General features: G+C 38.3%; 39 protein-coding genes and 2 tRNA genes (2 of these 41 only partly in view). 20 read left to right on the forward strand and 21 right to left on the reverse strand.

Features of this window, described 5'->3' with window-relative positions:
• A protein-coding gene (locus tag DXB63_RS05390; protein WP_122125372.1) for an aminopeptidase P family protein crosses the window boundary here: on the forward strand, positions 1-234 show its 3' end. It extends 1,158 nt beyond the left edge of the window; the window shows 234 of its 1,392 coding nt (coding positions 1,159-1,392); the start codon falls outside the window, past its left edge; the stop codon is at positions 232-234.
• A 47-nt stretch (positions 235-281) separates the two neighbouring features.
• Positions 282-1,478, forward strand: a complete 1,197-nt coding sequence (locus DXB63_RS05395) for an aminopeptidase C (protein WP_122125373.1) — start codon at positions 282-284, stop codon at positions 1,476-1,478.
• Positions 1,479-1,553: 75 nt separating this feature from the next.
• On the opposite strand, the gene DXB63_RS05400 is transcribed toward DXB63_RS05395, so the two are convergent.
• On the reverse strand, positions 1,554-2,168 hold the full coding sequence (locus DXB63_RS05400; RefSeq protein ID WP_122125506.1) for a MarC family protein: 615 nt from the start codon (positions 2,166-2,168) through the stop codon (positions 1,554-1,556).
• Positions 2,169-2,362: 194 nt separating this feature from the next.
• On the opposite strand from DXB63_RS05400, the gene DXB63_RS05405 reads away from it, so the two are divergent.
• From DXB63_RS05405 to DXB63_RS05430, 6 genes are all read left to right on the forward strand, one after another.
• Positions 2,363-3,046, forward strand: a complete 684-nt coding sequence (locus DXB63_RS05405; protein ID WP_122125374.1) for a Crp/Fnr family transcriptional regulator — start codon at positions 2,363-2,365, stop codon at positions 3,044-3,046.
• 180 nt (positions 3,047-3,226) lie between these two features.
• Complete coding sequence (locus tag DXB63_RS05410; RefSeq protein ID WP_178301215.1) at positions 3,227-5,284, forward strand: M3 family metallopeptidase; 2,058 nt, start codon at positions 3,227-3,229, stop codon at positions 5,282-5,284.
• Positions 5,285-5,331: 47 nt separating this feature from the next.
• Positions 5,332-5,847, forward strand: a complete 516-nt coding sequence (locus DXB63_RS05415) for a DUF4847 family protein (protein ID WP_122125376.1) — start codon at positions 5,332-5,334, stop codon at positions 5,845-5,847.
• Positions 5,847-6,281, forward strand: a complete 435-nt coding sequence (locus DXB63_RS05420; protein WP_122125377.1) for a dCMP deaminase family protein — start codon at positions 5,847-5,849, stop codon at positions 6,279-6,281. The genes DXB63_RS05415 and DXB63_RS05420 overlap by 1 nt, the downstream gene beginning before the upstream one ends.
• Positions 6,282-6,292: 11 nt before the next feature.
• Positions 6,293-8,038, forward strand: coding sequence for a S41 family peptidase (locus DXB63_RS05425; RefSeq protein ID WP_122125378.1), 1,746 nt, complete (start codon positions 6,293-6,295; stop codon positions 8,036-8,038).
• Positions 7,941-8,498 (forward strand): 5-formyltetrahydrofolate cyclo-ligase, encoded by a 558-nt coding sequence (locus tag DXB63_RS05430; RefSeq protein WP_122125379.1) that lies wholly within the window; start codon positions 7,941-7,943, stop codon positions 8,496-8,498. The genes DXB63_RS05425 and DXB63_RS05430 overlap by 98 nt, the downstream gene beginning before the upstream one ends.
• On the opposite strand, the gene DXB63_RS05435 is transcribed toward DXB63_RS05430, so the two are convergent.
• Positions 8,485-8,775, reverse strand: coding sequence for a DUF721 domain-containing protein (locus tag DXB63_RS05435; RefSeq protein WP_122125380.1), 291 nt, complete (start codon positions 8,773-8,775; stop codon positions 8,485-8,487). The genes DXB63_RS05430 and DXB63_RS05435 overlap by 14 nt on opposite strands.
• Positions 8,765-9,889: a DNA replication/repair protein RecF gene (locus DXB63_RS05440; protein ID WP_122125381.1), complete on the reverse strand. Its 1,125-nt coding sequence runs from the start codon at positions 9,887-9,889 to the stop codon at positions 8,765-8,767. The genes DXB63_RS05435 and DXB63_RS05440 overlap by 11 nt, the downstream gene beginning before the upstream one ends.
• 180 nt (positions 9,890-10,069) lie before the next feature.
• Here DXB63_RS05440 and DXB63_RS05445 point away from each other — a divergent pair, with 180 nt between their 5' ends.
• The 10 genes from DXB63_RS05445 to DXB63_RS05490 all read left to right on the forward strand — a co-directional run bounded on the left by DXB63_RS05445 (position 10,070) and on the right by DXB63_RS05490 (position 19,815).
• Positions 10,070-10,753 carry a tetratricopeptide repeat protein gene (locus DXB63_RS05445; protein WP_122125382.1) on the forward strand — a complete coding sequence of 228 codons (684 nt, stop codon included), beginning with the start codon at positions 10,070-10,072 and terminating at the stop codon, positions 10,751-10,753.
• Between the two features lie 86 nt (positions 10,754-10,839).
• On the forward strand, positions 10,840-11,334 hold the full coding sequence (gene ribH / locus DXB63_RS05450) for a 6,7-dimethyl-8-ribityllumazine synthase (RefSeq protein ID WP_122125383.1): 495 nt from the start codon (positions 10,840-10,842) through the stop codon (positions 11,332-11,334).
• 63 nt (positions 11,335-11,397) lie between these two features.
• Positions 11,398-11,480, forward strand: a tRNA-Tyr gene (locus DXB63_RS05455).
• Between the two features lie 8 nt (positions 11,481-11,488).
• Positions 11,489-11,561 (forward strand) — tRNA-Gly (locus tag DXB63_RS05460).
• 383 nt (positions 11,562-11,944) lie between these two features.
• Positions 11,945-13,690: a helix-turn-helix domain-containing protein gene (locus tag DXB63_RS05465; RefSeq protein ID WP_122125384.1), complete on the forward strand. Its 1,746-nt coding sequence runs from the start codon at positions 11,945-11,947 to the stop codon at positions 13,688-13,690.
• Between the two features lie 141 nt (positions 13,691-13,831).
• On the forward strand, positions 13,832-16,882 hold the full coding sequence (locus DXB63_RS05470; protein ID WP_122125385.1) for a hypothetical protein: 3,051 nt from the start codon (positions 13,832-13,834) through the stop codon (positions 16,880-16,882).
• A gap of 230 nt (positions 16,883-17,112) precedes the next feature.
• Positions 17,113-17,832 carry a DUF169 domain-containing protein gene (locus tag DXB63_RS05475; protein WP_122125386.1) on the forward strand — a complete coding sequence of 240 codons (720 nt, stop codon included), beginning with the start codon at positions 17,113-17,115 and terminating at the stop codon, positions 17,830-17,832.
• Positions 17,833-17,858: 26 nt separating this feature from the next.
• Positions 17,859-18,290 (forward strand): GNAT family N-acetyltransferase, encoded by a 432-nt coding sequence (locus DXB63_RS05480; protein ID WP_178300617.1) that lies wholly within the window; start codon positions 17,859-17,861, stop codon positions 18,288-18,290.
• An 86-nt stretch (positions 18,291-18,376) separates the two neighbouring features.
• Entirely contained in the window at positions 18,377-18,823 is a 447-nt protein-coding gene (locus DXB63_RS05485; RefSeq protein ID WP_122125388.1) for a DUF6078 family protein, read from the forward strand.
• A gap of 131 nt (positions 18,824-18,954) precedes the next feature.
• The gene (locus DXB63_RS05490) at positions 18,955-19,815 is read left to right on the forward strand and encodes an SDR family NAD(P)-dependent oxidoreductase (protein WP_122125389.1); all 861 of its coding nucleotides are present in this window, start codon (positions 18,955-18,957) and stop codon (positions 19,813-19,815) included.
• A gap of 21 nt (positions 19,816-19,836) precedes the next feature.
• Here DXB63_RS05490 and DXB63_RS05495 read toward each other — a convergent pair whose 3' ends face one another.
• On the reverse strand, positions 19,837-20,052 hold the full coding sequence (locus tag DXB63_RS05495; protein WP_122125390.1) for a hypothetical protein: 216 nt from the start codon (positions 20,050-20,052) through the stop codon (positions 19,837-19,839).
• A 3-nt stretch (positions 20,053-20,055) separates the two neighbouring features.
• Positions 20,056-20,520 carry a MaoC family dehydratase gene (locus DXB63_RS05500; protein ID WP_122125391.1) on the reverse strand — a complete coding sequence of 155 codons (465 nt, stop codon included), beginning with the start codon at positions 20,518-20,520 and terminating at the stop codon, positions 20,056-20,058.
• 103 nt (positions 20,521-20,623) lie between these two features.
• Here DXB63_RS05500 and DXB63_RS05505 point away from each other — a divergent pair, with 103 nt between their 5' ends.
• On the forward strand, positions 20,624-22,243 hold the full coding sequence (locus tag DXB63_RS05505) for an RluA family pseudouridine synthase (protein WP_122125392.1): 1,620 nt from the start codon (positions 20,624-20,626) through the stop codon (positions 22,241-22,243).
• Here DXB63_RS05505 and DXB63_RS05510 read toward each other — a convergent pair.
• The 14 genes from DXB63_RS05510 to DXB63_RS05575 all read right to left on the reverse strand — a co-directional run bounded on the left by DXB63_RS05510 (position 22,240) and on the right by DXB63_RS05575 (position 53,501).
• Positions 22,240-23,136: a DUF4380 domain-containing protein gene (locus tag DXB63_RS05510; protein ID WP_147332262.1), complete on the reverse strand. Its 897-nt coding sequence runs from the start codon at positions 23,134-23,136 to the stop codon at positions 22,240-22,242. The genes DXB63_RS05505 and DXB63_RS05510 overlap by 4 nt on opposite strands.
• Before the next feature lies 1 nt (position 23,137).
• Positions 23,138-25,390: a GH92 family glycosyl hydrolase gene (locus DXB63_RS05515; protein WP_233522797.1), complete on the reverse strand. Its 2,253-nt coding sequence runs from the start codon at positions 25,388-25,390 to the stop codon at positions 23,138-23,140.
• A 62-nt stretch (positions 25,391-25,452) separates the two neighbouring features.
• Complete coding sequence (locus tag DXB63_RS05520) at positions 25,453-28,980, reverse strand: hypothetical protein (RefSeq protein WP_233522799.1); 3,528 nt, start codon at positions 28,978-28,980, stop codon at positions 25,453-25,455.
• Between the two features lie 4 nt (positions 28,981-28,984).
• Positions 28,985-30,883, reverse strand: a complete 1,899-nt coding sequence (locus DXB63_RS05525) for a hypothetical protein (RefSeq protein ID WP_122125395.1) — start codon at positions 30,881-30,883, stop codon at positions 28,985-28,987.
• 137 nt (positions 30,884-31,020) lie between these two features.
• A complete protein-coding gene (locus DXB63_RS05530) occupies positions 31,021-32,817 on the reverse strand; it encodes a glycoside hydrolase family 105 protein (protein WP_122125396.1) in 1,797 nt (598 codons plus the stop codon).
• A 96-nt stretch (positions 32,818-32,913) separates the two neighbouring features.
• Positions 32,914-37,758: a leucine-rich repeat protein gene (locus DXB63_RS05535; RefSeq protein ID WP_158563641.1), complete on the reverse strand. Its 4,845-nt coding sequence runs from the start codon at positions 37,756-37,758 to the stop codon at positions 32,914-32,916.
• Positions 37,759-37,798: 40 nt separating this feature from the next.
• Complete coding sequence (locus tag DXB63_RS05540; RefSeq protein WP_122125398.1) at positions 37,799-39,943, reverse strand: leucine-rich repeat protein; 2,145 nt, start codon at positions 39,941-39,943, stop codon at positions 37,799-37,801.
• A 20-nt stretch (positions 39,944-39,963) separates the two neighbouring features.
• Complete coding sequence (locus DXB63_RS05545; protein WP_122125399.1) at positions 39,964-40,611, reverse strand: GDSL-type esterase/lipase family protein; 648 nt, start codon at positions 40,609-40,611, stop codon at positions 39,964-39,966.
• 615 nt (positions 40,612-41,226) lie between these two features.
• Positions 41,227-44,445 (reverse strand): glycoside hydrolase family 2 TIM barrel-domain containing protein, encoded by a 3,219-nt coding sequence (locus DXB63_RS05550; protein WP_122125400.1) that lies wholly within the window; start codon positions 44,443-44,445, stop codon positions 41,227-41,229.
• A 31-nt stretch (positions 44,446-44,476) separates the two neighbouring features.
• Positions 44,477-45,304, reverse strand: a complete 828-nt coding sequence (locus tag DXB63_RS05555) for an alpha/beta hydrolase (protein ID WP_122125401.1) — start codon at positions 45,302-45,304, stop codon at positions 44,477-44,479.
• A gap of 16 nt (positions 45,305-45,320) precedes the next feature.
• Complete coding sequence (locus DXB63_RS05560) at positions 45,321-47,273, reverse strand: NPCBM/NEW2 domain-containing protein (RefSeq protein ID WP_122125402.1); 1,953 nt, start codon at positions 47,271-47,273, stop codon at positions 45,321-45,323.
• 88 nt (positions 47,274-47,361) lie between these two features.
• Positions 47,362-48,384, reverse strand: a complete 1,023-nt coding sequence (locus DXB63_RS05565; protein ID WP_122125403.1) for a sugar-binding protein — start codon at positions 48,382-48,384, stop codon at positions 47,362-47,364.
• 59 nt (positions 48,385-48,443) lie between these two features.
• Complete coding sequence (locus DXB63_RS05570) at positions 48,444-50,294, reverse strand: RagB/SusD family nutrient uptake outer membrane protein (RefSeq protein WP_122125404.1); 1,851 nt, start codon at positions 50,292-50,294, stop codon at positions 48,444-48,446.
• A gap of 21 nt (positions 50,295-50,315) precedes the next feature.
• A complete protein-coding gene (locus DXB63_RS05575) occupies positions 50,316-53,501 on the reverse strand; it encodes a TonB-dependent receptor (protein ID WP_158563642.1) in 3,186 nt (1,061 codons plus the stop codon).
• A 532-nt stretch (positions 53,502-54,033) separates the two neighbouring features.
• Between DXB63_RS05575 and DXB63_RS05580 the strand changes: the two genes are divergently transcribed.
• Positions 54,034-55,410 carry a hypothetical protein gene (locus tag DXB63_RS05580; RefSeq protein WP_122125406.1) on the forward strand — a complete coding sequence of 459 codons (1,377 nt, stop codon included), beginning with the start codon at positions 54,034-54,036 and terminating at the stop codon, positions 55,408-55,410.
• Between the two features lie 55 nt (positions 55,411-55,465).
• On the opposite strand, the gene DXB63_RS05585 is transcribed toward DXB63_RS05580, so the two are convergent.
• Both DXB63_RS05585 and DXB63_RS05590 read right to left on the reverse strand, forming a co-directional pair.
• Entirely contained in the window at positions 55,466-57,562 is a 2,097-nt protein-coding gene (locus tag DXB63_RS05585; protein ID WP_122125407.1) for a beta-galactosidase, read from the reverse strand.
• 5 nt (positions 57,563-57,567) lie between these two features.
• Positions 57,568-57,671 carry the 3' portion of a hypothetical protein gene (locus DXB63_RS05590; RefSeq protein ID WP_122125408.1) on the reverse strand. The gene runs 997 nt beyond the window's last position, so only the last 104 of its 1,101 coding nucleotides appear in the window; the start codon falls outside the window, past its right edge; its stop codon occupies positions 57,568-57,570.

Genomic DNA, 57,671 nt, shown 5'->3' on the forward strand with positions numbered 1-57,671 from the left:
TTTGTCATCACAGACGAACCGGGTTGCTATTTCATTCCTGCCCTTATCGACAAATGGCATGCAGAAAAGATGCATACGGATTTCTTATGTTATGATGCCATAGAAAAGTATAAGGACTTTGGAGGTATCCGTCTGGAAGATGACATTTTAATCACTCCGGAAGGGTCACGGTTCTTGGGCAAAAAAAGGATACCTATCACCATAGAAGAAGTAGAGAATATTATGAACGAATAATTTATTGTATTATCTTTGCACACAGTACTAATGTTTAAACTTTTAATATGAAAAAACTATTGTTTACAGCCGTACTCGGTATGACGGCACTAAGTATGACAGCACAAGAAAAGAATGATTCCATTAAGGAGGAAGAAGGCTTTATTTTCACGACAGTAAAAGAAATCCCTATCACATCCATCAAGAACCAAAACCGTTCGAGCACTTGCTGGAGTTTCTCGGGAATGGGCTTTTTCGAAGCCGAATTACTCCGCCAGGGAAAAGGAGAATATGACTTATCCGAAATGTTCGTCGTACACAAAACGATGGAAGACCGCGCAGAACGCTATGTACGTCTGCATGGAGACGCATCTTACTCTCCCGGAGGTAGCTTCTATGATGCTATTTATTGTTTAAGAAATTACGGACTCGTTCCGCAAGAAGCAATGCCGGGCATCATGTATGGTGACACGCTTCCTGTTCATAATGAGTTGGATGCCGTAGCAGGTGCGTATGTAAATGCTATTGCAAAAGGAAATTTCTCCAAACTTACTCCCGTATGGAAAAAAGGATTATCTGCCATCTATGATACTTACCTCGGTACTTGCCCTGATAAATTCACTTATAATGGAAAAGAATATACTCCCAAGACATTTGCCGCAGAACTAGGATTGAATCCGGATGACTATGTGTCCATTACTTCTTTCACACATCATCCGTTCTACACAAAATTTGCGATAGAAATCCAAGACAACTGGCGCAACGGCGAATCATGGAATCTTCCTTTGGATGAATTTATGGCTATTATAGACAATGCGATCGACAAAGGTTATACTGTGGCATGGGGTGCTGACGTAAGTGAGCAAGGTTTTACCCGTGATGGTATCGCTGTCGTTCCGGATGCTTCCAAAGGTGCCGAACTAACAGGTTCCGATATGGCTAAATGGACAGGAATGACCGCTGCCGATAAACGTAAAGAATTAACTTCACGTCCTCTTCCTGAAACTAACATCACTCAGGAGTTACGCCAAACAGGTTTCGACAATTGGGAAACAACAGATGATCATGGAGTATTGATTTACGGTCTTGCCAAAGATCAAAACGGAAAACCTTATTATATAGTGAAAAATTCTTGGGGTAAAGCTGGTAAGTATAATGGAATATGGTATGCTTCCAAAGCATACGTTCAGTATAAAACAATCAATTACCTTGTTAACAAGAATGCTATTCCTAAAGAAATCGCTAAGAAAATGGGGCTCAAATAAACAAGCCCTCTTAAAATAGAAAAGCGCTGCAAAGGATAAACTTTTGCAGCGCTTTTTATATCTGTAAAATGAATATTATTGTCCTCCCTTTAACTGCTCTATTAACAATGTAAGATTTGCAGTAAATAGACGTGCGGAAATAGCCAGCAAAATAATACCGAAGAACTTACGTATAACATAAATACCTCCTTTTCCTAAGATACGCTCTATCCGTCCCGTCATCTTCAGTACCACGTAAACCCACGCCATATTTAAAACTAAAGCTACAATAATATTAATAGAAGCATATTCCGACCTTAATGAGAGCAATGTAGTAAACGCTCCGGCTCCGGCTAACAACGGAAAGACCAACGGCACTAAAGTGGCCTCCTTAATCGGTCCCTGATTCTTAAATATTTCCACATCCAGAATCATTTCCAATGACATAAGGAAAATAACAAATGCACCGGCTATGGCAAAGGACGCAATATCCACCTGAAATAATCTCAACATCATATCACCAACATAAAAGAAGCCGATTAGAAGTACAAATGATATGGAAGTCGCCTTTGTAGCATTCACAGAACGCCCATTTTGCTTCAAAGTCAAAATGATAGGAATCGCACCGATAATATCAATAACAGCAAAAAGTACAATAAAAGCGCTTATCAACTCCTGAAAATTAAATGCAGAAAAAAAATCCGTAAACATATAGCCTCCTTTCTTTGATTCAAAATACAAATATATCAGAATTATGTTCACAATGCAAGCAATCGGAAGCAAACATTATCAGGCTTAAGAAATAATAAAAAAGATAAAAAGGAGAAAGGCATACGAATAAAAAAGGCGATTTATAGTTATTTTTGTCATAAAATCATGAGCGATCTAAATAGAGAGGAGAATATATGGAGTTAACGATGTATGACACTTTATTGCAATTACCGCTATTTCAAGGGCTGTGTAAGAACGACTTTACAGACATACTTGGCAAAGTCAAACTACATTTTTCCAAGAATAAAGCAATGGAGAAAATTATAAATCAGGGAAGTCCATGCAATGGTTTAGTTTTTTTATTAAATGGGGAGATTATATCGGAGACCAAAGACAGAGATGATTTATATACATGGTGCGAATATTTTAATGAGCCTTATGTTCTGGAGCCATATTCTCTTTTCGGAATGAATACCAATTATATATCCTCATATTCAGCCATGACGGATGTAAATATCGTCTCCATTGAAAAAAAGTTCATCTTATCCGAGCTCAACAAATACGATATCTTCCGGCTTAATTATCTGAATATAATCAGCAACCGTTCACAAATACTGCAAGACAGGTTACTGAACAATAAGACAAACAGCATTGAGGAAAAGGTTATAAATTTCTTCCTTTATCACGCTGAGAAATCTACCGGAAAGAAATTGCTTAAGATCAAAATGGAAGATTTCGCAACCCTGCTGAATGACACACGTCTATCCGTATCAAAAGTATTGAATGAATTACAGGAAATGGGATTATTGGTATTACGTCGTAAAGAAATAGAGATTCCTGAAATATCATTGCTAGCTACTTATAAATCCAAGATTTAGTCTTAAATTGACAAATATTCAGTAGAGCCAACGAACAAAGTTATATTCTTTGTTAAAAACCTGATAATAATGGCGGGAGTAATGCTTTTTTTTAGCATTTTTGTACAATACATTATTATCTGAATAGGTATTGACTATATGAAAAGAAGCTTATTAACATTTGTATTATTTTATACGATCATGACAATCCAGGCAAACAACCCGCTTTTAGAAAAATATAATACTCCTCACGAAACTGCCCCTTTTGACAAAATTAAAATAGAACATTATGAGCCGGCCATAGATGAAGGTATCCGTCAACAGGTATCAGAGGTTGAAGATATTTGCAATAACCCGGAACTCCCTAGCTTTCAAAATACAATCGTTGCACTCGAAAGTTCAGGAAAGTTTCTGGAAAGAGTTACTACAATCTTCGGCAACTTATTGAGTGCAGAAACCAATGATGATTTACAAGAATTGGCAGAGAAGATAATGCCGGCATTAACCGAGCATTCCAACAATATCAATCTGAACGAAAAACTATTTCAACGCGTCAAAACGGTTTATGAACAAAAAGCAAAGCTCAACTTAACTACAGAAGAACAAACGCTTCTTCAAGATACTTACGATAATTTTGTGCGCCGAGGTGCCAATTTAACCGGACAACAAAAAGAAGAATACCGTAGGCTGACAAACGAACTTAGCAAATTGACGCTGCAATTCAGCCAGAACCTTCTCAAAGAGACCAATAATTACGAACTATTATTAACGCAACAAGAACAGCTGGGCGGATTGCCGGAAAGCGTAATAGAAGCAGCCTCACAAACAGCAAAAGAAAAAGGGAAAGAAGGTTGGTTATTTACTTTATCAGCTCCAAGCTATGTGCCTTTCATGACGTATAATGAAAATCGTGATTTAAGGCAACAACTTTATATGGCATACAACACCAGAGCCACCCATAACAACGAATTCAACAATTTTGACGTGGTTAGAAAGCTGGTGAATACAAGAATGTCCATCGCCCAATTACTCGGATATGACAATTATGCCGAATATACATTAAAAAGACGAATGGCAGAGAATTGTAATGCCGTATATGATTTATTGAACCAGTTGTTCGAAGCATATCTACCTACTGCTCAAGCTGAATATAATGAAATACAAGAGTTTGCACGTGAGACGGAAGGAGCACATTTCCAATTAATGCCATGGGATTGGAACTTCTATTCTGAGAAATTGAAAAATAAGAAATTCAATTTAACCGATGAAATGTTACGTCCGTACTTTGAACTGAATCTGGTTAAAAAAGGAGTATTTGGCTTGGCTACAAAGCTATACGGCATCACTTTCAAAGAGAACAAGTCGATTCCCGTATATCACCCGGACGTCACCGCCTACGAAGTTTTCGATAAGGATGGGAAATATCTTGCGGTACTTTATACAGATTTTCACCCTCGCAAAGGAAAACGCGCGGGAGCATGGATGACAGAATATAAAGGACAATGGAAAGAAAACGAAACAGATAGTCGCCCGCACGTATCGATTGTGATGAATTTCACCAAACCCACAGAAAACAAGCCGGCACTGTTAAGTTTCAATGAAGTAACAACGTTCTTACACGAATTCGGACATTCTCTGCATGGAATGTTTGCAGCGTCAACTTATCCAAGCCTGAGCGGTGCAAATGTCTATTGGGATTTTGTAGAACTTCCGTCGCAGATAATGGAAAACTTTGCTATCGAAAAAGAATTCCTGCATACTTTTGCCAAGCATTATCAAACAGGAGAGTTGCTACCTGACACATTGATACAACGCATTATTGACGCATCGAATTTTAATACCGGATATGCTTGTTTACGCCAACTCAGTTTTGGTTTCTTAGATATGGCATGGTATACTCGTAATACTGCATTCGAAGAAGATGTAGAAGATTATGAGAAACAGGCTTGGGAGAAGACTCAAATTCTGCCATCCGTTGACGGTACTTGCATGAGTACTCAATTCTCGCACATTTTTGCCGGTGGCTATTCCGCTGGATATTATAGTTATAAATGGGCGGAAGTATTGGACGCTGACGCCTTTTCTATGTTCAAAGAAAACGGCATATTTAATCAAACGGTTGCCGAATCTTTCCGGCAGAATATTTTATCCAAAGGAGGGACAGAGCACCCGATGGTATTATACCAAAGATTTAGAGGACAAAAGCCTACCATAAAAGCCTTATTAAAAAGAAACGGGATTGAACAGAAAGGACTATAAAATGTTTAAAGGGCTAATTAATTTATAGTTTAATCTGCAATAAGAATATGATAACAAGAATATTAAATAAAATAACGTTTGTTCTGTTTATCGGCATATTGGGAGTCTTTGCCGGTTGTAATGATGAAGACGATATCGAAGCCATATTCATCGGGCAAACATGGTATGTAGGAGACTTTTATACAACTACCAACTGGAAAGACGACAACAATCAGAAAGCAGTCAATACTTACGAGAATAACAAAAACATAATCCGGGATTATGGAAGAAATCGCTTTTACATAACTTTTGAAGATAAGACATTTACAGCAAAAGGAATAACCAATACTTTCTCGGAGACATGGTCTGCAGACGGCAAGGAAAATACAATTACTTTTTTAATAACTGACGGTTCTTCTTCCTCAGGAACAACAGCACTCGAACGACAAATTACTATGGACTTCTACAACAGCATCAAAAATGCAAAATTCTATAGAGGAAATACGATTTGGGTAAAGCTCTATCCGGAGGATAAAAAGAGATTTGTACAATTGACTAAAAATAGAAAAGAAAAGAATCAGTAATGGAAGCAAACGAAAAAAAACAATTGGAATTAGACAAACGCTATATACGTATGGCTGCTATCTGGGCTGAGAACTCTTATTGTACACGTCGCCAAGTAGGTGCTCTGATAATAAAAGATAAAATGATAATCTCGGATGGATATAACGGAACTCCTTCCGGATTTGAAAATGTCTGCGAAGATGAAAACGGTTTAACCAAACCGTATGTTCTCCATGCAGAAGCAAATGCTATCACAAAAATAGCACGTTCTAATAACAGCAGTGCCGAAGCAACCATGTACGTAACAGCCTCTCCCTGCATTGAATGTGCCAAACTTATTATCCAAGCCGGAATCAAACGAGTTGTTTATTCTGAGAAATATCGTTTGGAAGACGGACTTAACCTGCTGAAAAGAGCAAATATTGAAGTTGTTTATATTGACCCTAACGAATAACATAATAAATTATGAGCACAAATAACTCTTCCCGCTTTACTCCTTTTATCATTGCAATCAGCATTGTACTGGGAATTTTAGTCGGTACGTTTTATGCCAACCATTTCTCGGGAAGCAAACTGGGAATTATTAATACCTCATCGAATAAGCTAAATGCGCTATTACGCATCATAGATGATCAATATGTTGATACCGTTAACATGACTGACTTAGTGGAAAATGCTATGCCTCAGATTTTAAGTGAACTCGATCCTCACTCAATGTATATTCCCGCCAAGGATCTGGAAGCTACAAATTCTGAATTAGAAGGCAGTTTCAGCGGGATCGGAATACAATTTTCTATTCAAAACGATACGATACATGTAAACAGTGTTATCCAGGGAGGTCCTTCAGAAAAAGTAGGATTGATGGCAGGAGACCGTATCGTTTCGGTAGATGACAGCGCTTTTGTGGGTAAAGACGTAACAATCGATACGGCACCCAGAAAACTGAAAGGTCCTAAAGGGAGTAAAGTTAAACTGGGAATAGCCCGCCCGGGAGAAAAGAATATTTTATACTTTACCGTTGTAAGAGGAGATATACCGGTGAACAGTGTGGATGCGGCATATATGCTGGATGAGAAATACGGTTATATTAAAGTAAATAAATTCGGGCGTACCACACATGCTGAACTATTAATGGCTATCGCCAAACTTGCGCAGAAAGAATGTCAGGGTTTGGTTATTGATTTAAGAGGAAACACAGGAGGCTACATGGAAGCTGCCATCCAGATGGTTACGGAATTTCTTCCTAAAGACAAATTAATCGTCTATACACAAGGACGTAAATATCCTCGAGAAGAACGATTCTCCAATGGTACAGGCAGTTGTCAGAATACGCCACTTGTAGTTCTTATAGATGAAGGCTCTGCCTCTGCCAGCGAGATATTCGCCGGAGCAATACAAGATAATGATCGCGGAACGATCATTGGACGCCGTTCATTTGGAAAGGGTCTGGTTCAACAGCCTATTGACTTCAGTGACGGTTCGGCTATCCGCCTGACAATAGCACGTTATTATACTCCATCCGGCAGAAGCATACAGAAACATTATACCAAAGGGAATGATTCGGATTATGAAATGGATATTCTCAAACGTTATGAGCATGGAGAATTCTTCTCGGAAGATAGCATCAAGCAGAACACGGATTTAAAATACACCACCGGATTAGGAAGAACCGTATACGGAGGCGGAGGTATTATGCCTGATATTTTTGTACCGCAAGATACCACAGGAGTAACAACATATTATTCAATGGTAGTAAACAGAGCATTGCCAATTCAGTTCTCCTTCCAATACACGGATAAGAACAGAATTAAGCTACAAAAATATCCGGATGAGCAATCGTTGCTTAAATATTTGAAAGAACAAGGTATTATAGAGCAATTTGTGAATTTTGCTGAAAGCAAAGGAGTTAAAAGAAGAAATATACAAATACAAAAGTCCCACAAATTGCTCGAAAAAATACTATACGGTAATATCATATACAATATGTTAGGAATAGAAGAATACATTAAATTCCTCAACATTAGCGATGTTACTGTAAACAAAGCTCTTGATATTCTAAGAAAAGGAGAATCATATCCTAAAGCTCCGCAACCTGTAAAAGAAAAAACAAAGAATGCACGAACTAAAAAAACAACTGCGTGTACAGATAGCCCGAAGAAAAGCTCTGTACACACATACGGAGCTGACGAAGCTATCAGACGCTTTGCTTAATAAACTGGAACAATACCCTGCATTCCAACAAGCAAAAACAGTTTTGCTCTATTACTCATTAAAAGATGAAGTTCAGACGCATGACTTCGTTGAGAGATGGAGCAAAACTAAAAATATTGTCTTACCAGTAGTAGTAGGCGATTATCTGGAATTGCGTAATTATACAGGAAAGCAGGACTTACAAACAGGTTCTTACAATATAGAAGAACCTATCGGAGAAATATTCAATGATTACAAGTCTATTGATCTGGCTATTATCCCCGGAGTATCTTTTGACAAGGAAGGCAATAGATTAGGCAGAGGGAAGGGGTATTATGACCAGTTACTACCTTTACTTACCTCTTCTTTTAAAATAGGCATTTGCTTTTCATTCCAATTCGAAGATAAAATACCATGTGAAGAACATGATATAAAAATGGATTGCGTTTTTACCGATAAAGAAGTATTCAACGGAAAATGATATTTATGATAACGGTAGTCCCGACATGACGGTTCAGATTACGGACCAACAGTTCACGTCCCATCATCAACTCTTCCCGCAAAGCCGCAGAGGTCAGATGAACATAAAGGATTTGATTCCTTATATATAGATTAGTAGTATAAGACGCTATCGTAGGTCCAAGAACTTCTTTCCATGAATCTATTAAACGCTGCTGATTCAGGGGAGTCTCCAACCCTTCTTCACGCATAAACTTTCTTAGCAAATCCCCTATTTGCTCTGTATTATTACGCCTCATCTTCCTGCTCCTCCTGTTTTTCGCTTACTGTTCCTGCATCTACACTGAAAATCTTATAATCCTGTTCCGTCTTGCTCAAGATTTTATCCAAATGTTCACGATTCGTATCGGTAATAAAGATTTGTCCAAAACTATCTCCGGCTACTAACTTTATTATCTGCTCTACCCGGGAAGCATCCAACTTATCAAAGATGTCATCCAAGAGCAATAGAGGCGTAGTGTTACTCCCCGTACGTTTTAAGAAATCAAACTGAGCCAGTTTTAATGCTATTAAATAAGTTTTGTTTTGTCCTTGCGAACCTTCCCTTTTTATAGAAAAGTCTCCAAGCAACATATTCAGTTCATCTTTATGTATCCCTCTCAATGAATACCCCATGATACGGTCACGAAACCGATTTTCCCGCAAAATATCGAGCAAAGAAGCATCCTTGGCATGAGATTCATAGATCAAATCGACTTTTTCCTTATCCTGAGATATATAAGAATAGAAAGACTGAAAAATGGGAATGAACTCGGATATAAACTCCGCACGTTTGCGATGAACTATTTCACCGGCAGAAGCCATCATTTCCTCCCATACTTCAAAAAGTTCTCCTTCCGGTTCCTGCTCCGCTTTCAATAATGTATTACGTTGGGCAAGTGCCTTATTATAGCGGATTAAAGCGTCCAGATATTCTTTATCATATTGTGAAATAACCACATCCATAAAACGACGCCGTTCCTCGCTTCCTCCGGCAATTAAATCGGAATCAGACGGTGAGACCATAACCAACGGCACAAAACCAATATGATCCGACAAGCGGGTATATTCTTTCTTGTTGCGTTTAAACTGCTTTTTTTGTCTACGTTTCAAGCCACAATAGATCTCTTCCGGAGTACCATCCTCCATTTCATAAAATCCTTGTACAACAAAAAAGTCCTGATCATGACGAATGTTCTGGGAATCTATGGGATTCGTACAACTCTTACAAAAAGAAAGATAATAAATAGCATCAAGCAAATTAGTCTTTCCCATACCGTTCAATCCGAAAAAGCAATTCATCTTTGAAGAAAAGTTAAGTTCTACTTGCTCCAGATTCTTATAATTCAGTATGGAAATACGCTTCAATATCATTTTTGCTCTTTATTTTTAGGTAGACAAAAGTAGAAATAAAAACTGAAAAAGCAGATAAAGATGCCGTTTTTAAATATAGATGCTAAAAAATATGCCTCGAAATTTCATTTATATATATAAATCAACTACTTTTGCTGACCGAAATATATACATATAAGAATAACAAGAAAATAAAATAAGATGGCGGAAGAAAAGAAAAAACAGGAAGGAGCGAACGTTGAAGATGCGTTAAGCCAATCCGAAGCGTTTATTGTCAAAAACAAAACAACAATTATCGGTTTTATAGTAGCAATAGTGGTTATCATTGCAGGAGTTATGTTATATAAGCACTATGTATCAGAACCAAAAGAACAAAAAGCGGCCGTTGCAATCTTCAAAGGTGAAGAATACTTCGGAGCTAATGATTATGAAAAAGCATTGAACGGAGATAGCTTGGGCTATGCAGGATTCATTAAAATTGCAGATGAATTCAGTGGAACAAAAAGCGGGAAACTGGCAAAAGCTTACGCCGGTATCAGCTATGCACAGTTAGGCAAATACGAAGAAGCTATCAAATATCTAAATAGTTTTGACGGAGAAGACCAAATGGTAGGTCCTGCCGCACTAGGAGCTTTAGGCGACTGCTATGCTCAACTAGATCAATTGGATAAAGCTACTGCTGCTTTCTTAAAAGCTGCCGACAAAGCTGACAACAATACATTGAGTCCTATCTATTTGAAGAAAGCAGGAGCTATCTTTGAAAAGCAAGGCAAATATGATGACGCGGTAAAAGCATACACTAAAGTAAAAGACAAATATTTCAATTCTTATCAGGCAATGGATATCGATAAATATATCGACCGCGCTAATGCCGCAAAGAAATAAGAAACGGGTAACTGGAATAAAATAATACCTTATATATAAGCTACTCTGATTTTAGAGTAGCTTTTTTTAAACCAAAAAAGATTATTATGGCAACAGCTTATCATAACTTATCCGATTATGATTTCAATTCAGTACCTAATGCCGAAGGCATGAAATTCGGCATTGTTGTATCCGAATGGAATTACAAAATCACAGGTGCTTTGCTTGACGGAGCTTACAATACCCTAATCAAGCATGGAGCTAAAAAAGAAAACATATTAGTGAAAACCGTTCCCGGCAGTTTCGAATTAACCTTCGGAGCAAACCAACTCATGGAAAATTGCGAAGTTGATGCTATTATTATCCTTGGTTGCGTAATAAAAGGCGATACTCCTCACTTTGATTATGTATGCATGGGAGTAACCCAAGGTATCACCGAACTAAATGCAACTGGCGATATACCAGTTATTTATGGTTTACTCACCACAAATACAATGGAGCAAGCAGAAGACAGAAGTGGAGGAAAGCTCGGAAACAAAGGAGATGAATGTGCAATTACTGCAATAAAAATGGTTGATTTCGCTTGGAGTTTAAATAAATAATTCATATCTTTGCACCGCGTTTGAGAAACGGAGGTTTTTCAAAGAAAGCAAAAAGAAAATGTTGGGCAAATACCAGAGTGGCCAAATGGGGCAGACTGTAAATCTGCTGGCTTACGCCTTCGGTGGTTCGAATCCATCTTTGCCCACAATAATTGCGGAAGTAGCTCAGTTGATAGAGCATTAGCCTTCCAAGCTGAGGGTCGCGGGTTTGAGTCCCGTCTTCCGCTCTCAAGAAAGAGGTTGTCTTGTTGGACAGCCTCTTTTTGTATAATAATATTCTTCTCACTAAGTCCCAATAAATCTGAAACAAGATTGATTGTTTATCTCCAACTTCCGGTACATTGCATAAAAGTCATTTTAACTAGATTGAGTTTCAGAGTATTATATCGAGTATTGCCTCGGTCTCTTCCTTTGCGTGAATGAAATTCATATCATGTACTCTACCGGATTATCGGAAACATGCAGGATTTTGCATGCTTAACTTATGAACAATACAAATCTGTCAAGCAGAAAATAAAATTAACCGGGAATATGTATGTCTCGAATTTTTTACATAATTTTGCACGTATGCTATTTGGAATGACAGACATTAAAGTGCAATAGCTTTATTATGATGAGAACACACACAAGATTGATCTTTACGTTGTTGTTCAGTTTCATATTCTTCCCGAATGAAGTTTATGCAACTGACTGGACACAGTATTCAGACCTTGTCTGCGAAATGCAAGATGTGTCTTCGAAGCAGATATTGGATTTAGCTTCACAACGCGCCGCCGAAAAAAAAGATATTGAGGCAATAGTACTTTGTTCCGTCGTAGCCAGCAGGTTTAGGGACGATATGAACGCAGAGGAAAGAAATCTTTGCACGTTAGCACATCTAAAAGCAGGTGATATCTATAACGCTCAAAGCAACTATTCTGCCGCTCTTAGCGAGTATATCGAAGGGGTTAAGATTAGTGAATCATGCAGTAAACCTATTTATGCCGCACGTCTCTACAACAAAATCGGTAACATCTACTGCATCTTTCTTGATTATGAAAAAGGAATAAGCTACTATCTGAAAGCCTACGATTTTTGTCGTGATTATCCTGACCGTGATACAGAACATTATATATTGGTGAATCTTACAGGTATCTACACATTTCTAAAGAAAAATACCGAAGCGAAGAAGTATTACCGGATGGCCGAAAAGACCAAGAATCCGGCAGATCCTGTGGACGTATTCATGAGTGGCTATACGTTGAGCCTCATACAGATTTATGATAACAACGTTCCCCCGGCCATCGCTCGTTTAAAACAGTTAGTTGAATATGCTTCTGAGAAGAAAATAGAACCTAAATATCTCTGTTTCGCTTATCAGGAGATTTATAATGCTTACAATTGGATTAACCAACCGGACTCCATACTGAAATACCTGCGTCTGTGTGACGAAACAGCACGCCAACATAATATTCAACATACTTTCACCGAAACACTAAAGAGTCTATCGGCATTCTATGAAAAGGAGGGAGACATCGCTACCGCCAATATGTACAAGACACGTTATCTCGAAATAAAAGACTCCATCTATAATATGCGCGAATTCGATATCGTGGAAAATACCTTGTTTACTTATGAAGTAAACAAAACAACCAGAGAGATAGCAGATTTGCGAATGCGTGAACAAGAGGGAATACAGACAATACGAGTACAACGCGTCATTATGTCGACCGTTGGTATTGTGGCCGTACTTACGGCATTGTTTCTTTTCATCGTATGGAGACAGAAAAAGAAACTTAACCGTAGCTACACCGATCTCTATACTGTCAATCGAGACTTCATCGACACACAGGAGCAACTGATGGCACGTCTGCGTAAGGATAGGGAAACGTTGAAAGAAAAAGAACGTGAAATAGCCGAAATGAAAGAAGAACTCGGTAAAGCTAGAGATACATCAACAGACACACTCAAGGACGCGCCCAAATATCAGACGAGTAATCTTACCGATGCACAAAGACAGAAGTTGGCTGAAGCGATACAGAATATAATGGAGAACACGCTCGAATTCTGTGATTGCGACTTCTCACTGGACACGCTTGCCGAGCTTGTCGGTTCCAACAGGGTATACGTCTCGCAGGTTATTAATGACACCTTTCATAAAAATTTCAATAACTACATAAACCCTTACCGTATACATTTGGCTTGCGCCCGCTTTACGGACACGGCCACTTATAAAAACTTTACCATGAAGGCCATAGCCGAGAGTGTGGGGTTCAAATCGTACACATCATTTGTCAACGTCTTCCGTAAAGTGACAGGAATAACTCCTTTTCTTTACCAGAAAATGGCAAGTCAAGGTATAAAATCATCCGACTGATACTTGTCTGTACGTAGAAGAGGCTTTGAAGATATACAAATTAATAAATTTGAAGAGACTGCATTTGCTGAAAACGTTGTTTTATGCTACTTTCGCTGACGTTCAATTTGCTTTTTTTATTAATCAAATTCCCTTTTCATTATGAAAAACACACTACTTTTGTTTTTATGCCTGACGGTAATATCCGTAGCGGCAAAGTCGGAAACTAAGTTCGAACAAGGAGAAGCGCAAACACAAAACAAGCGAGTCTCGCCAAACGGCAAGTATCTTGTTGGAGAGAGCAAACAATCGAATCCCTGGGGACTTGATGGTCTGTTCGGCTATGTAAGTTTTGTACAAGACCTCGAAACAGGAGAAAAAAACTGGATTACATCTTATGATGAGGACGATTTCGCTAAATTGGGAAGTTTCACCGATGTGACAGACAATAAAGTAATATGCGGTGTAATGAAAGACCCTGAATACGGAATCACTATCACCGAAATGGGATTTACTTATACCCTACCGCTCAACGTTGCCGCAGTATGGAAAGATGGAAAGGTAATAAGCCTTGGTCTCGGTACTTATACTACAAGCGATTTTACAAACTTCGCCGACGGTAGTTTCGCTATGGCTATATCAAATGATGCGAAAACGGTAGTAGGTTACATCTCGAAGGGCAATTACTCCGTAACTTATCCTTGTGCATGGACCTTCAACGAAAGTACAAACAAATATGACTTTAAGCAGTATGCCATACCCGAAGATGCAAGTTTGGCAAGCATTACCGATGTATCGGGTGACGGTTCAATAGCTGTGGGATACGTTAAGAGAGCATGGAGCACCTATGCATGCTATTGGCCTTCACCCGAAGAATGTATAGTGATAGACGATCCCCATCCTGTGGGCGGCGTGCAGAGTGATGGCAAGGCGTTAGCCATAAGCAACAATGGCGAGTTTATTGGCCTTACAAACAACGGTGTGGAACCGGCTTTATACATTATAAATAGTAAGGTACTGATGACTTTTGGCACATATCGTTATGTATCATCCCTGAACATAGGGGGAGTAACAGACGATGGAGACCTGTTCGGCGATTATTACTACTCAGGCTATGGCCAAAGTAGACCATTCTGGTATTCTGCAAACAACCAGGTAAAAACCGATTTCAACTACTTCGTGTATCTGTATGCCAATGATATCGAGCTACCTTACAAATTCGACTTCTATGCAAGGGAGAACGTATCGTTCAGTGGTGTGTCGACAGATGGTAGTATAATAGCCGGCAATGATACATACGGAAAGCCTTGGATTCTGAAAGCCGAACCTAAATTCGTGGCGATACCACCTACAATCAGCTCAGTTCCCAACACCAGCGTTTTGGCATTGGGAGAGGTAGAGGTGACCTTTGAACGCGGAATTGAAACTCATGTTTGGTATCAGGCCAAAGAGTATGTGATATACAGAGACGGTAACGAAGTAGGCCGCATAGCTATAAAAGACTTGGAGGATGGCGCAACGACCATAAGTTTCACCGACAAGGGTTTAGACACGGGTACACACTATTACTCCGTAGCCGTTAATTTCATCAATAATAATACCGACACGGAGTTGCTATCACCGAAAAGTGAGGAAGGTACGGTTTATATGGAGGAGAATTTTGATTTTCCGCTTTTTGATGACTTTGACAGTAATACGATAACATCAGAGGGTTGGTCTGTACAACGCGACTATGGTGATCTGGAGACACAGTTCTGGGGATGCGGCCTATACTTTGGTCTTGATGGCAGCAGCTATCTCAATGTAGGTGTAGCTCAATCGCAACCCTATTCTTTCTCAATTGTGTCACGCCACCTCGATGCACGCGACAAAAAGAATGTATATATTTCATTTGCACGCTTATGGCGGTATGCAAACAGCGACGAGTGGGATATCACGAAAGACAGCCTTAGTATTGAAATAAGCACTAACGATATTGAATGGACTGTTGCCCGGGAGTACGCTCTAAGCGAAGTTCCTCCCTATGCATGGAACTTTGAATATACCGACCTGACCTCATATGCGGCAGGTAAGACATTCCAAGTTCGTCTGCGTGTTCACGGTCAGGCTTTGGCACAGTATATCTGGAATTTCGATAACTTGAGAATAGATGAAAAGCCCGAGCACGAAGCCACAGCCGGAACTATCGGTGCCTGTCTGTCTGACGGTGCATTCCGTGTGACGTGGAGAAATTCTTTCGGTGCTTATATGCTCAACTACCTCGGCAATAACCAATATAATGTAGAACCGAAAGCGCTCGGTAACGAAGGCAAGCCGCTAATAGCAGTCAACAAATTCGATGCGGAGGAAATGGCGATGTACAAAGGTAAGTATCTGACATCCGTAAGCACACAGCTCAGCTACTACGAAACGGAAGATCCGACACCTATACGCGCGGCAATCGTGATTTATGAGGATGGTAAGCTCATCCGCGACCAAGAAATGATCGATGCGCCCTACAACGAGTATATAACTGTGAATCTTGACGAGCCTATGCTCATTGACGGTACAAAAGAGATAATGGTCGGCTTGAAGTTGTTAGAATATGGTGCAGATCAGATACCTATTATATACCACAACACAAACTCATATGCTGACGGTAAGAGTAATATCTACTCTGAAGATGATGGTAAGACATGGCTCAATCTGGCTGACTACTACGAAACAATACCCGAACATGAAACTGACGGCTACGGAAGTTGGCTCATCACGGCCAACGTGACCGACACGCCTGAAGCAGAGGATACTGAAATAGATCTCAACCAGTATGGCTATCAAGTTTACAAGAACGGACAAATGTTTGGCAAGGTATTCACCCACTATCTACAAGGATGGTTCAATGACCCGACAAGCGTACAAGGAGACACCTACCAAGTAAGAACTTTCTACTTCGACGGTACAGTATCCGAAATCTCTGAAACGATGACCAATAACGGTCAAACAGGTATCAAAGAGATAGAAACCAACGACAGTGAAAATGCTTATATGGTAAAAGACGGAACATTGTTCATCAACGGTGACAATGACAAAGTAGCTCTTTATAACGTTGCAGGCATAAAACTCTATGAGGGTAATGCCAACAACATCAATCTGAACAACTTTGGTAAGGGTCTGCTTATCCTGAAAGTCTACGGCAAGAACGGCAACACTGAAACATACAAGTTCATGTTCTGAACCCATAATATGTAGAGAGTAAGCGAAAGGCGCGGCATTTCCTGCAATATAACATTGCGGAAACACTGCGCCTTTCATTTATTCTATAAAAGATAAAGCATGTTCTTGTTAAGGGTGGCTCCTATAAAATTCATAATTATCTCTATTAATCCGTCATATAATGAATAAAAAATGGCATATTTGTATGGTATATGACAGACTAAAGTATAAACCAGATAAGAAAGAGTACTATGAACGTCTCCACTTTCATCCAAAACTATACAGAGGCTTTCGGAGAGCATGCTCCCCTACCCCTACTGTTCTTTTATAGTGACACACCACTGGCAGATACAGAAAAGATAAACGGTTGTTTCTTTAAAGGATTGCATACTGTACGCAAAGGCAATCCTGTCAGCCTGAACGCAGATGTTATCGGTTGCGGAGGCGGTAAGTTCTATACCGGCTTTTCCGAGATGCCCGAACGTGTGCCGGGTTTCGTTTCCATCAAAGAGCGATATAAACAAATGCCCGAAATGGTAATAGACTTCATCAGGCAGTTGGATGTTCGACAAACAGATAAAAAATATCTGAACTTTGTCCGCATCGACCAAGTAGAAAGTTTCGATAACATGGAAGGCTTGTTATTCTTTGCCACGCCCGACATACTTTCCGGTTTATGTGCATGGGCATTCTATGACAACAACGCTCAGGGTGCTGTAACTACCTTATTCGGCTCCGGATGCTCGAACATCATTTCCACAGCCACGCAGGAGAACCGGATAAACGGTAATCGTACTTTTATCGGTTTGTTTGATCCCTCAGTCCGTCCGTATATAGAAGCCAATGAACTTAGTTTCGTCATTCCTCGCTGCCGTTTCAAAACAATGTACGAAACCATGAGAGAATGTTGCCTGTTCAATACACACGCGTGGGCAAAAGTAAAAGAACGTATCAACTCCGGGACAGAATAATACATGCAGATAAACGATAACAGATTATGATTCGCAAACTAAGAAAAGAAGAATTCACTCAAGCGGCAGAATTATCCTTGGAAGTCTTTTCTCAATGTGGCGCGGAAGATTTCAACACTGAAGGGTTGGAAACATTCAAGAGCTTTGTCTACAGTAATGAATTGATGAATGAACTGACGATTTACGGAGCATTCGACAAAGAAACATTGATAGGTGCTTTGGGTACAAAACGGGAAGGCACGCATATTTCCTTATTTTTTATCCGTCCGGAATACCATCGGAAAGGTATCGGACGAAAACTTTTCGACTTTGCGCTCTGCGATAATCCTGTACGGGAAATGACGGTTAATTCTTCATCCTATGCCGTCGAGTTCTATCAAAGTCTGGGATTCAGGCAAGTGTGCGAGCAACAAGAGACCAACGGGCTGAAATATACCCCCATGAAGCGAATATCCTGAAACATTTCCACCGTAATCTGCCTGTTTCTCCACAAAAGGATGTACCTTTGTTACATTAATAATTTACAATAAAAACGAACTTATAAATGAAATCAGGTTTCGATTACAACACATTCCCATATAGTTTTATTCATTGTCTGAATGAGCAATGTCTTCGCGGCAAAGATTGTCTCCGACGTCAAATGGGACTCCACATACCGGCAGAACGTGGTTCCGTAACGGTAGTCAATCCTTCTGGCATTGCTCCTACAGGAGAAAACTGCCGTTATTTCCTATCCGATCAGCCTCAACAATACGCGCGGGGAATAAGCCACCTATTGGATCGTCTGCCGCATAATGACGCGGTGAGCATCAAACAGCAAATGGTGGGATATTTCGGAAAGACCACCTATTACAGATGTTACCGCAAAGAACGGCTTATCAAGCCTTGCGAACAGGAATATATCCGAAAGATATTCCGAAACAGAGGGTTGACCGAAGCTCCGGTATTCGATGAATACGTGGAATACTATAACCTCGATATGGATAAGTAAAGGGAGTCCGGTTAGTTCCTCCCTTATGGAACAAAAGTTTCACAATATATGAAACAATTGTTCCACAAAATATGAAACTAAAGTTCCATATATTATGAAACTATCTCATCTTAACCAGCATCTTAAAGAATATGGCGGATAATTACATAGAAAAGCAATACGAGCAGTACCAAGCGAGAAAGGCCGCATGGGAGAAAGCCCATAAATACGGGAAAAAGAAAGCAAACGCTTCTTCCTCCATTAAACCGGAGCAGAAGCAGCAGCGGGTATTCGTGACCGGAGGTGCCGAAGGTATTGGCAAAGCAATTGTAAAAGCATTCTGCGAAAAGAACTGTCTTGTAGCTTTCTGCGATAAGAATGAAGCATCGGGGCAACAGACGGCACAAGAAACGGGAGCAACCTTCTATCCGGCAGACGTCAGCGACAAGGACGCTCTCGAAAGCTGTATGAAAAATATTTTTAAGGAATGGGGAGACATCGACATCATTATCAACAATGCAGGTATCAGCGAATTTTCTCCCATCACCGAGACCGATGTAGAAACGTTTGATAAGATTCTGACGGTTAATCTGCGTCCGGCATTCATCACCTCACGGTTGCTCGCCCTCCACCGTCAATCCCTGCCCGTTCCCAATCCGTATGGAAGAATCATCAACATCTGCTCCACCCGCTATCTGATGAGTGAACCCGGCAGCGAAGGATATGCCGCATCCAAAGGCGGGATTTACTCACTGACACACGCGCTTGCGCTGTCACTTGCCGAATGGCATATCACAGTCAACTCCATTGCACCGGGTTGGATACAAACACATGATTATGAGCAACTCAGACAAGAAGACCACACGCAGCATCCGTCCGGACGAGTAGGCAAGCCCGAAGATATTGCCCGTATGTGTGTATTCATTTGTCAGGAAGAGAATGATTTCATCAATGGAGAAAACATTACGATTGATGGAGGAATGACAAAGAAAATGATCTATGTGGAGGATTGATCCAACCTTAAACGTCTCCCGTTAATGCCGATGCAGACGTTTCGGACTCCCATGCCAGGAACATCCTAAACAGTAAACTTCGGTCAAATCATATCCATCCAAGGAAGAGGAAGCGTCCTTGGGAATGATTTCCCCTTCTTTAGATACATATACAGGCAGGCGTTCTCCGTGTTGGTTCATCACACAGAAAACGCCGACCTCACATTGAGGACACAGTAATTTTCTTACCGGTTTCATCTTTTAATTAAAGTAATATAGGAAAACAGCTATTCCTTCGAGCGCTTTCTTAGGCTGATCCTTAATTTCAATCGTAAACTTAATCTCGGCTTTCGCCACACCACGCAGGTTCTGCAAAGAATGAAGACTTGCCACCAAACGAATACTTTGTCCTGACAGCACAGCCTGTCCGAACTTCATTTTATCGATTCCATAGTTAATCATCATCTTCAGATTATTCACTTCGATAATCTGATTCCATAGATACGGAAGCATCGACAACGTCAGATATCCATGCGCAATGGTACTATGGAAAGGACTCTCCACTTTAGCACGCTCTGCATCCACATGAATCCATTGATGATCCAAAGTAGCATCAGCAAACAAATTAATACGCTCCTGAGAAAGCTCGACATAGTCGGAAGCACCGATTTGCTGACCTATCAACTTCTCAAAATCTTCATACGAATTGATTATTACCTTATCCATATTCCTCGTTTTAATGAATTATTTAATCTGCTGCAAAAGTACGAAAAAATTAAAATACTTACCTTTGTACGCAAGATTATAAATCTTTAAATAAAACAGATACATGTTACACCAATTCTCGCAACCGATCGCCCACATAGCTCTCCCCGAAAAGTTCACATATCCTTTTCACTATACTCCACACCCGCTATGTATGATAGCCGCCAATGAGTTACAGGATTATATCGCAACACGAGAAGAATGGAAAGAAGAATTACAGCAGGGAAAGATGTTCGGAGTACTGATTGTGCAGACTTCAACCGGAGAGCTAGGCTACGTAGCTGCCTTTTCCGGCAATCTGGCAGGCAAGAATCAGCATCCGTTTTTTGTTCCGCCGGTGTACGACCTGTTACAGCCGAAAGGTTTCTTTAAAATAGAAGAAGAAAACATCTCACTGATTAACAAACAGATAAAACAGATAGAGGAAGATGCATCCTACTTGAAGCTTCAAAGTCAATTGTCGGAAGCGGAAACGAACTGCCGAAAAGAACTTAAAGAGGCTAAAGAGGTAATGAAAGCTGCTAAAGAGCAGCGTGAGGTTCTTCGCCGGAACAACCCTTGCGAAGAAGAACGGATAGCCCTGATACGGGAAAGCCAATTTCAAAAGGCAGAATATAAACGACTTGAGCGGTCATGGAAAGAGCGTATCTCGGCTTTACAAATTAAGGTAGATAACTATTCCAATCAGGTAGAAGAATTAAAGAAAGAGCGTAAAGTCCGTTCCGCAGCATTGCAACAAAAGTTGTTCGAACAATATCGTATGCTCAATGCTTTAGGGGAAGAAAAAGACCTATGTAGTATTTTTGAAGATACGGCACAGAAAGTTCCTCCTGCCGGTGCAGGTGAGTGTGCCGCTCCCAAACTATTGCAATATGCTTACCAACAGCATTGGAAGCCCATTGCAATGGCCGAGTTTTGGTGGGGCGACTCTCCCAAAATGGAAATCCGCCGTCACAGTCATTATTATCCGGCCTGTAAAGGAAAGTGTGAGCCGATATTGAAACACATGCTTCAAGGATTACGCGTAGAGGATAACCCATTATCAAAAGACGTTCATCAAAACACAGTATTAGAGATTCTTTATGAAGATGAATGGTTGGCAGTAATTAATAAACCCGACGGAGTGTTGTCTGTACCCGGAAAGATAAACGCGGATTCTATCCATAGCCGTCTACAAACACTATATCCCCACGCAACCGGACCAATGATTGTGCACCGATTGGACATGGCAACGTCCGGATTACTGCTTATTGCCAAAACCAAAGATGTTCATAAGCATCTGCAAGCACAATTCAAAGACCGTGCCATAAAGAAACGCTATACCGCGCTTCTGGAAGGTAATATCAAGGAAAATACAGGAGTAATCGATTTACCGATTTGCCCGAACCCTACCGACAGACCACGGCAAATAGTAAGCACGGAACATGGCAAACCTGCAACAACCCGATATGAAGTGATAGAGCACAGAAAAGACCGAACACTTGTTTCTTTCTACCCATTAACAGGACGTACCCATCAGCTGCGAGTACATTCCGCCCATTCACTCGGACTCAACGCCCCTATCGTAGGAGACGAACTGTACGGTAAAAAAGCAGACCGGCTCTATCTCCATGCCGAATACTTAGAGTTCAAACATCCTGTATCGGGAAAGATTATCCAAATAGAGAAGAAAGCGGATTTTTAGTGAATCCGCCGTCTTACATAATCTTCCAGTTTTGCATTGTTATTCGAAATCTCTGCCGGAATAAGGTATAAAAACCATTTTTGTTGATACGTCAAAAACTCTCCCGGCTCTAACAATGTCAACTTGCCATGATTCTCCAACTCTACATAAAGACTGTTCGGAGCAAGAAAGATTTCAACCTCTCCTTGCAACGCAGGCAATAGTTCTTTGGGCACCGTCGGGAAAGTTTTTATAAACAATAAATCCCCATATTGATGGGCAAGCCAACCCTCTTTTGTTGTTGCAAAAAGTTTCTGCCCCCGCTTAATCGAATCATTTACAAATGTATACCAAACAGTTCCATTCTCCTCATCAACATGTTCTAATGTAGAAGGAAGGTCTTTTAGCTCCCGGTCTCTGATTGGGAAAAAGGTCTTACCTCCCAAAACACGAACAATATCCCACGCAGCAACATGTTGAATGGTATCGGAAATATTCTCAATCTTATAATTAATCAGTAAAGCCGTATCCTGAGAGATAGAGAATTCTTTCGTAAAACGAAATCCGGTTAACGAATCCTTCCCACTGACAAGACGAAGTAATCCTCCGTTATTTTCCGCTTGATAAGGAAGATTATCCAATACCGGAGCAGGAGGCCAAAACCTGCATTGAGGAGACGGCCACAGAGTAGCACCATAATATTTAGGATGCACCGTATCCTGCAATAACATCTCCTTGTTTCCTCTTTTAAAACTGATAATCTTTCCACCGTGCAAAGCAGAAACAGAAAGTGAAAGTTCACCTTTAGATAAGGTATATACTCCATTAGCTGTTTCTTTAATCACCTGGTCGCATTTTAAAGCATAAGAAGGAATACTACTCCACACCATAAATAAGATAACCAGTAATCTCACTTTAATTCTGTTCTGCAGGAGTACTGTCCATATAGAATTCCAATTTACCACCTTCCGACAAATCTTTATGAGTAATATAACGCTTATTATAATCTTCACCGTTCAATTTCACTTTCCGAACATAAATATTCTGCTCATTCAAATCATGGGCAACTATCTCAAAGGGTGTGTCCCCTATCTGCAATTTAGCAGAATTAACCATCGGCTTACCAAATACATAATTACCGTCAGCAGGATTGACCGGATAAAAACCCATCGCACTAAACACATACCACGCAGACATTTGACCGCAATCTTCATTTCCGCAAAGTCCGTCCGGCTGGTCCGTATATAATTCCGTCATAATTTTATTCAACCATTCCTGAGTTTTATAAGGTTTGTTTACATAATTATAAAGATAAGCCACATGATGGCTGGGTTCATTACCATGTGCATATTGTCCGATTAGCCCCGATATATCAATGGGTACATCATCACCCGACAATCCGGAATGAATAGTAAATAAAGTATCTAATGCCGCTTCAAACTTTTCTTCTGAGCCGAATAAGCGAACCAATCCCGGGACATCGTGAGGAACAAAGAAAGAATATTGCCAGGAATTGCCCTCCACCCAATCACATTCTCCATATGAAGAGTAAAACGGATCAAACGGACGGCGGAACTGTCCTGTAGAAGAATATCCATTCATCAGGCTATATTCTTTATCAAAGTAGTTTTTATAGCTTTCAGACCGTTTCATAAAATACTCAAAGTCTTTCTCTTTTCCTAAATCCTTTGCCATACGTGCTATGCACCAATCATCAAAACAGTATTCTAAAGCTGTCGATACAGATTTATTATATTTATCATAAGGTATATACCCATATTCTTTTAGCTGTTTAACCCCGAAATCATCCTGCATTGCAGAAGTTTTCATAGCTTCATAAGCCTTTTCAACATCAAATCCCCGTATTCCCTTAAAATAGGCATCGACAATCACAGGCACCGCATGATAACCGATCATACAATTCGTTTCACTCGACCATAAAGGCCATACGGGTAAAAGTCCGTATTGTTCATATTGTGCAAGCATGGAGCAGATTATACTGTTTACTTTATCAGGAGTAACAACGGTCAACAACGGATTGGCTGCCCTAAACGTATCCCATAGAGACATAACCGTATAGTTTTCATATCCGGCAGCCAGATGTTTCTTCCCATCAAACCCAATATATTCCTGATTTACATCATTGAACAGGTAGGGAGCAAGCAAAGAATGATACAATGCCGTATAGAAAATAGTTTTTTCCTTTTCAGGAGCGTCAATGATTATCTTAGACAATTCATCTTCCCACTCATTCTGCACATTTGCCAAGACTTTATTAAAATCCCAATCGGGAATTTCTGTTGTCAAATTCAACAATGCATTTTCTATACTTACCGACGAGACTCCAACCTTTATCAGAACCTGCTCATCTCGGGTGGTTTTATAATCAATAACCGCTTTTATATTTTTGCCCTTCGCATTACTATCGGTAACAAGTACATCATCAGAGAAAAGTGTTACCGCATCAAACGGCTTAGAAAAACAAGCAACAAAATAAATCTGTTGATTACTCCAGTACAATTCTCCCGGATCACCCCATCCTTTCGTCTTACGTATGCCGGTAATCATGTGATTATCCTTAATATCCAGCGTTAATTCTTTGATGGAATCCGTAGAATAATGATGAGACAAATCTAAAATAATATGTGCACTATCACTCTTTGAAAAAGTATACTTATGGAAACCACAACGTGGAGTAGCAGTCAATTCTGCCGTTATATCATAATCCGATAAATTCACTTTATAATATCCGGGGGAAGCCCACTCTTTGTCATGAGAGAAACGCGAACGATATCCGGCATCCGGATTTTCTTTTGTTCCCGATTGAAGTTTTACTTCTCCGGTAAAAGGCATTATCAATACATCCATTAAATCCGAGCGACCGGTACCGGATAAATGTGTATGGGAAAATCCGATAATCGAACTATCCGAATAATGATAGCCCGAGCACCAATCCCAACCTTCAAGTCCTGTATCCGGACTAACCTGAACCATACCAAATGGAACAGCAGCGCCCGGGAATGTATGCCCATGTCCGGCAGTCCCGATAAACGGGTCTACATATTCGATTAATCTTTTATCCATATTTTCCGACTTCTTCCCGGTAAAAGAGCATCCACCCCACAGCAGACTCACGGCAATTGAAAGAATTATATGCTTTCTCATCATAGCAAACTTTTTATTTCTTAAAAACTCAACTTCATTAGAATACGATAAATACTTATGACTAATTATTCTTCAAATCCAAACTCAACTTCATTAGCCCAATGTTCTTTCCAATCCGGATGGAAAGCACGAGAATTCTTTTTAGAGACACTACGTTCTTTCGCCAATTCCATACATGCAGCCGGAGCACCATCATCATTTACACGGAATGAAAACTTAATCTTTTCCCCTTTATCTAAAGCTTGTCTCACATGAGGGATTTCACTCCACGGAATGGCACATTCGGTATAAAGAGTATTTCCTTTACGAACAGTCATTAACTTACCATCTTTCACTGCACCATCATAAAAAGACTTTCCCTGACGCGGATAAAAATGTTTTCTAGGCATTCCCGGAACTAGCATACGCCAAATTTCAAAACCTCCTCCATACTCCGGAGCTACAGTATTCAGTGCATATTCATAATCCGTACATTTATATCCTATATATCTGGGCATAGTACCTTTACTGTGAGCCTCCATGCCATCTTCACCAATCGGTAACACATTAAAAGCGATAAGAATATTATCAAATCTTTCTCCTGTCGTTCCATCCGGCAAAGTCGGTCTTTTCCGATATGTAAACCTACGTACACCTTCAGGCCATTTTAACGGGACCAAATCATCTTGGCTAACAACATTACACAGAATACCCAACATCGTTTTGTCCGGTAATCCCATTATATAATAACCTGATGTGCCATACACACCTTTCCAATCACCGCACGTATCAAAATCACGTCCTGCGGATTTGGCTGAAACTTTTCCATTTGCAGAAATAGTCGTTTCATCAAAAAATACACCTGCCAATTTAGCCGTATACCACCAACCGTAAGCAGAACAACGGACACGAACCTTACCCGACAAATTAAAAGAAAGATATACGCCATTCCATAACTTATCAACATTTTCCGTCAATAATTCCTTGCCCGTCTCACGGTCATAAATAACAACAGAAACGCCATGCTGTGCTATATTAGGAAAATAAAAGGAAGTTTTTACCATCTTATCCATAGGTAAATCAATATCTATTCCTATAGATTGGGTCGTTTGCGTATTTTCTATATAATTTAAGATACGGCCATCCCCTTGAGGTTGCATTAACGCCATCTTATTATCAACTTCAGCCGACTGCTTTACTAATACTGATTGCATGGCATGTATTGTCTGCATATAAGATGTATCCGGATAAAAGAACTGATCATCATCCCTATATTCAAATCGGAATGTACCTTTATTAGGAGTTTTATCGGCTATTTTCGCTGCAAAATAAAAATATTGCTCATCATAACCCAAATAAGCATGGGCTAATCCCTCTGCATTATTATCAAAATTCTGAAATGGATACCAAGCTGCCTCTGTCAAAGAAATGCTCGCTTTATCAGAACCTCTTACTACCTGTGGAATAGCTCCGTTCCAATCATCCAGATTACCATCGACCTGAATTGTCCTTTTTGAAATTACATTCACATGCATATCTTCTATATGTTTGGCAATTCCATCTTTTCCCGCATCAAATATTACCTCAAGAGGATAAGTATTGTCTGAATTGGCATCTCCCTTTTCTACTTTCACCTTTACAGTTCTCGTTTCATTACCTTTCAAACGTATTTTCGACGGATATATAACATTTAAACTTCCAAGATTCACTTTTAACGAACCTGTTACATCACGATTTAAAATATTAGTGATTTCCAGATCCATTTCCGGACAAACCAATATTGGCGCAGTAAAATCCTTTGCTATAATATTCACAGGTTCATAACCATCCACTTTTGCCGTTTTCAAGGCAGTAACTAATTGTTTAAATGAGCCTTTCTTCCCATTAGTGCGCATAAAATAACCTTGATAATTTAGTGGAATCTCATATTTACCATTTCTTGGTGAAATAATATTCCCATAGAAATCATATAACCGAAATGTAGGTTTTGCTATTACAGTCATTTTTCCATCAGTGATAGAATGTCCTGTTGACAAACCGTTTACATTTCTAAAAAGCATATTGTCTTTACCAAAAGCTTCTCCCAAATCTCCGGCAATGACAATAGTCCCATCCTCTTCATTACTATTATATCCATCAAATAGCATCACCCACGGAAGACTATTATGAAATAACAAACGATTAAATTCACGTTCGCCGATTAAACTCTGAGTAGCTCCCATAGCTGCTGTTGCCGACCATGTAGAATGAATAGTAGGTATTTTCTGAATACCATTCGCTGTTTGTATCTCAGAGTAACTTTTAGCATCGCCTTTCCCCGAATACATATAACCTCCGTATATCCCCATTGACCGATCATATCCAGCAGAACGATTAGCAGCAACAACCAGCCCTATCCTATCATCCGTGTTTCCAACCCAACTCTCTGTATCCCAAATCAAGACTTTACCTTTATGATATTTACGATTATTCCACTCCGGATATATTACAGGAGATTCCATTCCTTGATAATGAATAGACAAAAAATCGAATATAGGAAGCATATCCATTGTACCGTCTGCAAAAAATTTATCTAAAGCATTGGAATTAGAATCACCTCCTCCAACAAGGACATCAGCACCTTCTTTACGGCATTCCACCACTGCCTCCGCCATTTTAGTATAAATCTCACGATAACGGATCATATCAGCCTGCCATCCGGAAATAGAAATACCCTCCCACGGCTCATTCCATAAGGAAACTGCTGTAACCGGCCCTTTAGGCCAACCATACTTCAAACAGATCTCTTTAACAAATGATTTAAAATCGTCATCCATATCCGGAAGCCAAACATAATCCTGCTTTGTACGTAGAAAATATCCATTCTCATCCAAATGCGGACGAGGAATCCCCAATGGCATTAACGATCCCCCTTCTCCTATCATCACCAGTACTGTAATGTTATTATCCATATATCTTTTCATTTCATCCTCAAAGTCCTGCATCATTTTGCGATACCCCGGATTTGTCGTCGGCAAATACCCTAAGCCATAACGAATGGCTTGTACTCCAATACGGCCTAAGAAATCAACTCCTAAATCATCTAATGCCTGTTTTGGATATTGCATTTTTACCGGACTTGCCTGTATGCTATACACAAAGCTCGTTCCAAGCCTTCTACCATTTTCACCCAAATCAAAAACAATAGCATATCCACCATATTTATTGATATCATCAACTGATACAGACAAGTTCGTATATCCTTTAGGAGAAATAGATATATGCATAGGAATTACTTTCTCATAATCCATCTTTATAACTTGAGGCAACCACACATTATTAGGAATGCCTTTAGTTCCATACTGGATAATATAAACTTTAGCCTCCGTATCAATGGGATTATCCAAATTATTTTTCAATTGAAACTGAAATTCGATTTTATCTCCGGGCCAAAAGATGTTAGCAGGTGCTGAAGAATAAATCGGAGTAACATCAAAATCATAAAAGCGCAGTCCTTCTTTCACTCCAAATACCGATTCATAATCTTTCCATTCATAAGGTTTCTTCATTTGTGCATTAGTTACAGCAAATACGCCACAAAGCAACATGAACAATATAATAATCCTTCCTCGCATAACATTACTTTTTTGAAAAATTAAACACATCCTTATCCGGTTTCAACCAATCTAAATATTTTATCTCATAATCATTTCTTACCCTAAGTTCTTCGGCAGGTCTTAATAAAGCCTTTACACGGAGGTTATCCGTTGATAAACCTAAATAATCCCTATCTTTATCAACTCTAACCGGATAGGATTCCGGTTCATGAGAAGCCGACATAGACAAATAGAGGCCTAAAACCGCTTCTTTCAATTTACTCAGATTAAAGTTTTTTTCTTTTCCGGAATATAGCACAAAATCTGCCCATATCCTTTGTTCATCACGACCAATTTCCCAATAACCATCTTCATTACCCCATTTAGCATACGGGACTCTAAAAATACTTCTCAATTCGCGAGAAACAAAATATACATCCCCATTTGTCTGATCAGGCTTTGTAAAACTCGTATTTTCTAAATCTCCCCCCACTTCAATACGCAAACGTAAATCTTTTGCTTTAAAGTTTCCATTTTGAACGCGATCCAAACTCGGATGTGTATCTCCTCCATCTTCTGCGATATTAAAGATAGCCAATACGGTCGTACTATCTTGAGCTGCAATAATATTTATTGCAGAGAAATCATACCCGTCATGCAAAAAACGCACTTGTAAATAAGACGGCTTCATCGGTGTTCCCCAATGGGCGATCAATGGACGTGTTTGATTCCACATATATCCCTGATTTATAGAAGCCAATGCAAAATCTGGACTTGCGTATAATCGGCCGATAATATCTTTAGTTGAAATGTTATCTTTCATATCTTTTCTTTTCTCCAGAAATGATCTTTCGATTTGGATATCCGGATTAGCAACTACAAAAGTATCAATTTCCAAACGAGGTAAAGTGGATTTTAAGAAATAAGGTAAAATATTGGTCGGTATATGATGAGGCTTCATTACATTTGGAATACGCGGATAATCTCCCGGAAGGTTTATTTCACCATCCGATGCGTTGTATAATAACCTATAAAATTCGGGAACAGCCAAGCTACTGTATGAGCGTAAATTAGGCCCGCACCATTGTCCTGAAGGCTGATGAAAATGAGTAGCAATCATTTCCCAGCACATTGCATATAATGCATCAATTATCTTTCGATCTGCAGGATTTATTATAGTTTGCTGCATACGCAGTAATTCATCCATGGCAACCAAAGTATAGGTAGGACTATTATATTCCGTAAAGCCCTTATTCTTAATTGTATAATTATAAAAGTTTACCAATCTACTATGGGCATAGTCAGTCATTTCCGGTAATCCACAGATATCTCCAACGACATAACAGACATAAGTACCCATTATACAGATATTAGTATAATCCGGCTGTACATTTCTTTTCTTAATTGCCTTGGCTGACAAGACCAAAGCATCTTTAATTTCCTTAACTAACCGCTGCCCTATATAATCTGAATGATTGATAATGACATCAATTAACGGCACTGCTATAAAATCAGCCCAATTATAATCCACAGCTGCCTCTCTGCCTTTCAGAGGATCTTCAGGATAATAGGGCCAAATACCGCAAAAAGGTAGAGACTCATCTTTCTCCTGCATGGGTAGTATCGTTTTGATTATATCTACAGCGCGCTTCTTGTAGGTTTCATTTTCTGTTTTTAATAATGCTACCGCATATTCCAAAGACTCTCTTGTCTGATGGACGATGACACCACTATCCAAATCGCTATGATAATGTTTATTCTGCGTAACACAGAAAAGCATTTTCTTCGATTCATCATATTCTTTATTTTTACTTTCCAGATCTTTCATCAAATAATTAATTTCATCTTGACTTAATCTTACTGGAACAAATTTGGTATTTGATGCCCACAAAACAGTTATCGTAAACAGCCAAAGCATGGACAATGTCAGTATCTTTCTCATTATATTAAAGGATTTTCATTCAATAAAAATTAGCTTACCGGCTTAAAAAAGCATAGTAAATACTCTATCGGATATAATTTCAATACCCAATAACTCGCGTTTTCGTTTATTATATAATTATTACTTCTCTTTGAAAATTATTTATCTGTATTATTGCTTTGAATCATTCGTTGTACCTCAATTCCTGCAAAAATAACTGCGAATGACCCATGTGTATCATCATCATAAAAAGGACGGTTTATATAATAATTCACATTTTCCGAGCACATTGTTCCTACACAGATTTTATGTACCGTACCATCTACTTCCACCTCTGAGGATACGGCATCCCATCCTTTCATGACAACAGGATAATACTTTCTTTCATTTAACCATCCATGAGTAATGCCCCGAGCTATAGCCATTGTAAAAATAGCAGTCCCGGAAACCTCTGCTGGCGAATCAGGACAATCAATCACATTAAACCAAAAACCGCTTTTATCTTGATATTTAGCCAAACTGCTTACATGTTCTCTATACAGTTTTAATATAGCCTTGTATTTGGGATGACTCTTAGGAAGATACATCAAAACTTCAGACATTGCCCATATCGCCCAGCCATTTGCCCGAGACCAATGAGGAAGTTTCACCTCCGGTCGCGAAGAATAATTTGCATGCATATATAGTTTCGCATCTTTATCCCAAAGATGTTTATGAAAATCTAATACTTGAGAAGCCGCATCATCAAAGAATTCTCTACGTTTTTGCTGACTATCCATATACAATCCGGCTTGCATTAAAAATGGAATCCCCATAAACATATCATCCACCCATGTTGTAAACTTTTCGGGAGTTTCACGCGTATAATTAGTCATACCTTCACTTCTTACCTGCCCATGCCGTGCATACTCCAACATAATATCAATATATTTCTCATATAAATCACGATTTCCAAAGTTCTTCTCTTTACGTAAACGATAAATCAAAGGCAACGAAGGGGCCAAAGTAAAATCTAACATCTTATAATTGATAATGGCACTATTCGCCGATCCTGACGCCCTTAAATCATTTACCTGATAATTTACAAAAGGTATTCCTTCCATCTGATAATCACAAAAGTTATCAGCCCACTGTTTATACTTACTATTATTCGTAACTTCAGACATCTGCTGCATAGCCCATGCCACACCGCCATTATGATAGTTCCACTGATATGTAGTGCCCCAAGGTGCCGGATTAATAACATCACCAAGAATCTCTATTTTAGGAATCGTCCAAGTTACCCCATCATACATATATCCAAACCTTATTTCTTTCTCAGGGGCATTTATCCTATCAATATCCGAAGCAAAAGGTCCAATTGTAAGCCAATTGGTTAAATCGGCAATATTCCTATCTACATCTTGAACTGTATGCAACCCGATACCCGGATATTCCACTTCATAATCCAAAACAGCATCTTTTTCACTGGGAGGTTGTATCAAGACACACCACTCTTGTCCGTATGTCTCGGACTTTACTAAAAACTTATTATTACCTTTCTTTAAATGAACTTTAAAAGCAAAAGACATCTCCACACTTCTTTCAGCTTGCGACAATGCCAATTTACGTTGTCCTCTCCGCTCATATACCAATACATCATTACACCATACTTTGCAGGCATCACTATGTTCTATCTCTACTTGTATTATAGTATCTTTCCTTGATGTCAGTTCCGTAAAAGCATATGCAACTCCGGGCTTACCCAACCCATAAGTTCTTCCAAAATCAATAAACTCCAACTTATTAAAGCTATTGTTATTGGGTTTAATGGTTAAACGATACTTAAAAGGTGTTTCACGGATTAATTTATCGCCGATTCTACTCACTATTTCGATTGGTGAATCCGCCCAGGTTGTTTGAAAAGCAACAACAAACAAACCTATAAAAAGTAATGTGTAACTTTTAAAATTCATTCTATTCAATTACAATTGTAAAACATATAAATCATAAACCGGAAGTAAGGAAAGGATAATTCTAACTATCCTTTCCTATCTCATTATCAATCCAAACTATTTGATAACAATCTTCTGTGTCAGATTTTTATTGGAGGTCAATACGCGAACCAGATAATATCCTTTCGGATAACCGGATAAATCAAGAGACGTTTTATCCTTAATACGCTGTGTCAACATATTTGTTCCATCTATCGATGTGATATTCAAAGTATATTCTCCTTCCGTATTATCAACTTCTATATTAAGAATTGAAGTGACCGGATTCGGATAAATACGTAATATATTGCCAGACTCAATCGTTTCTATTTCCGAAGGTTCCACTACTTCTCCGGTATTATCTCCGCCACCAAAGTTCATTGTTCCGATGTTATTATCATCATGGCATTCTTTACCTTTCTTTCCATAATTCACATCAACACGCAAAGTATATTTCCCTTTAGTATATTGCCAGAACGGATAATTAGCATTATCCACAGCCATGAGTACATTATCGCCACCATAGATATCCTCTTCATGTATCTTAGATTGAGCTTCATAAACAACCTCTCCCGATTCATCCAAAACTTCAAATAGCACTAAACAACGAGACGGATCTGTTCTGCGTCTATTGGTAACAATACCACTTTCTATATTCTTTACTCTTACCGCAAGTTTAAGTTTCTGTCCCTCAGGAATGTTAACCGGATCAATCGTTGCCCCATTAGGATCCTGTACCATCAAGCGATAAGGAAATAAATCACCCTGCATTTTAATATCACCTTTAAAACTTCTAACATCATAATGGAGAATCTTTGCAAAAGCATTTTCTTCGGCTAATATCTCATAAGTTCCATCTTCATTCTCGCGTGCATTGATAGCATATGTAAAATCAGTCCATCCACTTCTTTTCTGAACAACATCGCTTGGACCCAGTTGTCCTACAAACGAACCGTCTTTCCGCCTATAAACATTAATCTTTCCATCTGCCGTAAGGAAGCAGAATATGTAATCTCCTGCAAAAGTCATAGCTTTACAACTAATAGCAACATCAGGAAGAGCAGTTGCCGGACTGGCCGGAATAATTAACTCCAAATCATATTTCCAATCTTCAGAAGGTATTTTATCCATCTTTTTCGCCATGAACTCCCGATAAATCAATATGGTAGTTCCCACTTGTCCCCAAATAGCAGTACTAGGAATCGGAGTCTTCGTTGTATAACATGCCACAAATAATTCATCACGTTCAGGATCATAAAGCACCCGGTTCACATCTGTAATATAACTTGGCAAAGTATACGTCACAGGCGATGCATATTGCAACACTCCGTCTTTCGCACCGGTAGTCATCCAAACCCTCATTTTTGCCGTAGGACGAGATTCTCTATCTGCCAACCAGATATTACCGTTCTTATCCGGGTAAATAGAGAATGTATTTCCGGCAACAGCATATTTAGTCACCTCATTATCCGTTTTCTGCCCGTCAGCATTCGTGTCTTGCCAGAATGTCAATCCGTCAGCCCTTACTTCCATAAACGGAACACCAATCAAACCATATTTTTCTTTATCAAAACGATAACCTCCCAATGCTGTAGAATACATATTGGAGACAAACAGATAGTCCACCCCGTTTATTAGCCGTTTATATGCTCCTGTCTTAATCGGTGTAGGAGGATTCGGTTCCAAACGAAGATCCAACGGATAAGTAAACGGATCAACCGTAGTACCCAAGAAAGTATCCATACGTCCGCCTTCCTTACTATAATCCAATCTATAAACCTTTTCCGTACAGAATACAATATCTTTCTGAGTCTGGTCGAAATCTCCTGTTGCTGTGAAGACAAGCCCTTCCTGTTTCCAGTTTAACTCTTTAGTTGCTTCCTTATAAGAATATAATATAGAACTTGCAGAATTCACAAACATATTCGAAATATAGAGATTACCATTATCATCAACACCTACCCCCGTTGGCCCCGGAAGTCTGAGAGGTCCTACCTGGCCCTGCAGATATTTACCGTCTGCCGACTTAACTAAAATTCCACCTTTCTCACCAAATGTACTTGTCAGTGTAGGATTCTTATAAATATCTGTATAAATAAGTACATTCAAATCTTTTCCACGATTAGCTACTAAAAGCCGTTCTTTTCCACTCCTTGTATCGATAGAAAACGATTGTGCCTTCGCTCCTTCCGGCAACTCCACTGTGAAACGTACAGCTCCGGATCTCAAATCAAGTGCAACAATCTTGTTTCCACCTTGAAGCATCCAAACAAACCCTCTTTTATCTGCATATATGTATCCAACGCCTCCTTCCGGGATTCTAAAACCTCCAATAGGAGTATTGCTCATCTTTTCCTTATCATATATTTTAAGAGAATCAGGCATCTGAAGTTCCGGTATTCCGGGAACTGCTACAATCAATTTATCATCAGTAATGGCCAATCCCTGTAAATAACGACTTTCCTGTGGAGCAACCAACAACATATTATTCAATGGTCCATATCCCTCCGGAAATCTCGCCGCTTTTCCCGTAACAGCATCATATCTGGTTATCAACTGCCATTCAATGCCACTTCCCTTGGGAGGATAAGCTCTTAAACCATTGGAATTCAAATTATCATTTCCTGAATTTCCGTTGAAGCGCATAAGCTGATATACATATTTATCATCCAAAACAACAGCCTTACCCGAATTACGCCCCCAGCTACCTGTGCCCGATTCTTCCGGAACACAAACAATAACATTATCCTTGAATAGCCCGACATTCGTACCACCTTCATCCCAATTACAAATTGTAGCTACAGTTCCATCGCCACGGACAAAAAGTGCATCCATACTATGGGGTACGTGTGTACGAGGCACACCACCAGAATTGGCGATCCATGAAGTTTGATAATCCGTCAAATCTCCACAATGACAATCATTCGGATAGCCATTCAAGGACGATGAGGACACCTCATCGCTATTCTCATCTTCTATAAACTCAGCTTCAATATCAACCTCTGATTCCGGCATTACAAAAGTGGTTTCTTTCGCTGTTTCATCCGCAAAAACAACACCATCAGTGGAAGAAGTCCATTTTACAAACCTCATTTTCTCCCTACCTGATGCTTTAATAGTAATTACATCTCCTCCAAAAGCTTCGGTAACAGCACTACCACCATTTACATTAACATAATATCTCGTTTTATAGATTGCCTCTATAGTTACCGGACCATCAATCATCGTAAAGGATGTAGACGCAGCCTTCGGGTCTTGAATAACAAGTCCCTCTCCTTCTATTACTTTCCATTCCTGAAATATCTGTTGTGCATTGGATGGTCCTTTAGCTTCCGACGCCTGAATATTGACAACAGCTCCAACAGCAGCCGACCCTGATTGAGTGATAGCACCTATTATGGTAAAAGGTTTTGTTCCACCAAAAATAGCTCTGATTTCAACATCGCTTTCCGGCATTACGAAGGTTGTGGACGCAGCTCTGTCGTTTTCAAAAGTAACCTGTGGAGTTGAAACCCAACCGGCAAAAGCCTGCCCTTCAGGAACATCATACACCGTAATCCCTACATTGCAACCCGGTGCACTAACATCCTGTACGCTTTTTGCGTTATGGTAAGTTATATGTTTATAAGGAACTAACTGATTCGACTGAAAACTCCACCCATTATTTTTATTTCCGGTTGGTCCTTCTGAAGTAAAAGAAGCATAATTACTATCCAGCCAAGCCGACTGTAAATAAGCATTTAAAGCTTCTTCCGGAATACCCACCCGTACATCTGCCCCATTCGCCATACGAAAAACAGCATTACCATTTATTTCAGGAGGTGTAACCGCTTTACAAATATATTGTTGCAAATTACTACATAAAGCAAATGCTTCAGCACCTATTTTCTTTAAAGTAGACGGCAGTAATACAAATTCTAATGACATGGGACCATTATTTCCTTGCTTAAAGGCAGAACCACCTAATTCTTCTACACCTTCGCCAAACACAACTGTTTTAATATGAGGAGCATTAGAAAAGAAACGATCTCCCACTTTCTTTACAAAACTTCCGTCAATAATAATATTCTCATCCTTATTTGCCGGAGGAAGAAGAATCAGGGAACTAGTTACTTTATCAATCAAAAAACCATTTTCCGTAGAAGCAAAAGTCACATTATCTTCCGGTACATATATCGCTTTTAAATTCGGAGTTTGAGGAGCAATAACATCCGCGCGCACATTACCATTCTGCCTTAATATATCAGATAAAGCAGAAGAAAAAGTCAGTTCTTCCAAATAATTGTTATATCCGAACGCACTCAGTCCAAGAGCTGTTATATTTTCAGGAATTGTATATGCTTTATCCGTATTAGAAGAAAGGTATAGGCAAAGTCTATCCCCACCCGCATCTTTAGCTACCAAGGCTTTTCCATCTTTAATTGTGTACATTGTAGGATGTCCATCCGGAAATGCAAACCCTGTTATGTGCTGGCAATCAAGAAACTTATTTTCAATTTCCTTATATGTTGCTATTGTCGAAGGAAACTCAACGACACCTGTCAACCCACATCCGGTAAAGTTACCAAGATTCTTCGTTTTAGGAGGGAATATTAATTTCTTTAAAGTTGTATTAGTAAAATCATTACTTACCTTTAATCCGCCACACAAAGTCGTATTTTCATCACCGGATAAATCCAATTCCTCCAGTTTCGGCATATTCATATAAATGAAATTAAAATCTGATACGCTTAAAGTAGCTCCGTTTGAGGTCGTTATAACTAACTTTGTGACCGTATTTTGTTCATCCGCCGTCAGCAATGTGCTAAGCGTATTTGTCTCCGATATGTCTACAATCTTTTCCTTCTGCGCATAACCAAAGACACTTAGGCATAAAAGCACCGTAACCAACAAATGCCTTCTCAATGATACTAAGTTTTCCATAATCATTATTTATAAGTATTAAATTCAATAATTAAAAAGATCATCTTTTAATAAATCTCACAACTTTACCGTTTGCCTCAAACAAATAAACTCCTTTTATCAATCCGGATAAAGTTATCGGTTCGCCATTCGTAATGCCATTTAGAACGACTGTTCCCACCACATTATAAATCTTATAAGGTGTATTCTGGGCATTTGCCAATTGAATATAATCCGTTGCCGGATTCGGATAAAGCACAGGCATTACGATTGTTTCCTCAACCGCTTCATCTATCGTCGTTGCAATTTTGAAGACCGCTGTTATAGTCACCTCACTGGCGGGCATTATAAAAGTGGTAGTAGACTGTGTTGCGTCTTCAAAAGTTACTCCGGCTGTAGTTGTCGTCCATTTTTCAAACTCTTTTCCTTCTTTCTTATCTGCAACAATCGTCACCACTTCACCCTCAAAGGCATCAAAAGGTGCAGCACCATCCAATACATTGATCAAATAAGTATCCAAATATTTTGCTTCAATAGTAACAGTTCCATCAATCATCGTAAAAGAAGTGGATACCGCATTAGGATTATCAATCACCAATCCTTCTCCCTCTACAACTTCCCAATGATGAAAAACTTTTGTTCCTTGCATCGGATGAGCCTCAATAGTAACAATTCCGTCTACAGCTGCAACACCGGATTGAGTAATAGCATTCAGAATTGTATAAGGTCTTTTAGGAGAGAAGAAAGCTGTAATAGTCACATCTTCATCGGGCATTACAAAACTTGTAACCGAAACTTTTGCATTGCCAAAGGCAACGTCAGGAGTAGAAATCCATTTTGAGAAGTCTTTACCTTCAGGTGCATCTCCGGCTTTAATGTTTACTGAAAAATTAGGAGCCGAAGCACTCTGTGCACAACTACCTCCTTCCATTGATATATTATGATAAGCAACTATTTGCTCTCCCGGAAAAGCATTTATACCTTCATTACCTTTAATACTGCTATTCCATTTTGAACTCTTATAAGCATCGAGAGCAGCTGCCGGTACACCCAATCTGGCATCTTTTCCATTCGAGCCACGGAATATCTGCTGACCGGTTAAATCCGGAGGAGTAGTCGCCTTACAAATAACCTGTAACAATTTATCATTACCGACAAAAGCTTCTCCGCCAATCGTTTTAATTGTAGAAGGCAACTCCACATATTCAAGTTGGGAAGTGATTCCACTTCCTATCTTAAAAGCAATATAACCTATTTCCTCTACCCCTTCCGTAAAAATAATGTTTTTAAGATTGGCTACAGCCGTAGAAAAATACCCTTGCGGAATAATCTTCACGATATTACCGTCAATGATAATAGTTTCATCCGTATTGGCAGGAGGAAAAGCCATCAAAGTACCGGTAGTTTTGTCTACCAAGAAACCATTTGTAGACCCGTAAGTAGTATTCCCCTCAGCAACATAAATAGCTCTTATTTTGGTAGAACCATTAATAATCTTGTCTTGACGGGGCAAAGTTGTTACTGTAGAAGACAACGTAATTTCTTCTAAAGAACTATTCCATCCAAATGCACTCGTACCAATGGTAGTCACCCCTTCCGGAATATTGAATGTGGTACCCTTTTTTCCATAAGGATACACAAGCAAAGTCTTTTCATCCGCCGTATAAAGTATACCATTTACCGATTTCAGATTCACATTTCCATTTTCTACTTCAAAACCGGTGATATTAACGCTTCCACCAAATATCATATCATACTCCGCCGTATTCTTCACGCCCTTTGGTAAAGTTATCGTGCCTTCCAATGCCATATTGGAAAAAGCAGCACGATTCAACCCTATTAAATCTTTAGGAAAGATAATGGTTTTAATTGTCTGGTTTCCATCAAATGAAGTACGCGGAAAAGAGTTATCAGTTCTATTATTCATACTGGTAACAGAAGCGTCCGATAAATCCAAGTTTGTCAACTTAGGCATTCCATTCAGAAAAGCAATATCATCCGGACCGATAAAGACTTTATCCGGTGTCATTACTTTCAAATCGGTAATCCCGGCAATCAGCTCGTCGGAATATTTAGCTTTCAGAGCCGATTCAAGCCCTGAGATAGTGGGAACTTCAATTTCAATTTGTTGTGCAAAAACAGTCATGCCACAGCATAACAGTAAAAGCATCAAACGTAATTTAAGCGTAATTTTTAAGTCTTTCATGGTATATCTATTAGTTAAAATTATTTCTTAATTGAACTCGCTATATACTCTGCCAATTCTACAGCTCCTTCTTTACCGGGATGTACGCCATCCGGAAACAAATTCATCCTATCGACAAATGTAGTATGCAAATCTATTATTTTACAGCTCTGTTCGGTTGCCACTTGTTCAATAGCCGGAACTACATCTGCCATAAGTACCGAATCATTTATATTATATTCATTGGGGAAAGACGGAACAGGTTTACAGAGATAGATGTCCGGACGAGACGGCAATAATCGGAAGCTATCCACCATTGCCCGCAAATCATCAATAAACTCTCCGGGATAAGAAGGAATATTCTGCTGTTTTGAATCATTCGTACCCAACTGTATAATAATAATGTCAGGTTCATAAGCCAGTACATTTTTAAAAGCGATATTGTTCCAATAAGGTCTGTCTCCTTTCTTTAACAGAGTAGTTCCGCTTTGTCCAAAGTTTAGTACCCGATATTTTTTTCCTAACTCCCGGGCTATAATAGCCGGATATGCTTCATTCGCTTTATCCGTCAATCCATACCCCTCCGTTATACTGTCACCCACACAAGCCACTTTTATAACTGTAGGCTCGCAGGATTGAAAGAATACTGCCAGAAATATTAAAAATAAAAAATAAGTAACTCGTTTCATGTGTCTTTCACATTTAATTTTATTTGCAAACAAATGTAGTTACTAAAGGAATAACCACTGGCAATAAAACGGGAATAAAACCAAAACAAAACCCATACAAAGTTGAGACAAACACGTTCCAGACATATAGGAAGAGCTTTCTCAAAAAAAAGCAAGAAAGATTCTAACTTCATTTTCTTGTTTTACTATTCCATAATTCGATCATTTTACACTCTCACCGTTATTAAAATAAACATCTCTATAAATAACCGGACGCTCCCTTAAGAATAACATAATCGATACCGACAACTAATATTTCTGTTCAGTACTTTCACAGCGAAAGAGGTACTGCATCAGCAAAGAAGATGTACTGTATTCAGCAAGGAGACGTAGGGTATCTTTTTATTCTCAAGATTAATGTTTTATCAGCTACAAAAAGCGCGACAAATTTTCAGCACACATAAGGGCGATTAATGTCACAAGTTTTCTTATTTAGACCTTATTTTTATGTAATCTACTGATAATGAGCTCCGCGACAAAAATTTAGTAGGGGGTATAAAATTCTTAATAAAAAAGAGCATGCAGACCGAAAAGTTCATCCCCCTTTAGTCTGCATGGCTCAGTAATTACACTGCTTCAATTATATTCTCTTACTAAACTTTCCGGATTAATCTTACTCCCAAAAGGAATAAAGGTAAAACTATAATTCATCGGGACATTCGGTTTTACCTGATATTGTTCATGTGGCATTAACCCCCAAGCGTTATCACCACCGATACCTGTCATTCTGTAATCAATAAATAAGTCTACCAACTTCTGTGGCACGGCATCATACATATGGCGTTGTTCGGGATGAGCTAAACGGGCACGTCCGTCATCTCTTCCCTCACCACTATCCAACATTTCCATTGGGTAATTGGATACATTCATCTCAAGCGCATTATCGGCAACAACCAACAAACCTGCCCCTTTCTTATTCTCTAAAGCAAACCATCTGACATCCGTACGATGGTTATTTTCTTGCGGACGAATATAATCTTCATACAAATCACTTACTTTACATGAATATTTATCAATAAAACAAGATGTTTTTCTATCGCTGTAATTTTCCCATGGACCACGTCCATAATATGTCAACTGGCTAAACTCAACAGGCAATTGCATTCGTAACCCTACACGTGGAATGAATGGAAAATCCGCATTGCCCGTGACAATATCATTATCTACTTTAACAGCACCATTATCAAACACTTTATAGGTAATTTTCCACTCTACAAACGGTTTTGAATAAGCGTAAACACAGGAGATTGTTCCGTTAGATTCATCAATATTTATACCCTTTACTACCGGCAGTTGTTCCGATATCTTTTTCCATTCCTTTAGCACGCTAAAATTCTTAAATCCAAAATCATTATCGGTCGGAGCTCTCCAAAAAGAAGGTCTGGGTCCATATTGCGACAAGATATATTCTTTGCCTTTATATTCATAGGACACCAATAATCCACTGGCTTTATCTACAATGACACTAAAATCCTTTCCTGAAGCCATAATTAGGTTTGCATCTTCCGTAATTTTAGCAGGAGTAATAAAAGCCGCCTTTTCTTTCTGATAAGTATTAATGGCCATTTGATCATGTGCAATCACATATCCAACCGGAATAAATGGTACGGTGTCTCTATTTTTCGCCTCAAATACAATCTGATAATCAACGGAAGAAGGAGCAGATGAAGGTAAGTTTTTCAACATAACAGTTTTCGTTTGATAGGGCTCAACATCCACAGAAAACAAGCCTTCATATATCTTTTCCCCATTACCTTTTATCGTATAAGTAAAATCATATTTATTCAAATTCGTAAAAGCAAAATCATTGTATACATCAACCGTCGCCTTTATCGGATCAAAATTCACAAAACGCACATTTTGATATACCTTTCTCATTTCTTCCGTTGCAGGTTTCACACTTCTATCGGGATAAACCAAACCATTGATACAGAATATACCATCAGAAGGAGTTCCGGCTCCACCATAATCACCACCGTATGTCCAATACTTTTTACCATCTTTCGTATGTTCCAACATTCCTTGGTCTACCCAATCCCAAATACAGCCTCCCTGAAGAATAGGATATTTATGAATTACATCCCAATAATCCTGGAAATTGCCCAAGCTATTACCCATGGCATGCGCATATTCGCATAAGATTAACGGACGGTCTGCTCTAGGATCATTGGCATACGCTTCTATCTGTGCCGGCGTGTGATACATCGGACAGAAAATATCCGTATTCCACTGCATCCATGCTTGTTCATACTGAATGGGACGTGAAGTATCCTGCTCTCTCAACCAACGATATGTCGTATAGAAACAAATCCCATTTCCGGCTTCATTCCCCAGTGACCAAATAATGACGCTTGGATGATTCTTATCACGTTCATAAAGATTCATTGTACGTGACAGATGAGCATCTATAAAATCCGGATTATTTCCCAAAGTTCCTCCTTTACGTAAATCATACCACATACCATGTGATTCTATATTGGCTTCATCTATCACATAAATCCCGTACTCATCACACAATTCATAAAAGCGCTCTTGTTGCGGATAATGAGAGGTACGAACCGTATTCACATTATACCGTTTAAACAATTCAAAGTCTTTCCTCATTAACTCTTCCTGTACATAATGCCCCGTAATTTCATCATGCTCATGCAGATTCACTCCCTTAATCAGAATAGGTTGTCCATTCACCAATAATCTACGATCTTTTATCTCAATCGTACGAAATCCGATTTTTGTTGCTGTTGCTTCTAAAATCTCTCCTGAGGCATCTTTCAATGTTAACAACAATGTATATAAATTAGGCGTTTCGGCTGTCCAGTGCTGAACATCAGTTAACCGACAAACCGGGAAAGCAATAACCGCACTGTCTTGTACAGTATTAAATTTCTTTTGTGATGAAACAATCTCCTTTCCATTCCCACCAATTATCTTATAGCTCACACTTCCTGAAGCCGGTTGCCCCGTCATATTATCCAAATTCACGTCCAACGAGAATAAACCGTCCTTATAGTCTTTACTTAAAGGAGTTTGCACTCGGAAATCCTGAATACGCAGTTTGGGTTGGGCATATAAATAAATATCACGTTCAAATCCTGATAAGCGCCAAAAATCCTGTCCTTCCAAATAAGTAGCATCAGATAAACGATGTATTTGTACAGCAATCACATTTTTCCCTTTATTTACATACGGAGTTATATTAAAACGAGCCGGAACTTTTGCTTCTTTATTCATCCCGACAAAAGAACCGTTAATGTAGTAATAAGCAGCTCCCTTTGCTCCATCAGAACTCAAAAAAATTTCTTTTCCATCCCAATCTCCCGACAGATTAAATTCACGGCGATATGTTCCTGTAGGATTCCAATCTTTAGGAACATAAGGAGGGTTAGGTTTATCCCAATATGGGGGAAACCCCGGAGAAATAAATTCGTACGACACATTCACATAGATAGGCACTCCAAAACCTTGACGTTCCCAATTGCCCGGAACTATAATATCCGACCATTTACCAGCATCAAAAGATGGATTCATAAAATCTCTTAGTCGTTCATCAAGCGTTTCAACATAATTAAACTTCCATTTCCCATTCAAAGAAAGATAACAAGAACCGGAAGAACGCTGGTTACGCAATGCACTTTGCTCATCTTCAAAAGAGGTGAAAGTCGCTCTTGCTGGCTCTCTGTTTATATTTGTAAGTTTAGGATTCGTGATTTCAGCGTACCGGCCCGAAGACACAGCCACACTTATTCCTGTAACAGTCAAAAAAGCCAATAACAATAGATTTTTCTTCATCTGCATTTATTAATTACGAATTATACTTTTACTGTTTTTACTTCTTTTCAGACGATAATAGATTTTGAAGCCACAACTCAAGAGAAGTAGTCAATTGATTATAATACAAGAAATTTTTATTCATTCCCCAACCATGACCACCTGTAGGATAAATATGTAACTCACAGGGAACATGATGTTTTTTTAGAGCTAAATAATAACCAATACTATTAACAGAAGATACAATATTGTCATCATCACTCAAAGCTATAAAAGCCATAGGCGTTTCTTCTGTTACCCACTTTTCATTTGAATAATGTTTTATCAATTCTTTTTTTGCTCTTTTACCTAATAATTCTTCTGACGAACCTTTATGCATTAATAAGGGATTCATCGTTATAACCGGATACAATAAAATCTGAAAGTCAGGACGAGTATCCGCTGCAAAATGCGTTGCAAGAGTGGAAGCAACATGACCTCCGGCAGAAGATCCCATAATTCCCACTTTACCCGGATTTATATTCCATTCCTTAGCATAATCTCTAACTAGTCTGATAGCTTGTTCTGCATCTATTAAAGGGATACCGGATTTACCATCCGGCAATCTATATTTCAAAACAATACAAGCAATCCCCCTCTCATTAAACCATGGAGCATACGCATATCCTTCTTTATCCATTTCTAAATAACGATAGCCACCACCAGGGCAAACGATTACAGCTCCTCCATTAGGGTTTTCAGGAAGATAAACACGAATCTGTACTCCACTCCCATCTATGCTTCCACCCAATGATATTTCCAGATATTCCTGCGCTGTCAACCAATGGTTACATAGCACGAAAAACATAAAAAGCAGATTTCCGATCTTAGCTATCTGATTACCCATTCTTTATCTTCTTTTACTATTTAACAGGCACAATTTTCACAAATACTACGCCATGAGATGGAACCAATGACGAAAATTCCGAATCAAATATTCCCAAATCTTCTTGCTTCCATAAATCACGAACAATTTGCTTACCTTTCAAATGAAGATCATCCCATTTCACAGATATATGTTGTGCTTCCTCTCCCAAATTAAATAATCCAACAGCCAGATTCCCGTCATTTAATGGTTTTGAAAATATATCTATCATTTTATCATCATCCTTATAGACACGACCACCTTGTATTCCGGCTATATCCTGATTAATTTCAAGAACTTCCCTATTAGTCAACAGACTCAATGTAAAATCATCCATCAAGCTCAAATCACAACCAACTAACAGTGGTGCAGACAAAATACTCCATAAAGACATATGTACATATTGTTCATCCGGAGAGAGACGGGTCGTACGTATACTGTCTCCCCAGCCCACTTTACCGACAATTAACATATCCGGATCATTCCAAGAACCGGGAGCCGCGTAAGGTTGCCATTTATTTTGCAGAAATCCAATAGTAGCCATACTACACCAGGAATCATATATATCCCCCGTCGTTCTCCACGCATTTGTCAAATCGGCCCAATCTTCGGCAAGTTCAAAAGGTGCCGCATTAGATATTGTAAACACAATATCCCTACCCGACTTCTTTAATTGTCGCGCCATTTCCGTTGTATTCTCTATATCATTTGTTACCCAATCATATTTCAAATAATCAAATCCCCATTCAGCCCATTGTTTTACATCATTTTTAGTAAAAGAATATTTTCCTACCCTACGAGATGAATTAATAACTTTTCCATCCGGAGTATCCGCACTTCCTCCAACATAACCGGCAAATGTTTGCACCCACGGAGACGAATAAATACCTATTTTCAAACCTTTACTATGAACATAATCAACCAAGGCTTTCATATCCGGAAATTTTTCATTTGGCATAACCGCATTATATTTACCACCACGCTGTCCTTGCCAGCCATCATCTATATTGATATAAGCATATCCATAATTAGTCAAGCCTAAGTCGACCATTGCATCGGCCATTTTACGTATCTTCTCATCACTGATATCAGCGCCAAAAACGTTCCAACTATTCCATCCCATTGGAGGAGTCAACGCTAACTTATCACCAATTTCGAAAATAATTTCTCTACAATCCGTTCCATGGACATTCGTAGCCGTCACCTTCATGTTGTAAACACCTGCTACATCTATTTTACCAGTAACAATACCCGTTGATGAATCAAGTGATAAGCCTGAAGGTAAATCAGCAATAGTAAAGTTCATCGGTCGCTCTCCTGAAACCGGAATCGTAAATAAAATAGAATTTCCGGGACAGGCACCATATCTATAAGGTGCATTAATGAGAGGAATAACGGGAGCTTTGGGCGTTCGTATGTAATCTGCCTCACGTTTTCTCTGTACCGTATAAGGAGCTTTACCTACAAATTCAAATTTTGCATTCACCCAATCTGCACGATCTCCAACAATTCCATCTCCTGCATGATCTGTACGGAGGATAAGAGAACTTATTCCTTTAAGAGAAACAGTTACTCTTTTCGCCTTATCCCCACCGTGCATAATCCCACTACGCCATAAAATATGACCATCACCAATCACAACAAATTCAACCGAACTCTGTTTTAACTCACCTTCCGGTGCTGAATCATCAACTCCCACTAGTGCTTCAAAAAAATTTGTTTTTCCATCAAGTTGTACCCTTATCACACCGAAAGCATGAGTTCCAATTCCACGTGCAAATGTATCCGACGCTATCACTAATGGCGTTCTCCACATTGATTGATTTGCACGAGTAATTCCCGTTGCTTGATCTGCATTGGACAAATCAAGTTCATCTAACCAAACTGTTCTCGACTTGGTACAAGAGAAAAATAACAAAATGAATAAAGAAAATAGAGGTAAGAATTTCATAGTACAATTATTAAAGAAAGAATAATGCCCATATCTTATTTAATAGGGCAGGATATATAACTACTCCTGCCCCAAAATTAGCAATAGACTATTTTATAATTTTAAAGTTTTCAGCATCTTTCACCTGTACCAAGTATACTCCGGAGATCAAATTTCCTAAATTAATAGGAGTGCCCCTATAATTTGTTGTTGCAACCTTACGCCCACTCAAATCATAAATAGTAACGTCAGTGTTAATATCAACACCTGTTAATGTCAACTCATCATTAGCAAAAAGATATTTAATTTCAGCAATTTCTTTTGTAGAAATACTTGTTGCTGCCATTCCCTTAAAGTTCATCTCCCCATATTTTGAATTACGTTTCCAGGCAAAGAAATCATCACCAGACCAACCCAAGATTACTTTACGACCATTTGCATAGTCTACACAATCAGCTCCTTCCAAATCAAAAAATATCTTTTGACCTTCAACAAGTTTATCATCATAGTAGTCATCGGAAATTACAATATCCCAGCTTAACATTACTTCAACATTATAACCTCCTTCTACTTGTTTAGTCACATACTTATAACCGGAGATTTTACCATCTATAATATTCTCTTTCACATATCCGGTACCGGATGCATAACTGTCACTCCCAACAGAAATACGTAATTGAGATTCACTTAGATCCGGCTTTAAACCCGGTAAATAAGAAACATCAGCAGATCCCCGTTCGTCTATCGGGCTAAAATATAATTCTATATTGTCAACATTAGTATCACCTGTCATCTGCTCTTTATCATAAGGAATATAAGTATTATCCTTTACTTTAATAAACAAATACAAATAGTCATTATCATATACTGCTTTATACGAAAGAGCATAGCCTGTCGGGTTTTCACCTTCTCCCGGATTATTAGCCAAAATTCTATCGGCTGTCTGCTCTATAACATCACTAGAAGACCAAATATCTTCATTATCAACTCCATCTATCGTAATCTCAGCATCCGTCTTATAAATATCCATTGTTTTATAATCCTCGAAATAAGTCGGGTCCTGAGCCATAGAATAATTAGATAAACCTAATAACATTGCTGTTAATACAACAAAAGTACTTTTACTTTTCATAATTTTATTATTTAAAATTAAACAATATACCGGGGCATTACACCCCGAAAAATAATTTATTAATATCCACTATTTTGCAACAAAACATCCATGCCTACAATTTGCCGTTCAGATAAAGGAATTGGCAAACGATGATGTTTCATAGGATCAAAGCCACGTGATTTACACAGTTCTTCCGCCAAATTCAAACGTAAATAATCAAACCACAAATGACCTTCCAAACAGAGTTCTTTTTCTCTTTCGGAAACTAAAGCAGTCATAAAATCGCCCGAAGTAAAATCAACCAATGATGGAACGTCAATAGCATACCCCCATGCACGTCTTCTTACTTTATTCATATATTCAATTGCTTTAGACTCATCACCACAACGATAGCACGCTTCTGCATATTGAAGGTACATGTCCCCTAAACGGAAAACACGCTGATTAATAGAATTGAAGCCATCAAAACCCGGTAAACCTTCTGCTGTCCAACTATCTACTGAATTATAAGGTATATACTTCTTAAATCCATAATAATTAGTAGTATATGTATAAGTATCTCGACCATCCCAGTGATTGGAAAGACTATCCCTATTCGGGACATAGAAAGAATCATACATACGCGGATCATTATCCTTTTCTGCTGCAGTAGAAATTACTTTTACATATTTACTATCTATCGTCCCCCAATATACATCATCTTCTTTTATATCAAAATTACGTATACCTTCTGCTTTCATTTGCTCATTAATCTCTACTGCCAATTCATCCCAATTTCCTGTATAAGAGCTAAAAAAATCGTTTCGTGTAGTATATCTTTGACCTACAGTTTGATTATAAGCTTTTTCTGCTACCAAAGTCAAAGCCCTACGAGGGTTCTTCAGTTTTATATAATTCTCCGGATGCGCAATAATATCATCATAGGTAATCTGTTCCAACAAAAAACCGCCACTAAACTTATCTACATACTGTTGTGATACATTAACAGTACCCCAATGTTTTGGATCCGGTCCAAAACTTCTCCACATATATGAAGCTAATACTATATCCGATGTAATTGTTTGAAATTGGACTTCAAAGATTGATTCTGAATTATTTTCATGATCAATATCGAAATTCCATGCGTACTTCTCAGCTAATTGATAGCCACCAATAGCCATTGATTTCTCAAACCAATCTTTAGCTTTATCATACTCTTTCAAATACATATAAACCTGTCCCAAATAACCAGCCGCAGCACCTTTAGTAACAGCACCAAGTTTTTCTGCATTCCATGAAGCCGGAAGCAAATTATAAGCGGTTTCAAAATCTTTAATAATTTCACCCCAACATTCTCCTAAAGTATTACGGGATTTCAATAATTGATCTTTAGAAACGACCAAAGTATCCACGATAGGTACACCTAATTCTTCCGGTTTATATTCAGGATGTGAAGGCAGCTTATCACCAAAAGAACGAGTCAGGTAAAAATATCCTAAACCACGTAGAAAATTACATTCTCCAATCATTTGATCTAATTGTTGATTTTCTGACTCTACCAAAGTGCCACTGTTACGCAACCGGTATATTTTTGAACAAGCATCATTGGATGAAGCAACTAACGAATATAAGTTCTTCCAATAAGTTGCCACCCAAATGGAACCATCAAAATAGCCAAAATTCACTAATGGTTTAAGAACTTCATCAGCAGCTCTATATTCCAACTCATTTGTTGCGAAATCTAAATAATAATAAATTCTTGCACGGAACAAATTCAATCCGTATAATCCAGAATAAGCTCCATTTACAGCAGACTGAGCATTATCTACAGACATAATAAAATCATCAGCAGGTATCCCGCTATAATTTTCGATATCTAAAAAGTCTTCACACGAAACAGAAAGACCCAAAAGAATAGCCAATGTTGTTATCTTAATATATGCTTTCATTTAAACTAAGATTTTAGTAAATTAAAAATCAATTTGAACACCACACAATACAGACTTGCTCTGAGGATAAATACCTGAATCAATACCGTAAGCCGTATTACTATTAGTTGCGAATTCCGGATCAAACCCCTCATATTTTGTAAATGTCAAAAGATTTTGTCCCGAAACATAGAATCGACATTTTGAGATAAAAGTTTTATCTAACCATTTCTTAGGCAAACTAACTCCCAATTGAATATTCTTCATTCTTAGATAAGAACCATCTTCAATATACCAAGATGAAGCCTTTCCTTCATTTTGATTAGGGTCAGCAGAACTCATTCTAAAATTTTTATTGGTGCTTCCAGGTCCGGTCCAACGATTCAGTGCATAAGTTGTTGTATTATAATCAGCAAAGAATGTATGTGTCTTAGTCCTGAAATCATTAAAAATCTCATTCCCCTGTACTCCTTGAAAAAACACACTAAAATCTAAAAACTTATAATTACAACTTAGATTAATACCATAAGTGAAGTCCGGCCAAGGATCCCCCACATTCGTTATATCTTTCGAATCTATATGTCCATCGCCATTAGTATCTCTAAAAATTAAATCACCGAGACCAGTGCCTGTTTCCTGGTAAGCATTCCAACCTAAATCTTTAGCTTTCTGATTATAAGCATCAACTTCTTCTTGTGTTTGGAATACACCTATGGCATCATACCCAAAGAATGTCCCCATCGGCAATCCTTTTTGTGTATAGGAAACATTTGCTCCACCACGTAAAACGCTCCCCGAGATCAAAATATCATTTGTCTCATTCGTCCCTAAAACTTCATTTTTAAAGAATCCCAAGTTTCCATTAATTGAATAATTGAAATCCTTTCCTATGTTATTACGATAAGTAATTTCGAAATCACATCCTATATTTCTAATTTTACCAACATTCATTGTATAAGGAGGAGTCTGGGTTATGTTCTCGCCTTTTCCCATACCAACCATACTCGGTAAAGTACTTTTAAATAATGCATCCGTAGTATTCTTAACATACCAATCAAATGAGAATGTCAATGCATTCCTTAACAAAGCAACGTCTAAACCAATATTTGTCGTTGAGATTTCCTCCCACTTAATGTTCTCATTCGCCAAATAGTCTAGTCTTATACCTGTTACTGAATTCTGACCGGAACCAAGCGTATAATTAGCATAAGGAGTGATATAATTCGAAGTATATAAGAATTGAGGAATTCCAGAATTACCCAATACACCCCAAGATGCACGTACTTTCAAACCGGACAACCAATCCCAATGTCTTTCAGTAATAAATTTCTCATCACTAATTCTCCATGCAGCAGAAAATGAAGGAAATGTCCCCCAACGATTTTTAGGTCCGAAACGATCGTATCCATCCCGTCTGACCAATGCCATAAACAAGTATTTATCTTTATAACTATAATTTACACGTCCAAAATAAGATAAAGATGCATTGTTACTATAGCCGTCTTGGATCGTTCTATTTTCCGGATCAGCCAAAGATATTTGATAGATATCTCCTAACATATTGGCAGCATACGCATTCAATTTAGTTCCATAAGATTTCTGACCTTCAGCACCCAACATTATGGCAAGTGAATGTTTTTCATTAAATACTTTATTATAATTTGCTACTATTTGTCCTGTGAATCCATAACCACGATCCAAATTTTGTGAAACAGAAGCAGTCATCTGCTTTTTCTGAGCATGATACTGATATTTTTCACGCTCAACATGAGCACTTCCCATACCAACACCACCAGCAAAAGTCGCAGTAATAGAAAAATCTTTTATTGGTTGGATCTTAACAAATACATTCCCATTTAAATTGAACTTATCATTTTTAATATGCGTAGATAATTCATCTGCCAATAAATTACTCCCATCATAACCCTCCAACATTTCTTTGATTGTAGTCGGACTACCTGTAATCGGATCAATTATAGTAGAACCATCGGCGTTTGTTTTTGGAAAATATCCGTAACCTCCCGGTTGATTTGTTGCATCATAAGGCATCATAAAAGGAAGAGTACGCATATAATTATTCAAATAATCAGCATTTGAATTTGGATTATCTTCTGTATATGTCAATTGTAATGATTCTCCAAAAGATAACCATTTAGTAACCTTTACATCTGAATTCAAACGGAAAGAGTAACGTTTAAAATCAGTATCTACATAAGTCCCTTTTTCATTATAATAATTAAATGATGCATAATAATTATAGTCGTCCGTACCTTTAGTAAAAGACAAATCATAATTTTGAGTCAATCCTTGAGAAAAGATTTGATCCTTCCAGTTATAATCAGTATTAGTAGGTTCATAATCCAGTCCATATGCATATGCATTCTTAGTTGTTGATTCGCCATTGATAACAAGCGGATAGAGCGGATAATTGTGCATATCCGCATCTGTCATTTTACCATGACCGTTCCAATCTTCAATTTTTAAACGTTTTAATTGTTGTGAATTAAGCATATCCGGAAGGTTTGTAGGATTATTAAATCCAACATAAGCATTAAAACTTATTTTACCTTCTCCCTTCTTTCCTCTTTTTGTCGTTACTATAACTACACCATTCGCCGCAGCGGCACCATAAATTGCAGCAGCAGAAGCATCTCGCAATATCTCAACGGATTCGGCATCATTCATATTAAATTCAGTACCCGGACTTTGAGCTACACCATCAATAATCCATAAAGGTCCACTGCCATTAAATGAACCAACACCACGAATTTTGATATCCGCAGTTTCACCTGGCTTACCACTTTTCTTCGAAATGAACACCCCAGGAACCTTCCCCTGCAATGCAACTTCAATACCTGCAGCAGGAGTATTACTAAGTTCCGAAGCTTTTACAGAAGATACAGCACCTGTCAGATCACTCTTCTTCACTGTACCATAACCAATAACCACCACTTCGTCTAACGTCTCAGCATCTTCAGTCAATATCACTTTCAGATAGTTATAATTATCAACAACTATATTCTTTGTTTTATAACCAATATAACTAAATGATAGATTTGACTTTAAAGGAACATTGATTGAGAAATTCCCATCAATATCGGTAACTGTCCCCGTAGCCATTGTCAAGTTACCATCTTTTAATACAATACTTACCCCAATAAGAGGTTCACCTTGACTAGAGGTCACAATACCCTTTAAAACAGAAGATTGGGCATTTACAAAATCCATACCATATATTATTACGGTAAGGAAAAGAATTAATTTCCTGAAATAGTTTTCCATATTATTAAATTAATATTCATTATCACTAATCTAGCAGAATTAAAAGAATGTCAATAATTTTATACTGTTAACGAATACGTGCAAAGATAAAGCGGTAAACTCCATCCGCAGGCATCAAAACAAAGACAAAATAAAGACAAAAATGGAATAAAACTGGGATAAAAGCATGTAGAACACCTTATAGCTAATATTTTATTAATTAAGCAACATCTAAATCTTTTTTTATTCTTCAACCAACAAAAATATTTATCCTTTAATACACCCGGCAAATATATATTTTACAATATAATTTAAAGATAGAAAAAAGGTTAAATCTAAAGTAAACTATAAAAAAGATATGCTCACTAGAAAAAAAGATTATGATTATTTGCCTTCTCAAATAAATCCGGTATATTTGTGAACATGTATTAAAGACATTCATATTAAAAAGATTTTTTAATGTACGGATTTGAATCTTTTTTAAATATATAATTAAGAAATGACGACTTCTAAAAAAGATTATACAAAAAACATTATTGAAGAATATAATATCCGTTTGCAATCATGGGGAAACTCTGATTCATGGGGACTAACGGAATTTAAGATGCTTGAAGATTTAATCTATGAGGCATCAAATATGCGAATCAATGCTAACACATTAAAACGTTTCTTTCAACAAAAGACTTCCAACCCACAAGTTGCAACTTACAATGCTTTATGTATGTTTCTCGGCTATGCAAGTTATGCAGAATTTATTATCAAAAAGACACAGGCACCCACTAATGACAATTCAAGCATTGCAAAAAAAGAAGAGCATGAAGATAATACAACTTTAATTAATGAGAACACAGATGATAAAAAAGAAGAAACGACTCCAAAGGTATCTCCATTAAAACATTTTCCAGCCAAGAAATATTCTAAAATCAGTGTCATTTTAGTAATTCTAGGAGTTATTCTTTTCTTCACTTACAGTTATTGGAACACTTTTAAGCAGAAGTATGAAGATAAATTATTGTCTTCAATTATTTTTAAATCTGTAACGACCAAAGGCGCATCACCATTCACAACCAAAATAGAATACAACATTCCCGAACAATTGATAGACAGTATGTATATAATGTGTATTGAAGCCAATGGTGACCGTTCCAAACGTAAATTATCAAAAGATAAACAGGAAATATACGCTTCTTTCATTTACCCCGGTAAAGGGCTATGCCAATTAATTTATAAAGGAAAAGTAATAAATAGCGTTGAAGTAGAGTCACGTACACCAGGTTGGTCTGTTTACTTGAAAGAAGAAAGAAGTGACTACTATCTCTCCCTACCTTTTAATTGCACTAATACAGATAATAATTATCTTACCCTGCCTTTAAAAGAAATACCTAAAGATGCTATTACAGATAAACTCTTCGTCAGCTATACTTATTATCAAGATAGTATTATAGATGGGGATAACTTCATTTTCGAAGCACGGGTTCGTAATTCTACAACAGAAGATAACGGAGTTCCTTGCAACGACATCATGATGTATATATTTTCCGATACCGGTCTACACGGATTTGCTCTAAACGAAAATTGTTACTCGTACCTCAAATTCATTAGCAGTGAAAATACAATTATGGGAGATCAACATGATCTTAGCCGTCTTAACTTCAACCCAGAGCAATGGCATGTTATGAAAATTGAAGTAAAAGATAAAAACACAAATTTCTATTTGGATGATAAGGTCGTAAATCAAATGAATTATAATCAGAGCCTAGGGTCAGCAAATGAATTAACATTACGTTTCAAAGGATGCGGAGCAGTAGATTATGTAAAGGTAAGAAATGATAAGAATGAACTTGTTTACGAGAAATATTTTAGAAAATCTGAATAATAAATCACTGAGTACTTAAAGACTTGCTGTCCTTACGTACTCAGACTTCCATAACTTATTTCCACACAACAACACCCCCTGGAGGAACTAGTTTTGTACCTAAGACAATTATATCCCTATCTTTAATGGGTGCATTTACTGCTTCCGATGTATAATTGACCGCAACCCAATAGCCATCCCTATATTCAACAAAGAAGTAATCCGGTAAATCTAAAATAATTGCATTATTCTCTTGATAAATCTTTCGAAGTATCCGTTTCTCCAAATCTTTATTCTTAGAAATTACTCCTATATAATATACAGCCCCCTTTCCCAAGCTTTTTTTAATAATACAAGGTTTACCTTTATAATATTGATCTGAATAAACACCCCAAATTTTAGTTCCCGGAAAGGGAGAAAGTTGATCTCCCCAAACATTCCAAGTATAATCTCCACCATCAAAAAAGACATTAGCTTCTTCGTCCGGAGATAATTGATCAAAACAATCAACTTTAGCTCCAATTAATTCCCATATAGGTTGCTGCAAAAGAGCCTCCCAAAGATGTGAATTATTATCTTTCATACCGCTACGAGTAGTTAATATCAAATGCCCGCCATCTTCTACATACTTTTTCCATTTCAAAATCAACTCATTATCTACCATCTCATAGGCGGGAGCAATCATAAATGGATATTTTATCACATCAAAGTTATCAGATTCCTGGATGAAAGTAATAGGGACACCCATCGTTTTCAATTTCTGATAGTATGTGTAATAATGTTCCCAAGTATCCCATTGCTGTGTCAATTTAACGGTTTCTAAAGACATTAAATTATCTTGTTTCCATAAAAAAGCTGTAGAACGCGACTGTAACTCTATTGGAATTTCGCTCTTCCTCTCCGCTTCGAGAGATAATTTCTTAATCTCCTTAATTGCCGTAACGAATTCTTCTCCTCCGGGAGAAAGAGTTACGCCATCCGGTTCCATTATTCCCTTATGAAATTGCTCTGCGCCGAATAATGGTTGACGAAAGCGATAGGTACATACAAACTTATCCCCTAATCCAAAACTATGCCATATCCACATCCTCACAGCACCGGGCAATGGTTGCGAGTTCCAAGCTCCCCAATCAATTTGTCCCGGTTGCAATTCCATAATACCTGTATATCCTTTTATCGAGCGAGCTAATTCACTTGAAAAAGATAGTTCCATGCCACTTCCTAAACGATTTGCCAAATTTCCTTTTGGATAATCTAAACTTGTACTTAACAAATACATTGTATGTGAAGCAAAATCCAAATCTTGACGACTTCTAAACAAATCGACAGAAGGTAAAAACTTATAGTACGCAAAGTTAGTTGTAATCCACTGTTTGGATGATATTTTATTTCTCAACACTTCAGACTGAAAACGAAGTGCAGCAGCAATCGCATCAGCCGAATATCTCTTAAAGTCAATCTTTGCGTGTGGATTGTTGTTATGTTCTTTAGGATTTGGTAAGTCTATCTGTTCAAAATCATTAAACTCATAGCTCCAAAAAGCTGCTCCCCATGCTTTATTCAAATTCTCAATAGTAGTATATTTATTTTTCAACCATCTTTGAAATTGTCCTTTTACAAACGGAGAATAGTCATAAAGGCCCTCATAATGCGGTTCATTATCAAGTTGCCATCCACAAATAACAGAAGAACTCCCATAGTGTTCCGCCATTTTCTCTATGATACGTTTTACATAATACTGATAAATAGGATTCATACCATTTACATTTAAACGCATACCATGTTTCACTTGAAATCCATCTTCCGTAACTATCAAGATTTCCGGATGCTTTTCTGTCAACCATGCCGGAGGGGTTGGTGAAGGCGTACACATGATTACCTTTAAACTATACTTATCGGCTAATGCAACACATCTATCCAACCATGTGAAATCAAATTGTCCCTCTTTCGGTTCTAAACGAGACCAAGCAAATTCGGCAAAATGAGTAAAGCCAAACCCCAATTCTGCTATTCTCTTTATATCCCGTTCCCATTGTTTCTCAGACCAATGTTCAGGATAATAGTATGCACCTACCGGCATAAGAGAATTCTCCTGTGAATGAATCAAATCTTGCGAAAATATATCCAGGCAAATGAAGCCTATAATCAAAAATGAGAGAATCTTTCTTTCCATAATTACTATTTCAAATTATAATGATGACTAACAGTTATCTTACGATTAGAATCCTTTTCTATTAATATAATCCTTCCTTGTTCCATTTTTATTCGGGATATTCCAATAA

Source organism: Bacteroides sp. OM05-12, from assembly GCF_003438995.1.
GTDB lineage: Bacteria > Bacteroidota > Bacteroidia > Bacteroidales > Bacteroidaceae > Bacteroides.

Excerpts from the sequence above, each read along its gene's own strand:
- DXB63_RS05395 (WP_122125373.1), top strand. The coding sequence starts at position 282 with ATGAAAAAACTATTGTTTACAGCCGTACTCGGTATGACGGCACTAAGT.
- DXB63_RS05400 (WP_122125506.1), bottom strand. The coding sequence starts at position 2,168 with ATGTTTACGGATTTTTTTTCTGCATTTAATTTTCAGGAGTTGATAAGC.
- DXB63_RS05405 (WP_122125374.1), top strand. The coding sequence starts at position 2,363 with ATGGAGTTAACGATGTATGACACTTTATTGCAATTACCGCTATTTCAA.
- DXB63_RS05410 (WP_178301215.1), top strand. The coding sequence starts at position 3,227 with ATGACAATCCAGGCAAACAACCCGCTTTTAGAAAAATATAATACTCCT.
- DXB63_RS05415 (WP_122125376.1), top strand. The coding sequence starts at position 5,332 with ATGATAACAAGAATATTAAATAAAATAACGTTTGTTCTGTTTATCGGC.
- DXB63_RS05420 (WP_122125377.1), top strand. The coding sequence starts at position 5,847 with ATGGAAGCAAACGAAAAAAAACAATTGGAATTAGACAAACGCTATATA.
- DXB63_RS05425 (WP_122125378.1), top strand. The coding sequence starts at position 6,293 with ATGAGCACAAATAACTCTTCCCGCTTTACTCCTTTTATCATTGCAATC.
- DXB63_RS05430 (WP_122125379.1), top strand. The coding sequence starts at position 7,941 with ATGCACGAACTAAAAAAACAACTGCGTGTACAGATAGCCCGAAGAAAA.
- DXB63_RS05435 (WP_122125380.1), bottom strand. The coding sequence starts at position 8,775 with ATGAGGCGTAATAATACAGAGCAAATAGGGGATTTGCTAAGAAAGTTT.
- DXB63_RS05440 (WP_122125381.1), bottom strand. The coding sequence starts at position 9,889 with ATGATATTGAAGCGTATTTCCATACTGAATTATAAGAATCTGGAGCAA.
- DXB63_RS05445 (WP_122125382.1), top strand. The coding sequence starts at position 10,070 with ATGGCGGAAGAAAAGAAAAAACAGGAAGGAGCGAACGTTGAAGATGCG.
- ribH (WP_122125383.1), top strand. The coding sequence starts at position 10,840 with ATGGCAACAGCTTATCATAACTTATCCGATTATGATTTCAATTCAGTA.
- DXB63_RS05465 (WP_122125384.1), top strand. The coding sequence starts at position 11,945 with ATGATGAGAACACACACAAGATTGATCTTTACGTTGTTGTTCAGTTTC.
- DXB63_RS05470 (WP_122125385.1), top strand. The coding sequence starts at position 13,832 with ATGAAAAACACACTACTTTTGTTTTTATGCCTGACGGTAATATCCGTA.
- DXB63_RS05475 (WP_122125386.1), top strand. The coding sequence starts at position 17,113 with ATGAACGTCTCCACTTTCATCCAAAACTATACAGAGGCTTTCGGAGAG.
- DXB63_RS05480 (WP_178300617.1), top strand. The coding sequence starts at position 17,859 with ATGATTCGCAAACTAAGAAAAGAAGAATTCACTCAAGCGGCAGAATTA.
- DXB63_RS05485 (WP_122125388.1), top strand. The coding sequence starts at position 18,377 with ATGAAATCAGGTTTCGATTACAACACATTCCCATATAGTTTTATTCAT.
- DXB63_RS05490 (WP_122125389.1), top strand. The coding sequence starts at position 18,955 with ATGGCGGATAATTACATAGAAAAGCAATACGAGCAGTACCAAGCGAGA.
- DXB63_RS05495 (WP_122125390.1), bottom strand. The coding sequence starts at position 20,052 with ATGAAACCGGTAAGAAAATTACTGTGTCCTCAATGTGAGGTCGGCGTT.
- DXB63_RS05500 (WP_122125391.1), bottom strand. The coding sequence starts at position 20,520 with ATGGATAAGGTAATAATCAATTCGTATGAAGATTTTGAGAAGTTGATA.
- DXB63_RS05505 (WP_122125392.1), top strand. The coding sequence starts at position 20,624 with ATGTTACACCAATTCTCGCAACCGATCGCCCACATAGCTCTCCCCGAA.
- DXB63_RS05515 (WP_233522797.1), bottom strand. The coding sequence starts at position 25,390 with ATGATGAGAAAGCATATAATTCTTTCAATTGCCGTGAGTCTGCTGTGG.
- DXB63_RS05520 (WP_233522799.1), bottom strand. The coding sequence starts at position 28,980 with ATGCGAGGAAGGATTATTATATTGTTCATGTTGCTTTGTGGCGTATTT.
- DXB63_RS05525 (WP_122125395.1), bottom strand. The coding sequence starts at position 30,883 with ATGAGAAAGATACTGACATTGTCCATGCTTTGGCTGTTTACGATAACT.
- DXB63_RS05530 (WP_122125396.1), bottom strand. The coding sequence starts at position 32,817 with ATGAATTTTAAAAGTTACACATTACTTTTTATAGGTTTGTTTGTTGTT.
- DXB63_RS05535 (WP_158563641.1), bottom strand. The coding sequence starts at position 37,758 with ATGGAAAACTTAGTATCATTGAGAAGGCATTTGTTGGTTACGGTGCTT.
- DXB63_RS05540 (WP_122125398.1), bottom strand. The coding sequence starts at position 39,943 with ATGAAAGACTTAAAAATTACGCTTAAATTACGTTTGATGCTTTTACTG.
- DXB63_RS05545 (WP_122125399.1), bottom strand. The coding sequence starts at position 40,611 with ATGAAACGAGTTACTTATTTTTTATTTTTAATATTTCTGGCAGTATTC.
- DXB63_RS05550 (WP_122125400.1), bottom strand. The coding sequence starts at position 44,445 with ATGCAGATGAAGAAAAATCTATTGTTATTGGCTTTTTTGACTGTTACA.
- DXB63_RS05555 (WP_122125401.1), bottom strand. The coding sequence starts at position 45,304 with ATGGGTAATCAGATAGCTAAGATCGGAAATCTGCTTTTTATGTTTTTC.
- DXB63_RS05560 (WP_122125402.1), bottom strand. The coding sequence starts at position 47,273 with ATGAAATTCTTACCTCTATTTTCTTTATTCATTTTGTTATTTTTCTCT.
- DXB63_RS05565 (WP_122125403.1), bottom strand. The coding sequence starts at position 48,384 with ATGAAAAGTAAAAGTACTTTTGTTGTATTAACAGCAATGTTATTAGGT.
- DXB63_RS05570 (WP_122125404.1), bottom strand. The coding sequence starts at position 50,294 with ATGAAAGCATATATTAAGATAACAACATTGGCTATTCTTTTGGGTCTT.
- DXB63_RS05575 (WP_158563642.1), bottom strand. The coding sequence starts at position 53,501 with ATGGATTTTGTAAATGCCCAATCTTCTGTTTTAAAGGGTATTGTGACC.
- DXB63_RS05580 (WP_122125406.1), top strand. The coding sequence starts at position 54,034 with ATGACGACTTCTAAAAAAGATTATACAAAAAACATTATTGAAGAATAT.
- DXB63_RS05585 (WP_122125407.1), bottom strand. The coding sequence starts at position 57,562 with ATGGAAAGAAAGATTCTCTCATTTTTGATTATAGGCTTCATTTGCCTG.